Annotated in this window: 54 protein-coding genes and 4 pseudogenes (2 of these 58 running past the window's edge); 14 read left to right on the top strand and 44 right to left on the bottom strand. The window is 44.4% G+C overall.

Annotated features, from left to right (window positions below; all coding sequences use genetic code 11):
- The 18 genes from rhgX to cotJA form a co-directional block, all read right to left on the bottom strand.
- Window positions 1–640: the beginning of a rhamnogalacturonan exolyase gene (rhgX, locus tag M0696_RS04065; protein ID WP_248602533.1), read on the bottom strand. The gene continues 1,199 nt to the left of window position 1, outside the view; the window shows 640 of its 1,839 coding nt (coding positions 1–640); the start codon lies at window positions 638–640; the stop codon falls past the left edge of the window.
- Window positions 641–687: 47 nt separating this feature from the next.
- Window positions 688–2,532 (bottom strand): rhamnogalacturonan lyase, encoded by a 1,845-nt coding sequence (rhgW, locus tag M0696_RS04060; protein WP_487046755.1) that lies wholly within the window; start codon window positions 2,530–2,532, stop codon window positions 688–690.
- Window positions 2,533–2,670: 138 nt separating this feature from the next.
- On the bottom strand, window positions 2,671–3,297 hold the full coding sequence (locus M0696_RS04055) for a YesL family protein (protein ID WP_222143758.1): 627 nt from the start codon (window positions 3,295–3,297) through the stop codon (window positions 2,671–2,673).
- Complete coding sequence (locus M0696_RS04050) at window positions 3,294–3,956, bottom strand: YesU family protein (RefSeq protein ID WP_248602531.1); 663 nt, start codon at window positions 3,954–3,956, stop codon at window positions 3,294–3,296. Before M0696_RS04050 ends, M0696_RS04055 begins: the two co-directional genes overlap by 4 nt.
- Complete coding sequence (gene rhgT, locus M0696_RS04045; protein WP_248602530.1) at window positions 3,949–4,647, bottom strand: rhamnogalacturonan acetylesterase; 699 nt, start codon at window positions 4,645–4,647, stop codon at window positions 3,949–3,951. The genes M0696_RS04050 and rhgT overlap by 8 nt, the downstream gene beginning before the upstream one ends.
- Window positions 4,648–4,660: 13 nt before the next feature.
- Window positions 4,661–6,946, bottom strand: a complete 2,286-nt coding sequence (gene yesS / locus M0696_RS04040; RefSeq protein WP_248602529.1) for a transcriptional regulator YesS — start codon at window positions 6,944–6,946, stop codon at window positions 4,661–4,663.
- A 22-nt stretch (window positions 6,947–6,968) separates the two neighbouring features.
- Window positions 6,969–8,003, bottom strand: coding sequence for a rhamnogalacturonyl hydrolase YesR (gene yesR, locus M0696_RS04035; protein WP_166853975.1), 1,035 nt, complete (start codon window positions 8,001–8,003; stop codon window positions 6,969–6,971).
- Window positions 8,004–8,018: 15 nt separating this feature from the next.
- Window positions 8,019–8,909, bottom strand: coding sequence for a carbohydrate ABC transporter permease (locus M0696_RS04030; RefSeq protein WP_222143754.1), 891 nt, complete (start codon window positions 8,907–8,909; stop codon window positions 8,019–8,021).
- A gap of 3 nt (window positions 8,910–8,912) precedes the next feature.
- Complete coding sequence (locus M0696_RS04025; protein ID WP_166853977.1) at window positions 8,913–9,842, bottom strand: carbohydrate ABC transporter permease; 930 nt, start codon at window positions 9,840–9,842, stop codon at window positions 8,913–8,915.
- Window positions 9,839–11,122 (bottom strand): ABC transporter substrate-binding protein, encoded by a 1,284-nt coding sequence (locus M0696_RS04020; RefSeq protein ID WP_248602528.1) that lies wholly within the window; start codon window positions 11,120–11,122, stop codon window positions 9,839–9,841. Before M0696_RS04020 ends, M0696_RS04025 begins: the two co-directional genes overlap by 4 nt.
- A 103-nt stretch (window positions 11,123–11,225) precedes the next feature.
- Window positions 11,226–12,332, bottom strand: a complete 1,107-nt coding sequence (gene yesN / locus M0696_RS04015) for a two-component system response regulator YesN (protein ID WP_248602527.1) — start codon at window positions 12,330–12,332, stop codon at window positions 11,226–11,228.
- Window positions 12,332–14,065, bottom strand: coding sequence for a two-component system sensor histidine kinase YesM (gene yesM, locus M0696_RS04010; RefSeq protein WP_248602526.1), 1,734 nt, complete (start codon window positions 14,063–14,065; stop codon window positions 12,332–12,334). The genes yesN and yesM overlap by 1 nt, the downstream gene beginning before the upstream one ends.
- Window positions 14,062–14,691, bottom strand: a complete 630-nt coding sequence (locus tag M0696_RS04005) for a YesL family protein (protein WP_166853981.1) — start codon at window positions 14,689–14,691, stop codon at window positions 14,062–14,064. Before M0696_RS04005 ends, yesM begins: the two co-directional genes overlap by 4 nt.
- A 114-nt stretch (window positions 14,692–14,805) precedes the next feature.
- Window positions 14,806–15,087, bottom strand: coding sequence for a YesK-like family protein (locus M0696_RS04000; protein WP_166853982.1), 282 nt, complete (start codon window positions 15,085–15,087; stop codon window positions 14,806–14,808).
- Window positions 15,088–15,138: 51 nt separating this feature from the next.
- Window positions 15,139–15,681: a GNAT family N-acetyltransferase gene (locus tag M0696_RS03995; RefSeq protein WP_166853983.1), complete on the bottom strand. Its 543-nt coding sequence runs from the start codon at window positions 15,679–15,681 to the stop codon at window positions 15,139–15,141.
- 122 nt (window positions 15,682–15,803) lie between these two features.
- The gene (gene cotJC / locus M0696_RS03990; RefSeq protein WP_003219494.1) at window positions 15,804–16,373 is read right to left on the bottom strand and encodes a spore coat protein CotJC; all 570 of its coding nucleotides are present in this window, start codon (window positions 16,371–16,373) and stop codon (window positions 15,804–15,806) included.
- A 14-nt stretch (window positions 16,374–16,387) separates the two neighbouring features.
- Window positions 16,388–16,651, bottom strand: coding sequence for a spore coat protein CotJB (gene cotJB, locus M0696_RS03985; protein WP_222143750.1), 264 nt, complete (start codon window positions 16,649–16,651; stop codon window positions 16,388–16,390).
- Window positions 16,635–16,883 carry a spore coat-associated protein CotJA gene (gene cotJA / locus M0696_RS03980; protein WP_003219489.1) on the bottom strand — a complete coding sequence of 83 codons (249 nt, stop codon included), beginning with the start codon at window positions 16,881–16,883 and terminating at the stop codon, window positions 16,635–16,637. The genes cotJB and cotJA overlap by 17 nt, the downstream gene beginning before the upstream one ends.
- Before the next feature lie 200 nt (window positions 16,884–17,083).
- On the opposite strand from cotJA, the gene M0696_RS03975 reads away from it, so the two are divergent.
- Complete coding sequence (locus tag M0696_RS03975; RefSeq protein ID WP_248602525.1) at window positions 17,084–17,413, top strand: amidohydrolase family protein; 330 nt, start codon at window positions 17,084–17,086, stop codon at window positions 17,411–17,413.
- Window positions 17,414–17,457: 44 nt separating this feature from the next.
- Here the strand turns inward: M0696_RS03975 and M0696_RS03970 are convergent.
- From M0696_RS03970 to M0696_RS03935, 8 genes and pseudogenes are all read right to left on the bottom strand, one after another.
- Window positions 17,458–18,323 (bottom strand): annotated as a pseudogene (locus M0696_RS03970) (NmrA family NAD(P)-binding protein).
- Window positions 18,320–18,763 carry a nuclear transport factor 2 family protein gene (locus tag M0696_RS03965; protein ID WP_166853986.1) on the bottom strand — a complete coding sequence of 148 codons (444 nt, stop codon included), beginning with the start codon at window positions 18,761–18,763 and terminating at the stop codon, window positions 18,320–18,322. The pseudogene M0696_RS03970 and the gene M0696_RS03965 overlap by 4 nt, the downstream one beginning before the upstream one ends.
- Before the next feature lie 80 nt (window positions 18,764–18,843).
- Window positions 18,844–19,428: a TetR/AcrR family transcriptional regulator gene (locus M0696_RS03960; protein ID WP_222143749.1), complete on the bottom strand. Its 585-nt coding sequence runs from the start codon at window positions 19,426–19,428 to the stop codon at window positions 18,844–18,846.
- 108 nt (window positions 19,429–19,536) lie between these two features.
- Window positions 19,537–19,968, bottom strand: a complete 432-nt coding sequence (locus M0696_RS03955; RefSeq protein WP_248602754.1) for a spore coat protein — start codon at window positions 19,966–19,968, stop codon at window positions 19,537–19,539.
- A gap of 125 nt (window positions 19,969–20,093) precedes the next feature.
- Window positions 20,094–20,813 carry a YebC/PmpR family DNA-binding transcriptional regulator gene (locus M0696_RS03950; protein WP_166854715.1) on the bottom strand — a complete coding sequence of 240 codons (720 nt, stop codon included), beginning with the start codon at window positions 20,811–20,813 and terminating at the stop codon, window positions 20,094–20,096.
- Window positions 20,814–20,971: 158 nt separating this feature from the next.
- Entirely contained in the window at window positions 20,972–21,151 is a 180-nt protein-coding gene (gene phrH, locus M0696_RS03945; protein WP_248602524.1) for a phosphatase RapH inhibitor PhrH, read from the bottom strand.
- A complete protein-coding gene (rapH, locus tag M0696_RS03940) occupies window positions 21,141–22,283 on the bottom strand; it encodes a response regulator aspartate phosphatase RapH (RefSeq protein ID WP_248602523.1) in 1,143 nt (380 codons plus the stop codon). The genes phrH and rapH overlap by 11 nt, the downstream gene beginning before the upstream one ends.
- Window positions 22,284–22,695: 412 nt before the next feature.
- Window positions 22,696–23,205, bottom strand: a complete 510-nt coding sequence (locus tag M0696_RS03935; protein ID WP_222143747.1) for a spore coat protein — start codon at window positions 23,203–23,205, stop codon at window positions 22,696–22,698.
- A 141-nt stretch (window positions 23,206–23,346) separates the two neighbouring features.
- On the opposite strand from M0696_RS03935, the gene M0696_RS03930 reads away from it, so the two are divergent.
- Window positions 23,347–24,051, top strand: a complete 705-nt coding sequence (locus tag M0696_RS03930) for a YetF domain-containing protein (protein WP_222143746.1) — start codon at window positions 23,347–23,349, stop codon at window positions 24,049–24,051.
- Window positions 24,052–24,107: 56 nt separating this feature from the next.
- Here M0696_RS03930 and M0696_RS03925 read toward each other — a convergent pair whose 3' ends face one another.
- Together M0696_RS03925 and M0696_RS03920 are read right to left on the bottom strand one after the other, a co-directional pair.
- Window positions 24,108–24,434: a four-helix bundle copper-binding protein gene (locus tag M0696_RS03925; protein WP_166853990.1), complete on the bottom strand. Its 327-nt coding sequence runs from the start codon at window positions 24,432–24,434 to the stop codon at window positions 24,108–24,110.
- Between the two features lie 345 nt (window positions 24,435–24,779).
- A pseudogene (locus tag M0696_RS03920) lies at window positions 24,780–24,971 on the bottom strand (hypothetical protein); the annotation flags it as partial.
- 189 nt (window positions 24,972–25,160) lie between these two features.
- Here M0696_RS03920 and yeeF point away from each other — a divergent pair.
- From yeeF to yezG, 7 genes and pseudogenes are all read left to right on the top strand, one after another.
- The gene (gene yeeF, locus M0696_RS03915; protein ID WP_248602522.1) at window positions 25,161–27,170 is read left to right on the top strand and encodes an LXG family T7SS effector deoxyribonuclease toxin YeeF; all 2,010 of its coding nucleotides are present in this window, start codon (window positions 25,161–25,163) and stop codon (window positions 27,168–27,170) included.
- 19 nt (window positions 27,171–27,189) lie between these two features.
- Entirely contained in the window at window positions 27,190–27,645 is a 456-nt protein-coding gene (locus M0696_RS03910; RefSeq protein WP_166854716.1) for a TIGR01741 family protein, read from the top strand.
- A 440-nt stretch (window positions 27,646–28,085) separates the two neighbouring features.
- Window positions 28,086–28,575, top strand: a pseudogene (locus M0696_RS03905) (immunity protein YezG family protein).
- 16 nt (window positions 28,576–28,591) lie between these two features.
- Window positions 28,592–29,053 carry an antitoxin YezG family protein gene (locus M0696_RS03900; RefSeq protein WP_032872502.1) on the top strand — a complete coding sequence of 154 codons (462 nt, stop codon included), beginning with the start codon at window positions 28,592–28,594 and terminating at the stop codon, window positions 29,051–29,053.
- 33 nt (window positions 29,054–29,086) lie between these two features.
- Window positions 29,087–29,557 carry a TIGR01741 family protein gene (locus M0696_RS03895; RefSeq protein ID WP_248602521.1) on the top strand — a complete coding sequence of 157 codons (471 nt, stop codon included), beginning with the start codon at window positions 29,087–29,089 and terminating at the stop codon, window positions 29,555–29,557.
- Between the two features lie 76 nt (window positions 29,558–29,633).
- On the top strand, window positions 29,634–30,104 hold the full coding sequence (locus tag M0696_RS03890) for a TIGR01741 family protein (protein ID WP_261311425.1): 471 nt from the start codon (window positions 29,634–29,636) through the stop codon (window positions 30,102–30,104).
- A gap of 19 nt (window positions 30,105–30,123) precedes the next feature.
- Window positions 30,124–30,600: an LXG family T7SS effector immunity protein YezG gene (yezG, locus tag M0696_RS03885; protein ID WP_166853994.1), complete on the top strand. Its 477-nt coding sequence runs from the start codon at window positions 30,124–30,126 to the stop codon at window positions 30,598–30,600.
- Between the two features lie 161 nt (window positions 30,601–30,761).
- Here yezG and M0696_RS03880 read toward each other — a convergent pair whose 3' ends face one another.
- From M0696_RS03880 to M0696_RS03845, 8 genes are read right to left on the bottom strand one after another with little or no spacing between them, the layout of a single operon-like run.
- Window positions 30,762–31,637 (bottom strand): ABC transporter permease, encoded by an 876-nt coding sequence (locus M0696_RS03880; protein ID WP_007609910.1) that lies wholly within the window; start codon window positions 31,635–31,637, stop codon window positions 30,762–30,764.
- Window positions 31,638–32,591, bottom strand: a complete 954-nt coding sequence (locus M0696_RS03875) for an ABC transporter ATP-binding protein (protein ID WP_248602520.1) — start codon at window positions 32,589–32,591, stop codon at window positions 31,638–31,640.
- Between the two features lie 36 nt (window positions 32,592–32,627).
- On the bottom strand, window positions 32,628–33,341 hold the full coding sequence (locus M0696_RS03870) for an SDR family oxidoreductase (protein WP_166853996.1): 714 nt from the start codon (window positions 33,339–33,341) through the stop codon (window positions 32,628–32,630).
- 10 nt (window positions 33,342–33,351) lie between these two features.
- A complete protein-coding gene (locus tag M0696_RS03865; RefSeq protein ID WP_166853997.1) occupies window positions 33,352–34,302 on the bottom strand; it encodes a beta-ketoacyl synthase N-terminal-like domain-containing protein in 951 nt (316 codons plus the stop codon).
- Between the two features lie 17 nt (window positions 34,303–34,319).
- A complete protein-coding gene (locus tag M0696_RS03860) occupies window positions 34,320–35,519 on the bottom strand; it encodes a beta-ketoacyl-[acyl-carrier-protein] synthase family protein (protein ID WP_136803699.1) in 1,200 nt (399 codons plus the stop codon).
- Window position 35,520: 1 nt separating this feature from the next.
- Window positions 35,521–35,961, bottom strand: coding sequence for a 3-hydroxyacyl-ACP dehydratase FabZ (fabZ, locus tag M0696_RS03855; protein WP_166853999.1), 441 nt, complete (start codon window positions 35,959–35,961; stop codon window positions 35,521–35,523).
- Between the two features lies 1 nt (window position 35,962).
- Window positions 35,963–36,226 carry an acyl carrier protein gene (locus M0696_RS03850; RefSeq protein WP_015239331.1) on the bottom strand — a complete coding sequence of 88 codons (264 nt, stop codon included), beginning with the start codon at window positions 36,224–36,226 and terminating at the stop codon, window positions 35,963–35,965.
- 18 nt (window positions 36,227–36,244) lie between these two features.
- On the bottom strand, window positions 36,245–36,808 hold the full coding sequence (locus M0696_RS03845; protein WP_222143742.1) for an N-acyl amino acid synthase FeeM domain-containing protein: 564 nt from the start codon (window positions 36,806–36,808) through the stop codon (window positions 36,245–36,247).
- A gap of 599 nt (window positions 36,809–37,407) precedes the next feature.
- Between M0696_RS03845 and M0696_RS03840 the strand changes: the two genes are divergently transcribed.
- The gene (locus M0696_RS03840; protein ID WP_248602519.1) at window positions 37,408–37,839 is read left to right on the top strand and encodes a response regulator; all 432 of its coding nucleotides are present in this window, start codon (window positions 37,408–37,410) and stop codon (window positions 37,837–37,839) included.
- A gap of 55 nt (window positions 37,840–37,894) precedes the next feature.
- On the opposite strand, the gene rlmD is transcribed toward M0696_RS03840, so the two are convergent.
- The 3 genes from rlmD to srfP form a co-directional block, all read right to left on the bottom strand.
- Complete coding sequence (gene rlmD, locus M0696_RS03835) at window positions 37,895–39,289, bottom strand: 23S rRNA (uracil(1939)-C(5))-methyltransferase RlmD (protein ID WP_248602518.1); 1,395 nt, start codon at window positions 39,287–39,289, stop codon at window positions 37,895–37,897.
- A gap of 57 nt (window positions 39,290–39,346) precedes the next feature.
- Entirely contained in the window at window positions 39,347–40,258 is a 912-nt protein-coding gene (locus M0696_RS03830; protein WP_003219448.1) for a diacylglycerol kinase, read from the bottom strand.
- A gap of 323 nt (window positions 40,259–40,581) precedes the next feature.
- Entirely contained in the window at window positions 40,582–43,734 is a 3,153-nt protein-coding gene (gene srfP / locus M0696_RS03825; protein WP_248602753.1) for a surfactin resistance protein SrfP, read from the bottom strand.
- A gap of 131 nt (window positions 43,735–43,865) precedes the next feature.
- Here srfP and M0696_RS03820 point away from each other — a divergent pair.
- Window positions 43,866–44,724 (top strand): annotated as a pseudogene (locus M0696_RS03820) (TetR/AcrR family transcriptional regulator); the annotation flags it as partial.
- Between the two features lie 27 nt (window positions 44,725–44,751).
- Here the strand turns inward: M0696_RS03820 and gatB are convergent.
- From gatB to gatC, 3 genes are read right to left on the bottom strand one after another with little or no spacing between them, the layout of a single operon-like run.
- A complete protein-coding gene (gene gatB / locus M0696_RS03815) occupies window positions 44,752–46,182 on the bottom strand; it encodes an Asp-tRNA(Asn)/Glu-tRNA(Gln) amidotransferase subunit GatB (protein ID WP_003219444.1) in 1,431 nt (476 codons plus the stop codon).
- A gap of 13 nt (window positions 46,183–46,195) precedes the next feature.
- Entirely contained in the window at window positions 46,196–47,653 is a 1,458-nt protein-coding gene (gene gatA, locus M0696_RS03810) for an Asp-tRNA(Asn)/Glu-tRNA(Gln) amidotransferase subunit GatA (protein ID WP_003233901.1), read from the bottom strand.
- Window positions 47,654–47,668: 15 nt separating this feature from the next.
- Complete coding sequence (gene gatC / locus M0696_RS03805) at window positions 47,669–47,959, bottom strand: Asp-tRNA(Asn)/Glu-tRNA(Gln) amidotransferase subunit GatC (RefSeq protein ID WP_003219442.1); 291 nt, start codon at window positions 47,957–47,959, stop codon at window positions 47,669–47,671.
- Between the two features lie 415 nt (window positions 47,960–48,374).
- Here gatC and putP point away from each other — a divergent pair, with 415 nt between their 5' ends.
- From putP to M0696_RS03790, 3 genes are all read left to right on the top strand, one after another.
- The gene (gene putP / locus M0696_RS03800) at window positions 48,375–49,853 is read left to right on the top strand and encodes a sodium/proline symporter PutP (protein ID WP_166854003.1); all 1,479 of its coding nucleotides are present in this window, start codon (window positions 48,375–48,377) and stop codon (window positions 49,851–49,853) included.
- A gap of 105 nt (window positions 49,854–49,958) precedes the next feature.
- Entirely contained in the window at window positions 49,959–50,657 is a 699-nt protein-coding gene (locus M0696_RS03795) for an MgtC/SapB family protein (RefSeq protein WP_248602517.1), read from the top strand.
- A gap of 112 nt (window positions 50,658–50,769) precedes the next feature.
- Window positions 50,770–52,149: an alkaline phosphatase gene (locus tag M0696_RS03790; RefSeq protein ID WP_282707826.1), complete on the top strand. Its 1,380-nt coding sequence runs from the start codon at window positions 50,770–50,772 to the stop codon at window positions 52,147–52,149.
- 69 nt (window positions 52,150–52,218) lie between these two features.
- Here M0696_RS03790 and M0696_RS03785 read toward each other — a convergent pair whose 3' ends face one another.
- Both M0696_RS03785 and M0696_RS03780 read right to left on the bottom strand, forming a co-directional pair.
- Complete coding sequence (locus M0696_RS03785) at window positions 52,219–53,220, bottom strand: phosphotransferase enzyme family protein (RefSeq protein ID WP_003240104.1); 1,002 nt, start codon at window positions 53,218–53,220, stop codon at window positions 52,219–52,221.
- Window positions 53,213–57,671, bottom strand: the 3' portion of a protein-coding gene (locus tag M0696_RS03780; protein WP_248602515.1) for a type I polyketide synthase. It continues 1,970 nt past the right edge of the window; 4,459 of the gene's 6,429 nt are visible here — the last part of the coding sequence; the start codon falls outside the window, past its right edge — the gene reads right to left on this strand; it ends in the stop codon at window positions 53,213–53,215. The genes M0696_RS03785 and M0696_RS03780 overlap by 8 nt, the downstream gene beginning before the upstream one ends.

Here is a 57,671-nt window from a genome sequence, read left to right as displayed (position 1 = left end):
TGATGTGCCCTTTCCCGTCTGTTGTGCCGTCGGCTGTTTTCATAGCGATTTCTGCTTTTCCGTCACCGTCCAGGTCATAGACCATAAACTGGGTGTAATGCGCGCCTGCTCTGATGTTTCTGCCGAGGTTGATGCGCCACAGTAAGGTGCCGTCCAGTTTATAGGCATCTATGAGAACCTCCCCGGTATATCCGTCATGGGCGTTGTCTTTTGAATTGGACGGGTCCCACTTCAGGATGATTTCATATTCTCCATCCCCGTCCACATCTCCGACACTGGCATCATTGGCGCTGTAGGTATACGGCTTTCCGTCCGGCGTCACGCCGCCTTCCGGTTTGTTAAGCGGAACCTTTAGGACATTTTCCCGCCAGACGGGAGCTTCTTTGGACAGCTTCTCTTCCCGTCCTTTATTGACAGCCGCCACCTGATAAACAGAGTCCGCCGTTCCGTTTTGATCGAGAAAATTGGTGCTTTCCGCGATTGGTTCACGGGTAATCCGCTTTCCATCCCGATAAAGGTGAAAAACCGTCGTCTCATGATCCGTTCCTAGAAAACGCCAACTGACAAACACGCCCTGCTCTGTCTTGACCGCAATTAAGCCTCTGGTCAAGTATTCCATCTGCCTCTTTTTTGGTTTCATTTTATTGGGAACGGGCTGCGCGCAGCCCGTTCCTTCACCCCCTTCTATTAAGGCGTATACATATTCGGTTTTGGCTGTTCCGCCATGCCGTCTCCTAAAAAGAAGCTTGTGTGCGGCGGCTGGTTATACGCGACATTTTGCCAGGCGATGCCAAGCCGGTACACAGGATCGTGCATCAGCGTGTACAGCCTGTGCTCAGTCGGAATGGTTGTCGTGTAAATGCGGAGCGCACTGCTGTCCTCCGTTCTCCACACAACTTCCTCGCGCCAGTCCCCAAGCAGATCAGCCTGAAGCGTTGGTGTTGCTTTTGTGCCGTTGTTGGCGGCCACACCTGACGCAGTCAGCATATTTTTCGAAATGCCGTTTTGATAACCCCACTTATCGATTCGGTTGCTGTCCAGCTGTTCCCGAAGCAAGTCGCCGTCCCACCAGATGCCGAAGTTGGTCGATGACGGAACACTGCTTCCGATTTTGACCCCTTTCGCTGTGTAAAGAGAACCGTTTGCCCACACTTCCTGTCCCGGATAACGCGGGTCAATATCAGCAGCCATTCCCCGGCCTACATCCTTGCCGGCATGGACGCCCCAAAGGATTTTCCCGGTTGCCGCATCACGGAAGGATAAGCCGTATTTTGCGTTTTTGTCCTCATGAACTTGAAACACCTCAAGACCCGGCCGGCTCGGATCAAGATCCCCGGTATGGAGGGCATCCCCGTGGCCTAAGCCAGTTGAGTACATGCCTTTTCCGTCATGATCAACAGCCATTGAGCCGAAAATAATCTCATCTTTTCCGTCCCCGTCAACATCGGCAATGCTCAGGCTGTGGTTCCCCTGTCCGGCAAACGCCTCATTTCCAGACTTCGAAGAATCGAATGTCCAAAGCTTTGACAGCTTTCCGTCTCTGAAGTTATAGGCCACAAGCGCAGTTTTGGCATAATACCCTCTGGTCATAATCAGGCTCGGCCGCTGTCCATCGAGGTAGGCAATGCCAGCGAGAAAACGATCAACCCGGTTGCCGTAGCTGTCTCCCCAATCTGATACATTGCCGCGCGCCGGTTCAAAATTTGTTGTGACAAGCTCTTTCCCGGTTGCACCCTGAAACACAGTAAGGTATTCCGGCCCCGAAAGCACACGCCCCTGCTCATTTCTGTAATCAGCATTGGCATTTCCAATCACTTTGCCTGTGCCGTCTTTTGTACCGTCTGCCGTTTTCATCGCCACTTCCGCTTTTCCGTCACCATCAAGGTCATACACCATAAACTGGGTGTAGTGTGCTCCCGCCCTGATGTTTTTGCCGAGATTGATCCGCCATAGCTTCGTTCCGTCCAGTTTATAGGCGTCTATCAGCACGTCACCCGTATAGCCATCCTGTGAGTTGTCCTTTGAATTAGACGGGTCCCATTTCAGGATCAGCTCGTATTGCCCGTCACCATCCACATCCCCAACACTTGCGTCATTTGCACTGTAGGTGTAAGCTTCACCCTTTGGCGTCGTGCCGCCAGCCGGCTTATCCAGCGGGACGGAATGATACGGCTGTGCCCATACAGAGGCTTTTTCAGATGCCGCCTGTTCAATTCCATTTACGACAGCCCGAACCGTATACGTTGAGATCGCCGATCCATTTTTATCCACATAGTTCGTGGTTTTGACAGGCGCAGCATTCAGCTTTTGCCCGTCTCTGTACACATTGAACGAAACAGATGCATTTTCAGTGCCAAGAAACCGCCAGCTGACAAAAATGCCGCCGTCCGTCTTGACCGCCACAAGCCCCCGGTTCAGCGCTTCCATCTGCCGCGCTGCTCCTTCAGCTTTCACAGGACATACAGTGGTTCCCATCACCAACAAGACCAGCAACGTAACAGCGGTAAACAAGCGTTTCCTTCGTTTAATCATCAGACAGCTCCTTCTCATTTTTCTGTAAGCGCTTACTTAAATTGGATTTTATGCGCTGTGTGAGCTGTCTTCAATTTCATTTTTTTGCATCTGCCTTTTTCGGGCACTGTACTTTTTTGCACGATTGTCATTTTTTTGTTAACCTGCTTGGTGGTGCTGGGTCTCCGTCTTTTGAAATCCTCTGAGAGCAAAAAACATCGACACAAGCCCAAATAAACATGGGCCGTAAAATGGGATCAAGCCTGGGAGCGTATACAGCAGATAAAGGACAAATCCGCACCCGATCAGCATACAGCCGGTCGTCAGCGGCCGCATGGCGCCAAACAGCAGCGCTTGCGGAATATATTTTCGCAATGGGAGCTGGTAATGCACATAAAGGGGAAACACATACATCAGCGCGATGATATACAAAAGGCCCGCAAGCAACGTGCAGCTTGTTACGGCAAAGGACAGCCAATCCGTACTGGCTGAAAAATAATGATAATTCGCGGACAATATGAGCAAAAGCGCTGCAAATGCCAATCCAATCGCATTGACCTTGAAAAACTCTTTTTTGTAGGTATCAAGAAATAACGGAAACACTGGGACATCCTTTTGCCCCATCAGCCATTTCCGTATGACGGCACACATTGCGGCTGTGCTCGGCGCCCATCCGAAAAGAACGCCGCCCAAAAGCGTAAACAACAGCCACAGCCCGTTGAGCCACGCGATTTTCACAACCGCTTCGCAGCCGGCGTAAAGCGCATCCGTTACCGTCGTCTTCATCTTCTCACCGCTTGATGCACAGCAAAATCTCGATAAGCGGCTTTCATGGACGCCATCTGCCGGAACCCGATTTTCCCTTTCGTTAATACAGGCCCGTATGTGCTGCCGTCGTCCATCCATTCAAGAATGGGCAAATCATTAATTGAAAAGTGCACATAGCCTTTGTCTTTAATGAGCTTCATATGATACGGGGAATCAGCGTCGTCTGGAGATGGCAGCGGATCGGCTCCCATCGCGGCGAGGTGGAAACCGCGGCTTTTTCTTAAATTGCAGGTGCGGAACGCTCTTTCCTCCTCGTATTTTCTGCGGAAATACGACAGGTGGAGCGCGTTGATGTCCCCCGAATGATATTCGGGGTATTTTCCCGTTCTTTTCTTGAGACTAGGGTCAAACAAATCCTCACCTCCGATCCCAGCAGCGGAAAAAAACAGCATACACAGGCCCGGCTGCTCAAGCGGAGCGAAGTCCCATGTCACAATGATGCCGTCAGGAAACGTTTCGGGGCACCAATAGACAAAGTGCGCTTCGTCCTGAACATGCGACAGATGCAAGCAGTGATCGTCAAAAGAGATCTGTCCGCCTCCCTCCATCCGCCAGCCCTTCACATCGCTTGCTGACCGTAGGGGGTTGCGGTACAGGCACGCGCCTTCCTTATACATATTCCTTTCCCTCCCGGCTCACAAGATGGTCCTTCAGCGGAAGGCCAAGTTCTTCAATGCCTTCTGCCACAAGCTTCGCAACCTCCATTGCCCCTTCTTCTGAAAAATGCGTATTGTCCTCAATGCCGTCTGGGTAATTCGGATGTTCATTCGGCTGAAACCAAACGAACAATCTTTTCGACTCCTCCGTCCCGTACGCTTCATACAGCACCTTTGTTTTTGCCAGCAGATCAATCACGGGCACATCAAGCTCCTTCGCCAGTGCTTTCATCGCATCAGGGTACTCGCCAAGTGTATGCTCGATCCGTCCGTTTTCATCAAAACGGCGGCGCTGCACCGATGTGACAAAGACAGGTTGCGCTCCCTTTTCGCGTGCCGTATCTGCAAACAGGGTGAGAAATTGCTGAAACGTAGAGTACGGCTTCGTCCCGCGCGGTTTCTGGTCATTGTGGCCGAATTGAATAAACAAATAATCGCCCTGTCTGATGCGCTCGGCAATCGCCTGAAGCCTTCCTTCCTCCACAAAAGAATTGGTGCTTGCCCCTCCTTTGGCGTGATTCTGCACCTTCACACCTTCAGAAAACAATTGCCCGAATACCTGCCCCCACCCCGCCATCGGCGCTTCATGAGGCGGGCAGTCACTCACGGTGGAATCCCCCGCTAAAAACACTTGAATCACTTTCTCCATCACATGTTCTCTCCTTTCACGGCGTTTCCTGATACATTTGCCTGAAGACACCCGGCGGCATGCCCACCTGTTTTTTAAATATCCGATTGAAGTAATTGTGGCGGTAGCCGACTTCTTCTGACACGTCGTGAATTTTTTTATTCGTATTCACCAGCAGCTCTTTCGCCTTTTCGATTCTGATTTGGGTCACATAATCTATAAAATTAATGCCGGTCACTTGCTTAAATGCCTTGCTTAACGTATATGAATTCATGCCGAGCGCATCGGCACAGCTTTCTAGCGAAATATCCGCCATATACTGTTCGTGAATCATGGCTATGACACGATCCGCCAGCTGTTTTTGCTGTCTGTTTTTTCTGCCCTCAAGCTTAGAAAGGTAAGGCGTCACCACAGCATCCATCAGCCAGGCCGCTGCTTCAATGGGTTCGCGCAATTCTGAAATGTCAAGAAGCAGATCCCGATTCTGAAACAGTTCACTCGGATTGAGCCCGGAATGCAAAATATCCTCCTGAATGCGGGAAAACAGCTGAATCAGGGCGGAGTGCACGTGCCTGTCTATAACCGCCTTTTCCGCCAGTTCCTCCATGCATACACGTATTAGTTCCTCGGCTTCCTGTTTTCTTTCCAGCCGGATCGCCTGAACAATTTGTTTTTCCAGTTCAAAAGGATAATATGGGACGGAGTGCTTATCCTGAGGGAAGTCGCCCTGCAAATCAATCATCTGGTGCCGGTTGGCAAACTGCCTGCGGGATTTGCCGCTTTTCACATCCTGAAATAAAGCAGGGATTTCCGTAATATGCTCCGTCTTCCTGCTCATCGTTCCGGTCAGGCTTAATCCGGTAACATCGTCAAATTGGCGTGCCAGCTCCGTTACATACGCCTTCAGATCAGAGCTGTTTGTTTTCATCACCAACACGGTGACGGAAAGCCGGCCGATATCTAGAATGGAGGGCTGAAAACAGCGTTTTTCCGCAAGCTCCTCGGCCAGATTGGTCAGGGTAAATACAGCGAGCTGTTCATCACCGGCATGGAAGATGCTTTTTTCAGAGCGGAGCCCTGTCACCTGAAGATCAAGCACCTGAAACACGTTTTCTCCGATGCTCCATCCAGCCTCCTCCATCCGCGATCTGAGGCTTTTCTCGTTGTCATAGTAAAAATCGCCCTGCAAGAGGTGCTGCAAGAAACTCTTTTTCATATGGGGTGTCTGCCGCAGGAGCTGCTCTTGAAGCTTCCGGCTTTCAAGGGAAAGATCATTCCATCGCTTTTCAATCCACTTGAATTCATCCTGCCCGGACGCCTGCCATGTTTTCTTCTCTCCACCGGTAAATAAGCCAAGCAAATGCTGAATGGGACGGTAGATTTTTTTTGATGCATACCACGTCATGCACACCGCTAAGATAATGCAAATGACAAGCATCACGATGATCACTTTTGATAAAAACACCATCGGCGCTGTAATAGCTGAAAGAGGCGCCGCTGAAACAAAGATCCACTGCTGATGCATGCGATTCATTTCTCCAAATGAGACGGAATACACCTTACCGTCCCATTCCATCTGAAAATGGCCTTTTCCGTCCGGCTGTTTTTTTACCTCTTTTAGTAAAGCTTTTTCAAAGTCCTTCTCTCCCTCCTGAAAAAGCACCTCCTGCTTTTGATCCAAAAGAAGCGCACTGCCATCAGGATAAGGAGACAAGCTTTGCAGGATAGACTCCATTTCTTTCGGATCAACCGCCAGCATGATCGCGCCGAACGGTTTCTGCGCCGAGCCCGGAATGAGCTGGATCAGCATCGCTTGATTTCCGGACCGGTTCCAATAAATACTGTTGTCTGAGGCAAGCAGCGAGCGATACTTGCGAAGCGCCTCCTGTTCTGTCAGAGCGCTGTATTCGGGACTCAGCACAAGAGGCCGGGGGCTATTCAGAAAGATGGAAGCCTGCTCGATCAGCGGCTGCTGGTCCCGTAAAAGAAACAGCTTTTTCGTTAATTGATAGGAGAACGTAAAGTCTTTCTCCAAATCCCTCTCGGCCAATCCGTTCATCAGCGAAGAATCGTATGCCATTTGGGTGAGAGTCAGCTCCAGCACTCCGAGCTTCTCATCCATCCGGCTGACTTCACGCGCCACCTGTGTTTCATGCGATTTCTGCAGCTCTTTTTCCACCTTGTCGATCGAAAGAAAGTATATAGCGGCGCCAGTCAGCAATCCGGGAATACAGGCAATCAGCAAAATGAAGACAAAGTTTCTTTTGAAATACGATCCCTTCCAGCGTGAAACCCGTTCCTTCTGTTGAGGCTGTTTTTTCATCCCTTTCCCCCCGCTGCCGTCTTTACTGATACACGCGTTTTTTCGTTCTCAATACATCAGCAAGAAACGTCAGCGCAAGTCCCTGTCCCCATCCTTGTATTCGTTTGTAAGGCACCTGTTTGTAGCCTTCAGCATTTTTCATGACGGCTGTTCCGGCCGATACCTTGCTGACCCGTCCGTCCTCTTCCACCGCATCTAATATGGCGGCAAGCGATTTCTGCGCATATTTCGTATACAGCTTTCCGCTCGACAGCAGAGCAGAAGCAATACCTGCCGATGCCGAAACTTCGAGATACGAATCCGGGTCATCCAAAATGGTATGCCACAGCCCTGTATCGTCCTGGAGGCGGACAAGTGCGCTTAGCTGATCTCTAAGCGATCCGTCGATGATCATAAAGGAAGGATGCGTCACCTCAATGAGCGGGAGTGCCTTCGCCATCGTGAGTGCCGCCCAGCCGTTCGCCCTGCCCCAATAAATCCCCGACAAATGATTTTGCGCTTTGTTGTCCCAGGCGTGGTAGTACAAATTCGTGACAGGGTCCTGAAGCACATCCTCATGTCCGTGAAACTGGCGAAGGCCGTCTTCAAAATAATCCTCACGCTCCATCACCCGCCCGATTCTCAGCAGAAACAGTCCCGCCATCATCAGCGTATCCGCCCATGCCTGCTCAGGAAACACATATTCTGCCGAATTAACCGTATGTTGAAGGATGCCCTCGCCAAAGCGCGGCGCTTTATGCAGCACATATTCCGCCATCTCGCCCGCTGTTTCCAAATACACGTGATCACCCGTCACCTTGTGGAGGAACAATAGCGTATGCCCGATGGAAACCCCGTTGATCGAAAGCGGCGGCAGCCCATCCTCCAGCTGTTCATCCACCCACGTTTTTAGCAGATTGATATATTCCTCGTTTTCCGTCGCTTCATAAGCCTCCGCCACGCCGTAAAATGCGACGCCGCCCGGCCAATCCCACGCAAAATCCATCTGAAATGTCCGTTTCACGATCCGGTCAATGACGGACGTCACCTTTTCTTCATCAAAAATAAGCTGTGCCATCTGCAACACTCCTTTTTATTTTAATCCGGTCGTACTAATGCCCTGAACGATATATTTCTGAAACAAAAAGAATACAAGAATCACAGGCAATAACGAGACGGCCGACATGGCAAACATCGCACCCCAGTTTGAGGCCGATTCCGTATCGAGGAAAAGCTTCAGCGCAAGTGAAACAGGATAAAGCTCCGGCTTATTCAAATACAAGAGCGGCTGAATCAGCTCCTCCCACTTCCAATAGAAAGAGAAAATCGCAGACGTCGCAAGCGCCGGGGCGATCAGCGGGAGAATGATCCGCCAAAAGCAGGCAAAACGCCCGCAGCCGTCGATTCGCGCGGCTTCATCCAGCTCCTCGGGAATCGTCCGGATAAACTGGATCATCAGAAAAATAAAAAACGCATGCCCGAAAAATTGCGGAACGACAATCGGTTTAAAAGAATTCAGCCAGTCTAATTTCGCAAACAAAATGTACTGCGGAATCATCAGCACTTCATGCGGCAGCATTAACGTCCCCATCATACAGGCGAACCAGAACGCTTTCCCCTTAAACGGGATGCGCGCAAATCCGTACGCAATGACAGCCGATGACAGGACGGCGCCGATTGTTGACAGCCCGACAATGATCGCCGAGTTTTTAATAAAGGTCAGAAACGGCTGCCCCGCAATGCCCTTCCATCCTTCAGCATAGTTGCTGAGAATAAAAGGATCGGGAATGAGAGAATGAGAGGTTGTAAAAATACTGGAGCTTTCCTTAAACGAGCTGACAAACAGCCAAATGAGCGGGTACAGCAATAACACCGCCAGCGATGCCGTAAAAACATGGAACAGTATGCGTTTGGGCCTGACGCGCCCGGCTTTTTTTCTCTCAAAAACCGGGGCTTCTCTGACAGGCTGGTTGACCGGATCCATCCGTCATTCCTCCTTTGACTCGTAATGAACCCAATATGACGATGTTTTAAACAAAATCAGCGTAATCAGCCCGACAATGATCAGCATGATCCACGCCATCGCCGATGCGTAGCCCATTTGAAAATAGTTGAACGCCCGCTGGAACAAATAGAGCGAATACAAAAGCGTCCCGTCAAGCGGCCCGCCCTCGCCCTTCGAGATGATATAGGCAGGTGTAAATGTCATAAAAGCGGAAATCGTCTGCATCACAAGATTAAAGAAAATAATCGGCGTGAGGATCGGAAGCGTAATTCTAAAGAAACGCTGCACCCGATTTGCCCCATCCACGCTTGCCGCTTCCAAATACGATGACGGAATGTTCTTCAGCCCGGCCAGAAAAATCAGCATCGATGATCCGAACTGCCAGACGGACAACAGAATCAATGTCCACAGCGCACTTGTCGGGTCCTGATACCAGAGGATTTTTTGATCAATTCCGACAAAAAACAGCAGCGCATTGATGACCCCGTCATTGCCAAAAATATTCCGCCACATAATCGCCACGGCCACGCTCCCGCCGATGATGGAAGGCAGATAAAAGAGCGTTCTGTAAATGGCCGTTCCTTTTGCTGCATTGTTTAAAATGACAGCGATAAAAAGCGCGAAGCCGAGGCGGAGCGGAACCCCGGCAAGTACATACGTAAACGTCACCTTGAGAGACTGCCAATACTTTTCGTCACCCGTAAACATTTCTTTGTAGTTGTCTAGGCCGATCCATTTCGGAGCCGTAAACAAGTCATAGTTTGTGAAGGACAGAAACAGGGACGCCCCCATCGGAATCACTGTAAAGCAAAGGAACCCGATAATAAACGGAGAAATAAAAGCATATCCCGCCAGATTGTCTTTTCTCATACTCCGGCTTTTTTTCATTGCATCAGCCCCATTTCCCGTCAATTATTCCTCTCTAATATCTCATTGGCCTGCTTCCGGAACGTTTTGGCGGCTTTTTCCGGCGATACCTTCTGATACAGAATCTGATCAGACGTATCCTTCAGCAGCTTGATGACCTCCGCGCTTCCTACAGGCTCCGGCGGATCGGCTTGGCTGATGTTTTTTGATGCGGTTTCTACATATTCTACGATGTTGGCTTCTTCCTCATTGAGCTTCGGTTTAATCGCGTCCGCCACCTTGTCGGAAACCGGAACACCCCGCTCGCCTTTGATCAGCATGTTGGCTTCTTCATTGTTGATGAAGAAATCGATAAACTTTGCAGCCTCTTTTTTATGCTCAGAGCTTTTCGGAATCGAAAACAGCATACTCGGCTTCAGCGTCAGCGCCTTTTCCTTCATTTGCTCCGGCGGCAAATAAAGAGACAGCGGCGAGTCTGTCAGCTGGGCAAAGCCCAAATATTGATTGGAGTAGTTCCACGTAATTGCTGACTTGCCTTTGACGATAAAATCGTCCTCCATCCCTTTAATCTGTGCGCTTTCATCAGGTGTTGGGGATGTTTTCGCTTTCACCAGCCTCAGCTGCCGCTCAAAATAATCGACAAACAGCTGATCATCCTGATACGCAAGGCCTGTGCCGTCTTCTTTATAAAAACGCTCACCCTTCGTGCGCAAATAATAAGGGAAGAAAATATCAGGCGGATGCATTCCGTTAGAGCCGTAGACGCCGGCTTTCTCCTGAAGGTCATACGCCAGCTTCTCGTAATCCTCCCACGCCCAGTTTTCCTGATTGATGGACACACCGGCTTTCTTCAGCAAATCATCATTTGCAATCACAGACAGCACGTTGACGCCCAGCGTAAACCCATAGAGCTTATTGTCAATTTTTCCGCCTGACAGCATATTCTCGTCGATTGAACTGACATCAATCGTTCCATCCTTTGTATACGGGGTTAAATCTTCCAGCTGGTTCTTCTTTCCATACTGTGCCAAATAAGCGGTATCCATTTGAATGACATCAGGAAGCTGGCCGGCGGCAGACATCGGAGCAAGCTTTTTCCAGTAGTCATCCCAGTTCGCAAATTCCGCATCAATATGGACGTGCGGATTCTTTTTCTCATATAGTTCAATCACCTTCGTTGTATAATCATGCCTTGGCTGCCCGCCCCACCATGCGATTCTGAGCGTAATGTCTTCTTTTTTCCCCGATGCCTCTTCACCCGCAGAACATGCGCTGAAAAAAAAGACGCAGACAAGCGATAACAGCACGTAGCAAATCTTCTTCAAACCAATCCCCCCTTTAATGTAAGTGCTTACATTTTATTTTAAAGCGTTCAGATGGGGCGAAACACTCAAAAAACAGTGGCGAAAGTAAAAAAAACAGAGATGGCTATCCTGCGGAAGCTCCTCCCTGTTTTCTTCTGAATTCTGACGGTGTCAGACCGGTATATTTTTTAAAGACGAGACTGAAATACTTCGGATTATCGCCAAACCCTATTTCTTCTGCAATTTCTGATACACTCGCATTCCGCCTTATTTTCATCTGCTTCATCGCATGCTCAAGACGCACTCGCGTAACGTATTGGGAAAATTTCTCCCCTGTTTCCTGTTTAAATAATTTCCCGAGATAATCAGGATTCATAAACAGCATATCCTTCGCCGCCCATTTTAAGGACAAGTTCGGATTTCCGAGCTCGTCGGCAACAAGCCTGATCATTTTCAAAATCACTGCGCTCCCGTGCAAGTCACCAGACGCTTCGGCTGTGTCACGAAACAGCTGCCCAGCGTGCCGGAGTTCTCCCGCCTGACTGATTGCCATCTGGCGGTCCGCGAAAACGTCCGCCGCCTTTTCAGCGGCGTTCTCCTCCACGGCGAGCATGGTCCATTCTCCGCTGCTGCAAACCGCTGTCAGCGCCGAACCGAGCGCTTCTCTAGCCGCGGCATCAACAGATTGTTCTCCTTTTAAAATCAGGAGGCGGACCTTTTTTTCGGCAAGTGAAGGCGGCGGAGACAGCTGGGCCACACCGGCGATTACCCCCTCCAAGTATTGATCGGCGGCAAAAGAACGGATATGATCGAGCTCATGTTTCAGATGAGCGGTTTTCTTTTTCCGCACCTCATGCTGCTTCAGTTCAGCAATGATTTCCTCCAGTGAGCTGATAATCTGCTGTTCATTGCAGGGCTTCAGCAAATAATGCTTGACCCCATATTTCATTGCTGCCTTCGCGTACTCAAACTCTCCAAACCCGGACAGGACGACAAATTGAACCGACGGACTCACGGCTGACACCTTTTTGATCAGCTCAAGCCCGTCCATGCCGGGCATTTTGATATCTGTAATGACGATATGCGGCTGCTTATGTAAGATCTTCTCATACGCTTCATTCCCGTTCTGCGCCTTGCCGATTAATGAAGCGCCAAGCGCCTCCCACTCAATGATTCCTGCCATTCCGTCAAGAATAATCCTCTCATCATCAGCTAGCAATATCTTATACATCACGCCACCTCATTTCGGCACGGTATTGTGATCACAATCCTCGTTCCCTTCCCTTGCCCACTTTGAATGCGCAAGCCGTACGGCTCTCCGAATGTCAGCCGGATGCGTTCACGAATATTCCAAAGTCCGATTCCACTACCGCCCGATGTTTCAAGCATCCGTTCATCCATGCCTGGCCCATTATCTTCTACCGTAATACAGACACAATCCTTCATCTTTTTCGCCTGAAGGCGGATGGCGCACGGCCTTGTGAAGGGCTCAAGCGCGTATTGAATCGCATTTTCCGCCAACGGCTGGAGCGTCAGTTTCGGAATGAGGCAATGCTTCACTTCATCGTCAATATCCAAAGTGAAGTTCAGGCGCTCTTCAAATCGAAACCGCTGAATGGTCATATAGTGAAGAACGATGTCCGCCTCCTCCTGAATGGTCACTATATCTTTCTTCATATGAATGCTGTTTCGAAGAAGAAAACCGAGCGATTCCACCATTTTTGAGATTTGCTTTTGCTGATTCGCCTTTGCCAGCCAATTGATGGACTCGAGCGTGTTATACAAAAAATGCGGGTTGATTTGGGCTTGCAGTGCCTTCAATTCGGTTTCTTTAATGATGAGCTGTTTTTCCACATTTTCTTCCATAAGCTCGTTAATCCGTTTCATCATGACAGTAAAATGGCGGTTCAGCATGCCTGCCTCATCCTGTGTATGTTCCGGCAGAGAAAGCGATACGCCCGCCTCAATGCCGCCGTCCTGCACCGATTTCATCGCGGACACAAGCTGCTCGATCGGCTCCGTGATACTATTGGCGATTTTCCTTCCGAAAAGCAAAACCACACAGAAAAACAGAAGAAAACACGTGCCAATCACCGTTTTCATAAAGGAAATTTTTTCGAACATCTGATCAAAGGGGATGACGTTATAGTAGCTCCAATTTTGATAGGATGATTGAAGGAAAGAAATAAAATAACGTTTGCCATTCTTTTTTATTAAGTCATAACCGGGGTGCTTTAGCGTCTCCTCTGCCGCCTCAGGCACAAGCACAGATGCATGTGCCGAATACACCAAATTCCCGCCTTGGTCGGCGATCATGATGTCTCCGACCGAATCGCCCCAATCCTTAGGCACATCACGAATCATCTGTTTCACATTGACTTGGATCAGCACCATGCCCAAGCTGTTCAAGCTCAGCTGGTGAAAGGATCTGATCTGCCGCGCCGAAATCAGGACAGGATCTGATCCGCCGAGCGTCATCCAAAGATTTCTTCCATTTTTCGCTTTGGCTCGTTTAAACACCTCTTCCCACTCCTGCTTCAAAAGATCTGAAGAACTGCTTCCGGCTGAATACTCTGAGCCGCGGGCATCAATCAAATGAATGGAATCGATATACTTTTCATCGCCGGCATATTCCGCCAGCTGATCCCACAGCTCCTGCTTCATTTGATACTGATCGTACGTATCATCACGGTTTTGCATGCTCAGAATGCGCTGAATCTGTTCGTCCGTAATGATTTCATATGACACATCCTCTATCTTCTTCAGCTCGTCTTCGATCCTTTCAGAAGACATCCGCAGCACCTCCGAGGATTTGCGGTAAATCTGCTCATCATACACATGAAAGGCGTACTGCACCCCGCTGTATACAAACAAAAAGGAAACAGCCATAATCAGTGAAAGGAACACAAACAGCTTATCCCTAATCTTCATACGCCTGTACCAGCCAGCAGCTCTTTTTTTCATGCCGCCTTTTCTTTCTCCTGCCGCTGATCCATTGACCGAAACGCTTTAAAGGATAGCTTCGTTAAGATCAGGCTCACTAAACTACCGCTGAAAAACAGCAGAAACGTGACATGAAACAACACGAGAAACAGCACACCGACAGCGCCCGCCGCCATCATGAGCGTCACCGCCGGACGGCTGAAAGCAATCAAAAAGCTGATGCTCAGCACTTCTCTGACTTTCACGTCAAAATGAGAAAACACCGGAAACACATACAGCACAACAAATGCGAAAATCAAGCTGATGCTCAGGAACACATTGACGAGCACAGGCTGATTCATCTGAGCCGCAATCCGCATATCCGCAAACAGAAACAGGCCGGCCGTCACAAGAATGAGTCCAAGGATCTGTGCTGCCCGCCACTCCTTCTTGAATGCCCGAAAAAAGACAGAAAACACTGGGGCATCCGTGTTCCCCTTCGCCCATTCTCTCGTCACTGAAAACATCGCGGCAGTAGCAGGTATCAGCCCAAACACAACCAGACCTGCAAGAGAAAACAAAATCCAAAGCACATTCAAATAGGCCAGTCTCATCACCCACGTACAAAAACGATTCAGCCCATTCGTCACACTGTGTATCATCAACATCACCTTCCCACTCCAGAAAACGCTTTCATTTGAAGTAATAAGTATTTCTCCTTCCGAAAGAAAATTCCTGCCGCCCTGTGAAAAATTCGACATTACTTGAGACAGCAGTCGGCCTTACCTTTTTCTGTAACGCCCCTTTAGCACCCGGATGACCAACTCGATCAGATATCCGGCAATGGCCCCGCAAATGACATGAAATCCAAGCAGTCCGAGCGCCATGCCATCCCATCCGCCGACAAAAAAGATGCTGTACCAGATCGTAAGTACACCGAGGACAACCAGCCCGGCCAACATCCATTCCGGCCACCTTCTTTTTGGAAGCTTCATTCGTACAAAAACGGATGCGCTAGCGGATATACAAGCTGTCACAAACCCTATCACATAAAAAATGACCACAGCTCTTCCCTCCTTTTTGCACAAGACAAAAAAGCCTCCTGCAAAGGACGCTTATTCTGCCGAAATCTCTTTCTCAAACAAATGATAACCAGATGCATCAGCACCCATGAATTGATATCCCATACGCCGATAAAAGGAGTGCAAGGCATCGTTATCAGCGACACAGTCAAGCCGGATCCGTGTTTTCCCCGGATAGTCAACACCCGTCTCTGCCCAATGCAGGACACGCGCGCCAAGCCCCTGTCCTGCAAACCGGCGGCTGACTGCCAGACGGTGCAAATAAATGGACTCCTCATGGCCATCGTCTCCCCAAAGCGTCTTGTCCCACTCGCTCGGTTCCGGCAGCAGCATCACGACAGCCGCAAGCTCTTCATCTTTTTTAAACACAAACACATGTCCATTTTCAATGGAACCTGTGATATCATGTGTATCTTGTCCTTCCAACAGTCCGCTCCATTGGTTAGAGCCCCGATCCCGGAGCCATTCAGCAGTTCGAACGAGCAACCCAGTAATCGATTCTGCATCCTCATACACAGCCGGACACGCGTAAAACCCATCTGCAATCGTTTCACTCTTAATCTTAAAAGATGACATAAAGGCCTCCCAATCAAAAAGTAAGCTTGCACACACCTTGATTATAATGCAGACCTAACGGCAAAAACAGACATTTTCTCTGTATGTAAAAGGGGTGCACGAAAGAGAGGCCAATCTGCCCATTAGAAAATCTTCTTTTTATCCCGCTCTTCTTTTAAAATTTCAACCGCTTCTCTGAAGCGCATGGAGTGTACAATTTCACGCTCACGCAAAAAACGCAGGGAATCGTTCAAATCAGGATCATCGGATATATCGATCAGCCATTGATACGTCGCCCGCGCTTTTTCTTCTGCCGCAATGTCTTCGTATAAATCGGCAATCGGGTCGCCCTTCGCCTGGATATAGCTCGCTGTAAACGGCACGCCCGCCGCATTGTGGTAAAAAAGCGCGCCATCGTGATTGGCGTAGTGATCTCCAAGCCCGGCTTCACGCAGCTGCTCCGGCGTAGCGTCTTTCGTCAGCTTATAAACCATGGTCGCAATCATTTCCAAATGGGCAAATTCCTCCGTGCCGATATCTGTTAAAAGGCCGATGACCTTATCAGGTATCGTATATCGCTGGTTCAAATACCGGAGAGCCGCGGCCAGCTCGCCGTCCGCTCCGCCATACTGCTCAATCAAATATTTCGCCAGCGTCGGATTGCACGTACTGACCTTGACAGGGTATTGCAGCTTCTTTTCATACACCCACATTCAGGCATTCCTCCTTATACTTGCCACGGCCATGGCCCTTTTCCCCAATCCCAATCCTTGCCCGCGGGGCTGTTGCCGAACTGCAGAAGCGGTCCGTAAGAGGATTCGAACTGTCTTTTTAAGTGCCTTGAATAGCCGGAATATTGATTGAATTGCTTCAGCGCATCTTCATCATGAGGATGTGTGTCCAAATAAAGACTCAGCTCAACAAGCACAAAATCAGCAGCCTGTATTTGCTCAAGCTGACGGTAATATTCGGCATCAACCTTTTTTGCCATGTGCGTCTCCCCCTCGATAAGGGTTTTCATAAAAATCATAGAGATCCTTCCAAAGGGTGCCTTTCCTTAAAGCCTCCATCGGCGAAAACTGCTCCATATGCTCAGGCTGAAAGGTCATATAGAGATTAGGCGGCGTTCTGTAATATTTCTTCCCTATGGGCGGACAGGGATCAAAACGGCTGTGAAAGGGCGTGTATGATTTGACAGGCGTAAACGGCTGCATATCCTTCATTCCGGCTCCTCCTTTCTCAAAAACAATGACCTTAATAGGTATGAGGCAGGAGGTATCATTATGACTGAAAGCGTTAATAAGGAAGCTTGATCTGTCCTTCGATCCTCGCGATACGGAGCGGACCTAGCAGCGTTAAACGCGTTAACTGATTCGCCATAAACAACGGGCTGTACTTCATGCCCCTATCCAGCCAGGAACAAATGACCCCGATAGGCGAGGGCCTGCCGTTTACACTGCCGCGGGTTGAACACAGACTGCGCCATCAGCGTCCTGAAACCCATGGCAACCATAAGAAAGCGGCGACCGAATACCTCCGCAAAAACTTTTTTCTCACAACAAGCGGTGTGTTCAGAACACAGGCCTTAATTGATACATTGTTAGAGGTCGGCTCAGACCGCATCCTCTTCTCGGTCGACTATCCGTATGAAACGATGGAAGAAATCTCTTCCTGGTTTGACCAATGCCCAATCAGCGAAACGGACCGATACAAAATCGGCGCTGAAAACGCGGCTCAGCTTTTTTTAATTTAATCGGTAAAAAGAAGACCTTCGGCAAAGCCGAAGGTCTTTCTAGATCAATCAGTCCAAAATGAGGTCAGCGTTTCCAGTATACAGCATGAGCAGCGGCAAACTCAGTCAGTGAACGGGGTTCTTTTCCCGTCACACGCTTCACTGTATCCGTTACCCGATGTTCCGCACCATGGCGGATCGCGTCATCCAGCTCCGCCATAAAACGGGCATAATCCCCCGGCAAACCTGCTGCCTCCATCCTATTCTGCAGCTCGGAAAGAGAAATACTGACGTGCTCCACCCGGCGTCCCGCCGCAGCTCCGATGATCTCCGCTGCTTCGGTATAGCCCAGCGCCTCAGGCCCTGTCAGAATATGATGTGTTTGATGAGGAACATCATCTATCAAAGCACGCACAGCCGTTTCTGCGATGTCATCAGCGTCAATAAACCCCAGCTTCCCCCCGCCAGTAGCCGTGATGATGTGCCCCTTTGTTTGAATTGACATTCGATGCTGGACATTGATGAAATTTTGCATAAAGTATGAAGGACGCAACACCGTCCATTCAGGGAATTCGCGCACTGCCCGATGAAGCGCACCAAACACAGGGCCATCCTCAGGGACAACAGACGCACTGAGCATCACCACACGTTCAGCACCGAGCCGTTTTGCTTCCTTTAGAAACGGGAGTACATAGTGAGCAGGGTCAAACACACCAACCGGGGCAACAAGATAGATCTGTTTCACCTGTTCCAGAGCAGGAGTAAAACTGGAGGCGTCCTTCCAATCAAAATACACATATTCAGCAGCAAGCTTGCCCTTTTTCCGGCTTGCAATCCGCACCCTGTACCCGAGCCCTATTAAACGTTGGGCAATTCGGCTCCCAGTTGTGCCGGTTCCGCCCGTAATTAAAATCGGCTGCTTTTTCATCATCTTCCACTCTCCTCTGTTTGCAAAAATGATCCTCCAAATGCCTCTTTTACGACAAGCGGATTCCAGTAATCCCTATAACGCACAATGCGGCCATCCCTCGTTTCGATGACACTGATATAGCTTTGGCGATACGGCAGCCCAGTCTCGATCACATGGCCGTCACATTGAAACTCTGCAATGATCGTATTCGTATCTGCTGAGCGGTACACTGTCGGAGCCGTAAACGAAGAAAGATGAATCTGCTTAGGATAATCTTTAATATAATCGTAAATGGCCGCTCTTCCTTCTATTCTTTTTGGTGACCCCTCCGGCGCATACGGAAACTCAAATACCGCATTCTCATCCCAAAGCTCCGTCCAGCTCTCCATGTCTTTTTCAAGCATATACGCCATAAATTTTCTCAATGTGTCACATGCCTTTTCAAATTCAGTCATTAACATTTATCATCACCTCATGTTTTATATTCCAGACCATTCAGTCCAAAAAGTGCATACATGGGCAAAGAATCCTTTACCACATGTTAATCAAGCACCGATAAACTCACGTCAACATGGTCCTGAAGCTGATCCATATCAGCCGTCACTTTAGCAACAAACGTCAGAGACAGTCTGCTCTGATTCAAGTATCGGGCAAGCGCTGATATATCAGTGTCTTTGCCAGTCAGCTCTCCTTGATCCTTCGCTCTTAAAAGCGCCTGATAAAAAGCGTCCTCAAGCTGCTTGGATTGTCCCTCAAAATACCCGGCAAGCTCAGGATCATGCGGGATCTGTTCAATCGCGCTGTTAATGATATAACACGCCTTCGCCCGTTCTGGATCTTTAAGGACATTGACACCCTCCTGAAAAATATCACGTATGGCTTCCTTTACAGATCCAGGCGCCTCAAGCCTTTCGATCACGGCAGCGTTTTTCTCCTCAAGATACGTTTTCACAGCTGACAGAAACAAATCACGCTTCGTACCATACGTATCATACAAACTTTGGCGCGCAATGCCTAAATGAGAGAGCAGCTCCTGAAGAGACGTTCCTTCATAACCATACTCTCCAAAAACTTCTATCGCTCTGTGAAGAACAAGTGCCGTATCAAATTCTTTATTCCTCCCCAAAAGCTCATCACCTCTTGAAACAAAGATTACCATTTTTCAGACTGAACAGTCAAGAATAAATATAAAAAACACCCTTGGTCAGCAAGAGTGTTCCCTTTTAAACAGCCTTTATTTATGGCCGCCTTGTCCCCAGTGGCCCATATGGTGGTGATGATGGCTATAATGACCGTCATGGTGATGATTATCTTTTCCATCATGATGATGGTGATAATGGCCGTAATGACCGTCATGATGGTGATGATGATTATCTTTTCCATCATGATGATAATAATGGTGATGCCCATCGTTCTCATGGTGCATGCTGTAGCTTGGATAGCTTACAGTTCCCGGAGAGCCCCCGTAGCCGCCGAATCCCCCGTGTGCGCCATAGCCCGGATAGCCGCCGACTCCTCCATACATGCCGTATCCCGGATAGCCTACACCATGCATGCCATAGCCCGGAAAGCCTGCACCCTGCATGCCGTATCCCTGATGGCCCATACCACAGTCCGGATATTGACCAAAGCCGGATCCGCCATACATATGTCTTGTATCAGTCATATTCATCCACTCTCTCCTTCTCATAGGTTACAGTCCAGAGTATGAGAAGATCTTACAGATCGTATGGGCGGCCGCCTAAATCAGCTAAAAAGAAAAAGCAGACCATGACAGTCTGCTCATTTTTCTTATTCACCTAAATCAACGTTATGATACACCTGCTGAACATCTTCCAAATCCTCTAACGCATCAATCAACTTTTCAAACTGTTCCTTCGCATCATCCGGAAGCGTCACTTCACTTTGCGCAAGCATTGTCAGCTCGGCAACCGTGAATTCCTCAACGCCCGCGTTTTTAAATGCTTCCTGCACCGCATGGAATTGATCCGGCTCGGCATATACAATCACACTGTCATCCTCTTCTAAAATGTCACGAACATCGACATCCGCATCCATCAGGATTTCTAGCGCATCGTCAGCTGTTTTGCCATCTACACCAATAACAGCCGTGGCATCAAACATGTAAGCAACAGATCCGCTCACACCCATGTTTCCGCCATTTTTCCCGAACGCCGCACGCACTTCCGGCGCCGTACGGTTTACATTATTCGTCAGCGCATCAACAATGATCATTGATCCGTTCGGACCGAAGCCCTCATAACGAAGCTCATCGAAATTCTCTTCCGCTCCGCCCTTCGCCTTCTCGATCGCACGTTCAATGATGTTTTTCGGCACACTGTACGTCTTCGCGCGCTCAAGCACAACCTTCAGCGCCTGATTGGATTCCGGATCAGGCTCGCCCTGTTTCGCCGCCACATAAATCTCACGGCCAAACTTCGCATAAATCCGACTCGTATTCGCGTCCTTAGACGCCTTCTTCTCTTTAATATTGTTCCACTTACGGCCCATGATGCTCCACTCTCTTTCATATATATCAATCTGTATATTGTTATTCACTTTATCCATTATACCTCAAATGGTTTGGTTGTTTCGAGTGTCTTGCGTTAGAAATAGAAGGAATGCCGCGGTGTAAAAGTACGAACTTTATCCGTAAAACAAAAAAAGCCCTAGCTAAGGGCTTTCTTCTTCTGATCTATCATACTATTGTGAGAGGAATGATCGATATACGTCGTGTTTCGATCCGTTGATTCCTTAAAACCGCCGGAGTTTGTCAAGAAAGGAAACGAAATACTTCCGAAAACTAGAGTAACAGCAAGGCACATCATCACTTTTTTCTTAGTAAGCATATAAACACTCTCCTTTTTGAATATCTTCTTGGGCTTTCAGCACTTTACGATAAAACGCAGCAGCGTGTTCAAAATGACAGCGGCTTTCAAAAACAGCGGCAGCGCTGCGGGCACATGCTTCAATGTAAGCGTACAGGTTCTTTTTTTCAAAATAGGCTAACATCTCAAGGACTTTAGCTTCATCAACACTCTCTTTGTAGACGGCCTGCAAGAACAAATACAATTCTTTATAAAATTTGTGAGAACCCGCATTTGGATATGTTGTGATAAGTTCTAATCCTTCTTCTATGAACAGAAACGCCTTCTCTGTTTGGCCTGCGCTACATAATGTCCAGCTTAAGCCAAACAAGACTTTCGGAAGCAGGTCAGGGACCGTTTCCCTGCTTACTTTCGCTGCTTTTTGGAAATGTTCTATAGCCATAGGATAGTCTCCTGATCTGTCATAACTATTCGCGATGTTCAACAGAGATATGGCGATAAACCGGTCGTTTCGAATGTCCATTGCCAATCCCAGCGCCGCTTTTAAATGCGGGAGCGCTCTATCATAATGTTTGAAATCATCATAGTTCCCGGCGATCACAAACAAGCTTTGTATCGTTCTAATGCTGTATAGGGGATTGTTTTGATAAATGTCTAAGGCTTGAAGAATATGATGCATCGACACATGGGTTTGCTTCATGTGATAATACGCCTCTGCCACTTTAAAATGGAATTCCGCTTTCTCAATTTCATCTGACACAATCGGCAGTTCTTTCTCCGCCTCGCGATAATACCCGATCGCTTCCACATATTCTTTCTGATCAAATTCATACATGCCGCGGAAGAACAAAGAGTAGTATTTCAAAAGGCCTGTGAGTTTTTTCTGAGGAGTTTCAATCGTTTCAAGAAGCTCTGTCACTGTAGGGCGATTCCCGTAAGGTTGTCCCGGCTCCAAATAATCCAGCATCAGCTGGTGCCGAAAACACATCAGAGAATAATAGATCAGCAAATCCTGATCCTCTTCCATCTGCTGTATGTCCTGCTCCACCTCCGCTTTCAGGACCTCAGCATCCGGGACACTGAACTGGCGAATCATCTTGTACCATTCATTAATCTTAACACCAACACGCGAAGACGGTATGGCTTGACTCAACGGCTTCCCTCCTTCTCTGTGAGATATGTCATATTCTATCAATCCCAAATTTTGAAAACAATATAGGAGGAAGAAATTGTTTTTTCATCCTGTCAATTTGTTTTTCTTCAAACAATAAATGCCTGACAAAGGCATCGTACCAAAATCTGCTGTCAGGCATTACGTGTTATCCATTCATTTGATTCGTAGGGGCTGCAGTTTGTCGGGATTCCAAGTAATAGCAAAATGGTTATTCTTCCGGCACCTGCAGTCCGATAAAAAAACCTGTGCTGCCAACCTGTATTTCTTTCTAAAGCATGTCCAAGCAAAAGGACCTCCTGAAAAATGACTCATCACCTGGTGTTCCCTTTTTATGTATCCTTTACTCAAAAAGCCTTTCCATTTGATCGTTAGGAAAAGCTTTAACCTTGGTTCACTCATTCCCGACATGCTGATAGTTCTGCAACGTCAGTCTCTGCATTTGTTCACTGGCCATCGGAACAAATTCACCATTTCCTCTTCTGATAAGAAGGGTGTACAGCATTTGCAGCGCAGCATCTTGGAAAGACATTTGAAGATGAATATTCCTCACGTTAGGATGTTTCATCATTAATGCTGAATTGAAGTTATCGCTTCCCATGAGTTTTGCGGTCGACCTAGCCTCCAAAGCTATATCTTTTTCAGCAGCCGATAGAGCTCTTGAAAGCTGGTAAAAATGGACAAGCGGCATTTCAGGTAAATGTACCTCACTCGTTTGAGCTGGGTCAATCAGTGCCAGCATCGCAGTGACATGAGATCTTAAAAGACTCGCATGCAGGTGCAGCAAATACCTCAAATCGTTATGACGGACAGCAGATTCGTATGCTTTCAGCTTAGAAATCACACCTTCATGGGTGCTCAAATGCTCAGCCATAATCCCCAAGTCAGCCGCAGGAAGTTTCATAGTAAAGTCCCCCCTTTATCGTCTGTATAGGCTATGAACGATAGAAGTAATGGTGCATTATTTTTTATTGGCATGATGAAAATAATAAACGAAAGACATGGGGAGCATATGCCAAAGAATCTATATAAAGGAGTATTGTCGATGCTAATCACACAGCTGATCATTAGACTCATCATCGCTTTTATTACCTTGTTGGTGTTAACAAGACTGATGGGCAGAAAAGAAATTGCCCAGCTAACCTTTTTTAACTTTGTTTCAGCAATTTCCATTGGAACCATTGGGGCCTCGCTTGCCATTGACTCAACCCTTAGTATCAGAAATGGGTTAATCGCCCTGTTTGCCTGGAGCGCTTTTACAATCATCGTCGGATTTTTGGATATTAAGTTCCCTGCTATTCGGTATGCGGTTGAAGGGCAACCGGTCATCTTGATTAGAAAAGGTAAAATAATGGATAAGCAATTGAGAAGCGTCCGTCTTGATCTCGATGCTTTACAAACCTTACTACGCAAAAAAAATATATTTTCCTTGGCCGATGTCGATTATGCCATTTTTGAAACGGACGGCAGTCTATCCGTACTGAAAAAGGAAGCAAAACAAAACGTGACGAAAAAGGATATGAACGTTCAAGGGGAAAATGCAAATCCGAACGTATCTCATCCTGCTTCAGTCATAACTGATGGGAAAGTGAGAGAAGACAACCTGAAAAAAATGAATCTGAGCAAACAATGGTTGATGGATCGGCTAAAAGAAACAGGTATCCAGCATCCTGCAGAAGTCTTTTATGCAGAAGTTCAAACAGACGGCACTCTGTATATTGATAAAAAAGAGGATTCTTCACCTGAATAAAAAAGGCTTGAAACAGTCTTCTCTAACTGTTTCAAGCCCATGAAATACGCTCATTGTTAAGCTGCCTGTTTACAAGCCTCGGCACATGAAAAACAAGCTTCCGCACAATCCTGACAATGCTCTTTGTCATGCTTTTTGCATTCATTTCCGCAAGCCTCACAAATCGCCGCGCAAACCTGTGTCAGCTCTGAAACAAACGGCGTGCCTCTTACAATCGACTGCGCAACATACGCACAAATATCAGCACATTCCCGGTCCAGCCGAATGCAATCCGCCATCATATTTTCATTTTCTTCTTTTAAACAGGCGTCATAGCAATGGTTGCAAGCCACCATGCAGTCATGCAACGTCTCAACTAACGATTGATATTGTTCATACGCCATTCGTAAACCTCCTCAATAATCATCTCATTTATACCATATCCATATCCCCTGCTTGTAAAACATGACTCCTTTATCAACAAAAAAGACCTATGTCCGCAACACTGATATGTTGCGGCACAAGGTCCCTCGTTTTATTTCATATACGTATTCACTAGCTCAATGACACATTCTAATGAGCCGTCTTCTTCGTCATGCTGATTTGCCGCCGCATCTCTATCCTTTGTCTATTAGCATTGCTCCATTCACAAGGCCTCCATGTCTGAAACAACTGGCAGCACGCCGTAAACCTCATTCAGCAATGCATCCCACATTTGATAATTATAGCGGTTATCTATCATTTGATAATGAGGTTGAAAGCAGCGTGCTTTCTTTTATGAAAGGATTGGAGTAAATAAAAAAGATGCGGTCTTCTTCGGGGTGAATGGCGGGAGCTCTGACAGGAATATTGTTTTTATCATGTAATTGTATATATAGAACAAATAGGATGATGCATATCATTAACCCTAATAAACCGAATGTAATGCGTTTTTTCTTCATCACCATGCTCCTCTTCCAAAAAATGTTTAGTGAACAATAACATTTCGACCATGTTTCCACCAATCCCTTCATGAACAAAGACGCATGCCAAATGACTCATTTTTCCACCAAAACACGTTCTCACACCCACCCCCATCCCGCCCCGTGGTAAAATTTTGATATTGAGCGAACAAAAGAAGGGAAATGGTCATGAAAGTATTTGAAGCGAAAACACTGCTTTCGGAAGCGACAGACCGTGCAAAAGAGTACAAAGAACTAAGAACGCAAATGGTAAATTTGAGAAAAGCATTAAAAAGCGTCGCTGATCTCAGTGACAGCGAATTCTCAGGAAAAGGCGCCAGCAACATCAAAGCCTTCTATCACGACCACGTCGGCGTCACCGACCAATGGATCGACTACATCGACATGAAAATCGCATTTTTTAACAGCATCGCCGGAGCCGCCGAGGACAAAGGCCTCTCTGACGCATACATCGAAGAATCCTTCCTGGAACACGAACTGGCAAATGCCAATAAAAAATCAAAATCCATCATGTCCGAACAGAAAAAAGCGATGAAAGACATCCTGAACGATATCGACGACATCCTCCCGCTCGACCTGTTTTCAACAGAAACCTTCAAAGACGAGCTGGCCGATGCCAACGACAAACGCAAAAAAACACTGGAAAAATTGGACGCCTTGGACGAAGACCTATTGACAGAATACGCCCTGTCAGAACCAAACGAACAATTCATTAAGTCCGACTTCCAAAAGCTCCAAGAAGCAACAGGCAAAGGCAAAAACGCCACACCTATCCACTACAATGTCAAGGCGTATCGTGAGAGTGACATACATAAGAAAAAAGGCGACATTGAAAAGCGGACTGAGGCTTACTTGAAGATTAAGAAAGAGGAAGCGAAGGAACGGGAGATTGAAAAACTGAAAGAAAGACTGAAAAACTACGATTATGCAGATGCCGATGAATTCTACGAAATGGCAAAAACGATCGGCTATGAAAATCTGACAGCAGAACAACAGATATACTTCACCCAAATTGAAAACACGCGTGAGTTTGAAGCAGGCTTCAAAGGGGTCGCCGTCGGCCTTTATGATTCCGGAAAAGACGCGGTCACAGGCCTGTGGGATATGGTCACAGATCCGGGCGGAACCGTTGAAGCCATTACAGGAGCGGTGGCTCACCCGATCAAAACGTATGAAGCCATTTCAGCGGCAATCGAAGAATCATACCAAAAAGACATGGTGAATGGTGACACCTACTCAAGAGCAAGATGGGTGTCATATGCAGTGGGCACTGTTGTCACATCAGTTGTCGGCACAAAAGGTGTTGGCGCCGTTTCTAAAACAGGCACAGCTGCCAAAGTGACGACCAAAGTCAAAACAGCAGCAAGCAAATCAGCCACAACACAAAAAGCCATAACGGTCTCAAAACAAACCGTTGATCAGATCAAACAAAAGGTAAACACAGGCATTGAAGTTTCAAAAAAACGCGTCAAAACCAAGTTAAATCAAATCGGAGATCTCACACTTGCGGATATTCTCCCGTATCATCCCCGTCATGACTTAGTGCCAGCAGGCGTTCCTTACAACGCAGTCAATGGGGTCACACTTAAAGAGGGACTGCAGAAATTCGCCAAGGTCATCATGCCGAAACCGTACGGAACTTCTTCAAGCGGTAGACGAACACCAGCGCCAGTTGTACCGCCGGTAAGCGTCAAATACGGCGAGCATTATGCAAAATGGAGCAGAAAGAAAGTGCTGAAGCCGAATGTTGTCTACAAAACAAAAGAAGGCTACACGTACACGACTGACAACTATGGTAGAATTACAAGTGTCAAAGCAGACTTGCAGCTGGGAGAAGCAAAACGAAACCAGTATGCACAGTCGAATGCTGGAAAGCCCCAAGACCGAAAGCCCGACGATGATGGCGGCCATTTAATCGCCACCCAATTCAAAGGCTCAGGCCAGTTCGACAATATCGTGCCGATGAATTCTCAGATTAATAGGAGCGGCGGGAAATGGTATGAGATGGAGCAGGAGTGGGCAAAAGCTCTAAGCAAAAAACCACCTAAAAAAGTAGCAGTTCAAATAGAGCCAGTCTATTCTGGAGATTCACTTAGACCATCATATTTCGATGTAACCTACAAAATTGGGAGCAGAAAAGAAATAAGCGTCTCTATTAAAAATCAGCCTGGGGGTTAAAAGAATGGAAACTAGGAAGATGCAAGATTTGTATCAACTCATTGGAGAAAAACTCAATGACATCATACCTGGTGAATGGACAAAGATATATCTTTATGCAGAAGTATTAGATGATTCCACAATGGTTCTTTTTCACTTCAGAACACCAGAAAATAATCAAATTATTTATTCACAAGATATACCTAGCCATTACAACGTAAGCAAGGATATTTTCAAGACGTTATTAAGAGAACTAAGAGAACTTTTTGAAGAATTAAGAACTGAACACAGAAATAATAACGATGATGTTTGGACTAACCTTACACTAACATTGGATAGTAGCGGAGAATTCCAATTAGATTATAATTATGATGATATTTTAGCATCAGAATTAGATGGATATGAAAGAATCGCAATATGGGAATATAAAAACCTTGGTATTTTGCCTGAAGATGAGGATGATAAAGAATTTGTAATTAGCTACCTCGGTCTATAAATAAAAAAATGGCTCAGCCCTACTCTGCTGAGCTATTTTTTATAAACCATAAATTTAAATGTTTTCTATATAAAATAAATTAACTCTATAATGAGGCTAACCTTCCTTAGAACAATTATCTATCATTATGCAAACAACCTATAACACTACCCAAAGAAATAAAACATTTGTAAAAACAATGGAGATACAATTTGAGAATATAAGAATGAGTGAAATCTGGTCCTCTGCTTCATTTTACTTTGAATTTCCTAAATATGAGAAGGTCTCCAAAGGGATACAACGAATTGGATTATCAAGAAATGAACGAAGTCATTTGTGATCTTGATATAAAAACAGAGCCTTTACTTTATTCGGTCCCCAAATCAACGTAGAACTTCACTTATTTCATGACTTGTTAGAACTTTGTCCAAAAGGTAGCTAATGTTGGGGGTTGATTCTTTTTGGAAAATGAATTAAATGCATTATATAGAAGTATAGCTGAAACCGTTAACGAAATGATACCAGAACCATGGGAGAAATTTTTGTTCTATGCTCAGGTTTCAGAGACAGGCGGAGGCACTTACTTTTTTTATAATTCTCAAAATGAACCTAATCATTTTAAGTACAGTCTTGAAATTCCGTTTGAATTTGATATTGACGAAAATGAATTCGATCAGTATGAGATGGAATTATTTAAACTAAGCGGAAAAATGAGAGATGTTTTCAAAGATCATGATCAAGAATTATTTTATTCTTTCACTCTTAGCCTAGAAAGATCAGGAAAATTAACTGTCAACTTTGATTATACAGATTGGTTTAAGACAGATTATAGTTTCAGTGATCAGCTTATCATCTGGAAATTCAAATATTTAAGGGAAGAACCTAAGGATTCATCATTACAAAAATTAATAAAAAAAATATTTAGATGAATATCCTGAAAATCCAATTTAATAAAGTTGGGATAATGATGTTAGAAAAAGCTTATCTAAAAATAACTGATGCCATAGGAAAAATAATTCCTTCTGAATGGAGCAAAGTTGTTCTTTATGCGGAAATACTAGACGGTTCCAGAGAAGTGTATTTTTTCTTTCAAACACCAGAAAACGATGAATATATATACTCTCATGACATTCCAGAACAATTTCAAGTTAGTAAAAAAATTTATACCGAACTATTAATAGATCTTCAAGAGTTATTTAAACAGTTACACAATGAGTTTAAAGAAAATAATCCTGAAGCATGGACAAATTTGACACTGAATCTTGAAAGCGATGGAACGTTCTCAATTGATTATGATTATGAAGATGTTATTGAATCTGATTTGGACGAATACGAAAGACAAATGATTTGGGAGTTCAATAACTTGGGGATTTTCCCTGAAGACGAAGAGGACAAAGAATTTGTTAAGGATTATCTAAATATTAAATAATGGGTTCAACAATTCAAAGGTAGAGGGTCATCAATGGAAACTCAAAAAATGGGTGAACTATATCAAAAGATTGCTGAACATCTAAATGAAATGATTCCATCTCAATGGGAAAAGATCGTTTTATATGCTGAAATACTTGATGACTCAGCGGATATATACTTTTATTTTACAACACCAAATAACAGTGATTATTTATTTTCTCATAATATACCTGAACATTTTGATGTGAGCGAAGAGATTTACGATCAACTGCTAATTGAACTTCAAGAGCTTTTTGAAGAACTAAAAGAAGAATTTAAACTAGTCAATCAAGATATTTGGACAAATCTCACTTTAAAATTAGAAAACACCGGAAAGTTTTCAATTGATTATAATTATGATGATGTTTTATCCTCTGAACTTGATGACCTTCAAAGACGAGATGTTTGGAAATATCAAAATTTAGGGATATTGCCTAAAGATGAGGACGATAAAGAATTTGTAATAAGCTACTTCGGTCTATAAATCAATAATGGCTCAGCGCTTTACTGCTGGGCTGTTTTTTATAACTAAGATCTCTCGACAATAGGAGTTTAAAAGGTTGGAAACTAAAAAAATGCTAGATTTGCACCAGATTATTTGTGATAAATTAAATGACATCATACCTTGTGAATGGGCAAAAATATATCTTTATGCAGAAGTATTAGCTGACTCTACCATGGTTCTCTTTCACTTCAAGACACCAGAAAAATATCAACTGATTTATTCGCAAGATATACCTGTCCGATACAGTGTAAGTAAAGATATCTTCAAAACTTTATTAAGAGAAATCCGTGAACTTTTTGAGGAATTACGAGCTGAGCACAAAAATAATAATGATCAGGTTTGGACGAACCTTACATTGACATTGGAGAGCGATGGTCCATTCCAACTTGATTATAATGATGACGATATTTTAGCATCAGATTTAGATGGATATGAAAGAATCGCAATATGGGAATATAAAAACCTTGGTATTTTGCCTGAAGATGACGATGATAAAGAATTTGTAATTAGCTACCTAAATCTATAAATTTGAACTGGAGGTTAGCATGGAAACAGAAAAAATGGGTGAATTATATCAACAGATAGCAGAAGGCATTAACGAAATCATTCCTTCTGAATGGGAAAAGGTCATTCTTTATGCAGAAATACTCGACGATTCTTCTGAAGTTTTCTTTTATTTCAATCCTCCGCAAAGTGAGGATTATATCTATTCTCATAATATTCCTGAGCACTTTCAAGTAAGCGAAGATCTTTATGACGATCTATTAATCAAACTTCAAGAAGCCTTCGAAGAACTGCGCAAAGAATATAAAGAAACTAATCTGCATATTTGGACGAACTTGACTTTGAATCTAGATATAACAGGCCAGTTTTCTATAGATTATAACTATGAAGATGTAATCGGTTCAGAGCTAAATGGAGCACAAAGAAAAGCTGTTTGGCTGTATAAAAACCTAGGCTTGATGCCAAAAAGGATAACGTTAAGAGCCTTCCTAGAAGATTTCATCAAGACTAGCGAATGAAAAATGAAAAGCTGACAATCAGGATATCTTGACTAATGTACACAAAGACAGGATTTGAAGAAGGGCAAAAATATGGGCATGCTCCCATAAGACTAAACAAAACAGGCAGCATCCAGTAAACGGATGCTGCCTGTTACCTCGTTATGTATCGTCTGAAGAAGTCATTTATTTTGTTTTTTAAATATGAAAATAGATATGACGGTAAATATGATGGCTGTAATAACAATGATCCACAAGCTTGCTGCCGTACTGATAAAATGGCCGTTTAACTTGTAGACGATCCCGTAATGCTTTTCATATTCCTGTATTTGGTCCGCAGAGGCATGTTTAAATACTTTATCAACTGAGTCTGTCATAAACGCTTTTCTGAACAGAACGGCGGTGTGGCTGATAGGGAAGTACATAATAATCTTCTGCACAAACACCGGTACGCCGCCGATCGGCACATATACTCCGCATAAAAAACCGATGGCTGTTCCGACAATCGTACTTAACGTCGAAAATGCATTTTGTGTGTGAATAAACAGCGTTAAAAATAAATTTATGGAACTTGACAGTGCAACTGAAAGAATAATGATCCCCAATACTTCAAGTATATCTGTTCCGCTTAAAAGTTTGCTGCCTGTTGAAACGAGAAAAATTTCACAGCCTAAAAAGGCGATGAAAGAAAAGATCAAGCCGATGACAAATGAATGAATGACATAGCTCAATTGGATGGTCGCCCTTGATAAAGGAGCTGTTAAAAAGTCATACGTTCTTTTACTTTCTTTATCTTTCACCATAATTCCGAAAGCGCCTAAAGTCGTTGTCACAGCTGTAATGGACAACAATCCCGCCACCATCCATTCGTTCACCATTGCTTTGGAATCATCTGTCGAACCGACCAAGGCCTTAATGGCGTCCAGCTGTGTCTGCTGTAAGAACACGGCATATAACAGAATGACGATAAATACTGACAGCAAAGAAAGAAGCAAAAGCGTTCGATCACGGAAGTATATTTTTATATTTCTGCTGATTAAACTGGATAAAGACTTCATTTATGCAATGCTCCCCTTTACTGGCAAACTGCTTCCTTGTTCTTCGATAATATGGATAAACACATCATCCATATTCCCTTTAATCACCTCGAAAGATTCGATTTTTCCTTCAAGACCTTTCAAAATGTCAAACGCTTGGAGAGTGGACTCTACACGAAGGGAATAAATAGAGTTTTTAACCGTAAAATCCAGTTGTTTATTTTCAAACCATGCAATCGGATCAACGCCTTGCTTAAACATCATATGCAGACTGTCAAACGCATATTGATCTTTCAGCTGATTCGGTGTACCCTCTGCGATCAGATGTCCTTCTTTGATGACCACAACGTTATCAGCCACAGCGGCCTCCTCCATGTAATGGGTCGTTAAAAAAATCGTCATGTTTGTTTCTTCCTGCAGTCTTTTAATCGCATTCCAAACAAATACTCTCGTTTGCGGATCAAGACCTGTAGTAGGCTCATCTAAAAATAATATAGTCGGTTTATGGATGATGGCACGGGCAATATCCGCTCTTCTTCTTTGACCGCCTGACAAATCGCTGTATTTTTTCTCCTTAATATCATCCAATTTTAAATAGTCTGTTACAAACTGATAGTTCTCTTGCACTTGTGCCTTGCTTAAATGATAATATTGTCCGCGGTTCATGATATTTTCATAAACGGTCAATCGTTCATCCAAAATGCTCTCTTGAAAGACAACCCCAATCTTTTTGCGGATATGATTATTCTCTTTCCCCTCACCAAGCGTATAACCGTCTATTACCACTTTTCCGGATGTCTTTTTAATCAGCGTACAGAGAATATCGATAGTGGTCGATTTCCCTGCACCGTTCGTTCCCAGAAATGCAAACAGCTCGCCGCGTTTGACAGAAAAGGATACCCCTTTCACTGCTTCAAATGATCCATATTTTTTGCGCAGATCGGTTACTGTAATAATGTCTTGTTCTTCTCCCATTCTGTTCACCTCGAAAAGTAAGATTACTAAATTATGCTAGATTGTTAGTCCTCCGTCAACTGCAATCATTTGCCCAGTAATGTATTTGGATCTATTTTCCGACAAAAAAAGTGATAATTCACTTACATCATCCGGACTTCCTACACACTGCATTGGGATAAGATTGATCATCCTGTCCTCGTCCAAATTACTTGTCATGTCTGATTCTATAAAGCCTGGGCAAACGGAATTGACCCTAACATTATACTTTGCCAACTCTTTCGCTAAAGTTTTTGTTAGCCCGTTAACCCCTGCTTTTGCCGCACCATAATTAGTCTGACCTTCAATACCTTTTATACCTGAAACCGAGGACATGTTAATAATTGAACCATAACCTTGATTGATCATATATTTCGAGACGAATTTACAACAATTGAAAGTACCGTTCAGATTTGTATCGATCACTTCTAACCAAGACTTTTGATTCATAAAAGAAATTGTTTTATCTTTATTAATTCCGGCATTATTAATCAGACAATCTATCCGTTCATGCGTGTTATATATTCGCTCGATAAATTCTTTCACAAGGCTGTATTCTCTGACATCGACCTTTATAGCTTTTGTTCCAGGGTATTTTTCTTCAATCATTTTAGCTCTCTCGACATTTCCGAAATACGTAAAATAAACAATATAATTATTATGATGAAATTTATCAATAAGTGATTGTCCTAAATCTCCGGTACCACCCGTTATAATGGCTATTTTTTTCATAATCTGATCCTCAACTAATTTTTGAATTTATTTTAATGATGCTATCGTTTCCAACTTCATTCGTCTCGATCACTAATGTTTCACCTTCCATGTCCATTGATACCAGTAACTTCAAAAACCCGGATAAAGCATTTGACATCCCGGAGCTTCGAGATATATCCAATATATTTAATTCATCGTCAAATTTTTTGCTTTTTAAATAGTTAAAAATGATTTCATCATTGCAATTATTTGAACCATAAATTAAATTTTTTGTTATTCCGTCATTTAAATCTTTTTCTAAGTTCATAATGATTTTATCCCTATTATCTTCAGTATGTTGGAAACTATTTATATTTTCTATATTTGGATAGTTATTTTCATCTTTTTCTATAATAAACGAAATTGCGCCTGTAACAGCATTTACTTTTTTTTGAAGGTTCCCTTGTTGATAAATGGATCCTGCTTCGTTTCCCTCAACAGCAGTCACAATGGCAATATCAATAACATTATTATTTATGTATGAAACTGCCATTTTCAAAGCGTCTATTCCAGAAAGATTTCCTGAAATTACAGTTGAGTTTAAGCCTGTTATTCCATAAACAATGGAAGCCCATCCGGAAATATTATTTAATACAGAACTAGAGAATTTAACCGGACTCACAAAATCCGGAGAAGCTTCATAGACATCTGTCATAAAATGATAAGCGGCATCCAAAGGGTTTAATGTACTTCCCACAAAAACACCGATTCTTTCTGGAGAATGTTCACTGTATCTGCTTCCCGCATCTGTAATTGCCTCACTTATTGATGCAATTGCTAAATTAGTTGCTTTTGTTAATGAACGGAGTCCTTTATATTTAACATACTGTTTTATATCAAAATTCTCAGGTTCAAGGATACCGTTTATCTCTACGTTATTTCTTATGCTTTCCACGCTTATTGTTTCAGAAAGAACTTTACCTCTTCCAATAATATTCATTTTACTCATCTCCATTTTTAGCAATTGTCTCTGAATTTCTTGAAAATGATGCTGGAATTGGCGCCGCCAAAAGCGTAAGAATTATTCATAGCATACTCAATAGGAAATGACCGTTTATTATTTGGAATACAATCAACATCACAATTTATATCTTTTAGTTCAAAGTTTATTGTTGGAGGTGCAACGTCTTCTTTTACAGCGTTACAACATACAATCGCTTCAAGAAGACTTGCAGCCCCCATAGAATGACCTATCATGGACTTAATTGAACTCATCGGCACTTTTTTATTAAATAATTGGTTAACTGCAAACGACTCCGCTTTATCATTAGCTTGAGTACCTGTACCATGAGCGCTGATGTAATCTACATCATCAGTTGTAATACCAGCCTTTTTTATAGCTTTTTCCATGGCTTGTATTATCCCTGTCGAATTAGGATGCGGCGCAGTGATATGATAGGCATCACATGAAACTCCATACCCTTTAACTTCTGCCAGGATATTAGCACCTCTTTTTTGGGCGTGTTCTAATTCTTCTAATACTAAACAGCCCGCTCCTTCAGCAACAAGCATTCCATCTCTGTGAGCATCAAATGGTTTACATTCTTTTGCTGCAATAGCCTTTAATCGGTTAAACCCGTAATAAGCAATAGTCGAGAAAGGATCTTCTCCTGCTGTAAAACAGATAGATTGTTCTCCGTTTCTGATCTTTTCATAGCCTTGAATAATTGCATAATTACCTGCAGAACAAGCATTTGCAACAAGCATTGTCTCTCCTTGTAACTCAAATTCTCTGCAGGCATTTGCTAATAACGTATGCAAGAATCCTTGATCTAAAAGATGTTGAGGGCTAGCTTCTTCCAAATGACGATTATAGTCAGTTTTTTCAATGGATATTTCACCCATAGTGGTTCCAACATATAAATCTGCCATTTTATAAGTTTCAGGCTTCAATTCAGCATTTTTGATTGCATCATACATACTTGCAATTAATAATTGAGAACCTCTTCCAATTGACTTATAATCGTTAACTTTAATCCATTCAGAAGCATTGAAGTTATGAATTTGACCGCCATACTTAGGATCCAATAATTGAAGTCCGTCTTTTTGAATAGGTGAAATGCCGGACTCTCCACTCAAACAAGATCTCCAAAAATCTTTTGAATTAAGGCCTATCGAAGTAATAGCTCCTGTACCGGTTACTACAACTCTTTTCAAATTATTCATCTCCCACAAGTGTAAAGGTCAATTCTCCCGATGCGCATTTAGAATCATCTACTTTCACTTCAGCTTTCACAATTGCAGCCTTACTAATTTTCTTTATTATATTTAATGTAATAATCATTTGATCTCCCGGTACAATTGGCTTTTTAAATTTCACATTTGTGTGGTAAAGGAGAGGAAGAGTTTGTTTTGTTTCTTCTGAATTTTCGTTCTGTGAAAACAAAAGAATAGCTGCTTGAGCAATCGCTTCTGTGATATACACACCCGGAAATATCTTCTTTTCAGGGAAATGCCCTTGGAAGCACGGTTCATTTCCTGATACATTTTTCATAGCTGTTATGTAAGTTTCATTAGCCTCAATCACTCGATCTATCATTACAAAAGGGTATCTCTGCGGTAATTTCTCTAAAACCTCATCATGCGACAATGAATTCATATTATTTTTCCTTTATTCTTTCTTCAATAATTGAAATAATATTATTTACTGTGGTGAAGTTTTGTAACTCTTCTTCCGGTATTTTTATTTGAAACTCCTTTTCGACACAGGCTAAGATTTCTAAAGCCATCATTGAGTCAGCATCTAATTCTTCAACCAGATCTGTATCATCCTTTATTTCTTCTGGTTCCACTTCCAAGATTTCCGCGATCATTCCCACTAGCTTTTCTTTTTTTTCTACACTAATTAATGTTTCCAGACTCATTTAGCTCCATCCCTTTCATTAAATAAATTCCGATATATTTACTACCTTTTCGCTTACTTTCATCACGTTAAGTTTCATAGGACATTGGTATGATTTCTCTCTGTATAATCTGAAATCACCGATTTGTTTAAACCCTATTTTTTCGTACATTTTTTTAGATTTCTCTCTGCTCTGCAAGAGAAGATGAGTAATATTTTCAGAGATAATAATATCTTTCACTGTTTCAAATAGAAGGTTCATTACTTTACCTTTCATTGAAATCGTTTTAGTAAAAGATGTTTCTAACACGACTAATCTCATGACTTCTGCATATTTTTCATTCTCTTGCGGTATCAAATTATGAGTTTGTTCAACCTCTAATAATTCATCATCTTTTTTTACAATTAAAGTCATAAACCCAACTAATAAATTGCCTTCATAACAACCGATTTGGTAAGCATGATCATCAGAATGATCCTTTAATAAACCGTCCTTATAATTTTCAGCAGGCACTGATTTTTCCTGTTCAACAAAGATTTTATATCTCGTTGCATATAGTTCTTTTTTCTCTTCTTCGGTTTCTAAGATCTTTACTTTTAACATTATTACCCCTCCCTTTGTCCCGTCTCAAGATTGAATCCTGATTCTGTAACTCTTTAAAAAGTTTACTCTGTCTACGCTTTAGCTGAAGTGCATCACAGTATTTTTTGAGGTGTATCAAAAACAGAACATCAGTGAAAATAGTATATTCTGCCTCTATTTAACCAATATTTTCTTCTCTACATAAAAATATCAAAATATTGACTCAGATGAAATCCGTAAATCCCGCCAAAGAACTGGCGCGATGTTGCCAACTTATTATTGTTAATTGCAGGTTTTTAGAGGCGATTATCAATTTAGGAAATTTGAGTAATTAAAAAAATGAGTTATTAAGAAATAACTAACAAAAAAGGGATAGTATATTATACTTTTATCTAGATTAAAAACAAGGAAAACGATATAATATTCCATAAGGACCATATTATAGATATATATTATAACCTTCTTACCAATGATCAGGATCTACATCATTTTAGAAATAACTAAAGCCCAAAGCAGATATCTTATAATCGATCCTTTTCTATTTTAATTTATAACCAAAGAGAAAAACGTTTTAACACATTATTGTTACAACTACTTTTCCAATGAATGGAGTAAATCAGTTGAAAATCAAAGTATTGCTGTTAGATGATCATATGATGATGGTACAAGGTATTAAACAATTGCTAGAACACGACAGAGTTATTGAAGTAGTTAGCACTTTATCAAATCCTGCAGAGATATATGATGAAATTGACCACCATCGCCCCAATATTCTAATTATTGATATTAGGATGAAATCTTACAACGGAATCTCCTTGACAAGAAACATTAAGAAAACATTTCCGGAGTTAAAAATTGTAATTTTATCCGGTTATGAGTATGATGAATATATATATGCAGCATACAATGCCGGAGCGGCTGCTTATGTAAAGAAAGAAAATTCAATTAATGAACTAATAACTGCAGTCAAACAATCTTTTGCAGGAAACCATGTATTTCCTCAACATGCTGTCAAGGGCTGCTGCATGTATAACTTAAGGATTAAAAAATAGCAACTTTCTTACAAATGAAAGGAGTAAAGATATTTATTATCTTTACTCCTTCTTCTTAGTAACAGTTAACTGCACCCTTAGAATAAAGCACAGCCACACACTCCACATGATTCGTATGCGGGAACATATCCACAGGCTGCACTTCGCGCGTCACGTACCCGCCATCCTCAAGCACCCGCAGGTCTCTTGCAAGCGTTCCTGGATTGCAGGACACGTACACCACCCGCTTCGGTTTCATCTCCACAATCGTCCGCAGGAGGGCTTCGTCGCAGCCTTTTCTTGGCGGGTCGACGACGAGGGTGTCGGCCGTGATGCCTTCTTCATACCACTTTGGAATCACGGTTTCCGCTTCCCCGACCGCGAACTCAGCGTTTGTGATGCCGTTGAGCTCAGCGTTTCGTTTCGCATCTTCAATTGCTTCTGGCACAATCTCTACACCGTACACTTTTTTCGCCTGCTTCGCCAGGAATAGAGAAATCGTTCCGATGCCGCAGTAGGCGTCGATGACGGTTTCTTCTCCTTGCAGCTCCGCGTACTCAAGCGCTTTGTCATAAAGCACTTTTGTTTGCTCTGGGTTAACCTGATAGAACGATCTTGCGGAGATGGCGAATTTGACGTCTCCGATGAGGTCGTAGATGTATTCTTCGCCCCAGATGACGTTTGTTTCGTTCCCAAAGATGACGTTTGTTTTGTTTGGGTTGATGTTTTGCACGATGGATTTGACGTGCGGGAATTGCGCTGTGATGTCTTCAATGATCTTCGCTTTGTGCGGGAAGTCGTTCGTTCTTGTAATGAAGACGATCATCATTTCTCCCGTTACCACGCCGTATCGAACCATAATATGGCGGAGCCAGCCTCTGTGGCGTTCTTCGTTGTAGGCTTTGACACCGTATTTGGCGCAAATGTCTTTGACGGCTTGGACGGTTTCGTCGTTTTTGGATTGCTGGATCAGGCAGGCGCTCATGTCGATGATGTCATGGCTTCTTTGCTGATAGAATCCGGCGACGAGTCCGCCTTCTCGTTCTCCTACCGGCACCTGCGCTTTGTTTCTGTAGTTCCAAGGGTCTTCCATGCCGAGTGTCGGGTGTACGGTGACGTTTGACAGGTCCAGCTTGCCGATCCGTTCTAAGACGTCTTTGACTTGTTTCTGTTTAAACAAGAGCTGGCCTTCGTAGGTCATGTGCTGAAGCTGGCAGCCTCCGCATTGCTTGTAGATCGGACATGGGGCGTCAGTTCTGTGCGGGCTTTCTTCCTTCAGCTCGATCAGGCGGCCGAAAGCGAACCCTTTTTTGACGCGTGTCACTTTGATTTGTGCTTTTTCCTCCGGCAGACCATTTGGCACAAAGATTGGGAAGCCTTGGATCTTTGCGACGCCCGCTCCTTCGTGGGTCAAATCCTCAAATGTCACGTCGTAGTATTCGTTTTTTTCTACTGGGGGTTTCATTTTCATCTATAATCACCTCTAGTTTTAAGCGAAAGAAAAACTTGGCCTGTACAAGCCAAGTTTTTAGTCATCCAGCTGTTCCGCTTTCTCCTTCGGCATGACGACGTGAATGTGTCGATACAGATTCACGAATTCGCCCGGCAGCATGCCGCCGTACTCGCCGTCCAGGTTCAGCTGCATCTTTTCTGATACATTGACTTTCACGCGGTTCGCTTTTGTATAAATAATGTGCTGGTCGTTGATGTGTTCGCCGCGGAGCGCCATCGTTGCGACCCTGATAAATTCAGCAAGGTTTGCTTTCTTTAATATCATCAAATCAAACATGCCGTCATTCAGGCTGGAATCCGGTGCGAGTTTTTCGAACCCGCCGACGGAATTTGTCAGCGTGACCAAAAACAGCATGATTTCACCTTGAAACAGCTTGCCGTCATATTCAATCTCGACTTCTGTCGGACGAAGTGAAGGCAGCATTTCCATTCCCTTTAAATAATAAGCAAGCTGGCCGAGCATCGTCTTGAGTTTGCTAGGCACGTCGTACGTCAGCTCCGTCAGACGTCCTCCTCCGGCGATATTGATAAAATACTGGCCGTTCACCTGTCCGATATCAATCGGGCGGGCAACACCGTTAATGACCGTATCTGCCGCTTTTAAAATATCCTCGCGCGGAATATTGAGCGCTCTGGCGAAGTCGTTCGTTGTGCCGACAGGAATGACACCGAGTGTCGGACGGTTGTCTAAAGGCGCAAGCCCGTTGACGACCTCGTTGATCGTTCCATCTCCGCCTGCTGCAACGATTAAGTCAAACTCACGCAATGCCGCTTCCTTGGCGGCGTGCGTAGCGTCTCCTGCGCATGTCGTGGCATGGGTGGAGGTTTCATAGCCGGCTTGTTCAAATTTTTGCAGGACCTGGGCAAGATGCTTTTTAAAGATCTCCCGTCCTGAAGTCGGATTGTATATTATGCGTGCACGTTTCATTATCTCATCATCCTACTTAAGAGTATCCGATCCATTTTTACACTAACAACCTTTAATTATACTATGAGTTAAAAAAATCGCAACAAAATGTACATAATCTTACAGGTGAAAACGCACAAAAGCTCAAAACTGATTCTTGTTTTGAGCTTTTGTCATCCTTAACATTCTTTCAGCTTGATTGAAAACCTTTGTAGTCTAGGAAGGGGGAGCATTGGAGCGGAGCGAATGTAGAATTCGTGAGCACCGACGCGCAGACCTGACAACGAATGCGAGGGTTTTTCAACAAGCTGAAAGCCTCAGCAGAGCTGAGGCTTTTTGTTTTTTTACTCTTCTTCCGTTCCCGGTTTTTTCTTGCGGAACTTCGCCAATACTTCGTATACGATTGGCACGATTAAGAGCGTCAGAAGCGTCGAACTGATTAAACCGCCGATAACGGTTACGCCGAGTCCTTTTGAAATGACCTGGCTTCCGCCTTCGAATCCGAGTGCTAACGGAATCAAGGCGCCGATTGTCGCGATGGCTGTCATCAGGATCGGACGGAGTCGTGTAGAGCCGGCTTCGAGGAGCGCTTCTCTCGTAGACAGTCCTTCCGCTTCCTTGTGGATGACGCGGTCAATTAAGACAATGGCATTCGTAACAACGATACCAATCAGCATAAGCATACCGATCATTGCGTTCAGACTGATCGTTTCACCTGATACATAAAGTCCGACCAGGGCACCGATGACTGTGAACGGCAATGAGAACAGAATCGCAAATGGCGCTAGTGCTCCGCCGAATGTAATCACAAGCACGAGATAGACGATCGCAATCGCTGCAAGCATCGCTAAACCGAGCTTCGTGAAGGAATCAGCGATATCTGCTGATACGCCGCCTGTATCAATCGATACGTTATCAGGAAGGTCAAGCTTATCAATTTTCTTCTGGACATCAGCTGATACAGCTGTAACGTTGTCTGTTGTCACTTCACCTGTGACATCTGCATAGACTTTTCCGTCACGTTTTGACACTGTATCGGATGTTGATCCTTCTTTCACTTTTGCAACATCGCCAATTTTGACTTCCTGGCCAGTTGCAGAAGTGATCTTTTTGTTCTCTAAATCTTTCACACTCTTATACTCGTCTTTTTCAGTCTTAATGTTCACATCAAGCTCTTTGCCGTCTTTTTTCACGGTTGTGAGCGGTTCTTGTGATGTTTGTGTCATTAAGGCCTGAGAAATTTGAGACGCCGTTAAACCAAGTTTGCTTAATTTTTCTTGGTCAGCGACAAATGTGTACTCATCATATGTGCTGGAAAGGCCTGAGCTTACGTTTTTCAGATCCTTTTCATCTTTCATGACTTTTTCAATGTCTTTGACCGTGTCTTTAATGTCGTTTTCAGTATCGCCATACACATAGTATGTTAATTCATTGTTATTGCCTGAAGAGCTGAAGTCCTGTGACTTCCATTCTCCGCGGTCAGATTGCTTTTGGATTTCCTTCAGCACGTTGTCTTTTTCTTTATCAAAGTCTGGCGTGTCGCTTTCATATTTGATATAGAATAACGCACCGTTAGAATCTCCTCCGGCAAGCGGGCTGCCAGAGCCTAATGAATACTGAACCGTATCGACATGCTTGCGGTCAAGCAGGATTTTTTCCGCTTTTTCAGCTTCTTTTTCGGCTTCTTTTTTCGTTTCACCCGGTTCTGGGCTATATGTGAGCTGCATCGTTTTTTCTTCCTGGGACGGCAGGTAGCTGGCACCGATTAACGGTACAAGGAACAAGCTTCCAAGGAGCATAAGAACAGCGATGATAGACGTGATCCATTTATGGCTCAGCGCCCAGTTCAATACTTTTTTATAGATGTTTGCAAGTCTGCCAGGTTTGTGTTCTTTCGCTTTGACCTGCCCGCCCGTTAATGATTTTTTGAACAGGCTGTGCGCAAGCATCGGCACAAGCGTGATCGAAATCACCAGGGATGCGGCAAGCGCAAATACGATCGTTAAAGCAAATGGAATAAACAATTCACCGATTTGTCCGCCTACAAGTGCGAGCGGCAGGAATACTGCGATTGTCACGATCGTTGATGACATGATCGGTTTAAACATTTCCTTCGTCGCTTCACGAACCAAAGCTTTTCCGCGGAGCGGCTCATCTTTGAGTCTCATGCGGCGGTAAATGTTCTCGATCACAACGATAGAGTCATCGACAACCCGTCCAATCGCAACTGTCATCGCACCGAGCGTCATGATATTCAGTGTGATATCAAGCTGTTGCAGCACAAGAAGTGCGATCAGCAATGATAATGGAATAGAAATAATCGAAATTAATGTTGATTTGATATCTCTTAAGAATAAGAGAATAATCACAATCGCAAAAATAGCGCCGAAAATGGCTTTGCTTAACATCGTTTCAACTGACTGTGTGATCGGCTCTGCCATATCGAGTGTTGCGCTGTAGTCGAAGCCTTTATGGTCTTCTTTAAACTTCTTCAGCTCAGCTTTGACATCGTCAGCAACCTCTACTGTGTTTGCATCGTTTGCTTTGACGATGTTAATGCCGATACTGTCTTTGCCATTTGTGCGTGAAACAGATTCAGCTTTTTTCACATCTTTCATTGTGGCAATGTCAGAAAGCTTGACCGTCGGCACGTCTGTGCTTGCGCTTTGCTGCGCCTGTGCTGCCGTGCTTTGAGCTGCTTGTGCACTCTGCGCTGCCGCTTGAGATGCTGCGCTGCTGCCTGCACTTGAAGCAGATGCCGTCGGGATTCTCATATTCTTCAAATCTTTGATTGTTTCAATATCGCCGCTTACGACAACAGATTTTTCTTTATTTCCGAATGTGTACAATCCAAGCGGAGTTGTCACATCTGAACCTTGAATCACTTGCTTGACTGTATCTTCATCAAGGCCGTATTCTTTCAGTTTGTCTTCTTTGAAAGAGAATTCAACCTCTTCCACCTGCTGGCCTGATACTTGGACTGAAGCAACGCCTTCTATGCCTTCAAGCTTAGAAACGAGGCTGTCCTCCACTTGTTTCGTCAGTTCTTGCAAGTTGTCTTTGTCACTGGACACGCTCAGCGTCAGAATCGGGAAGGAGTTCAAGCTGTAGCGTGAAATTTCCGGGTCCTTCGCGTCATCAGGCAGGCTGACGTTTTCTAATGCTTCAGCCGCTTCTGTTTTGGCTTTGTCCATATCTTTCTCATAGTCATATTCAATCATGACCGACGATGCGTTTTCATAGGACGTCGAAGTCACAACACTGACCCCGTCCAAATTCTGCACCGCTTGTTCAACCGGTTTGGTCACCTCATCAGCCACCTGGCTTGGCGTCGCGCCCGGATATGTCGTGCTGATCGTCAAGTAAGGCATGTTCACGTCAGGAATGGATTCTTGCTTCATATTCATACCCGCATACAAGCCGGCTGCTGTTACAATAATCGTCATCAGCCATACGGCGAATTTGTTTTTCAGAACGAAATTAATAACGTGATTCATCATATCCTCCATTACATTTTTAATTGACTGACTGGTCATTCTATATAATACTAAACGTTATAACGCAACAACGTCAACTCATATACCAGAAAATTTTACTAAATTTTTCAAGGATTAAGGGGAAGCACGTCATGAATGAGAAAAAAGAGAAAATCATAAAAACAAGCATTCATTTATTTGCGAAAAAAGGATTTGCAGCTACGACGATCCAGGAAATCGCCAGTGAATGCGGCATCTCAAAGGGCGCTTTTTATTTGCACTTCAAATCAAAAGAAGCGCTGCTGTTATCTGCCTGTGAATATTATATTGGCATGTCTATGAAAAAAATGAAGAATATAGAAGAGGATCTCGCCGGTAACCCGCCTAAAGAAGTATTAAAAAAGCAAATCGGCGCTCAATTTGAAGATTTTCGTGATCATAAAGATTTTATCGTTCTTTTGCTTACCGAAAATATCGTTCCGGAAAATCAAGAAATCAAGCAATACTTTTACAACATAACAGCGGAGACGGATAAACTGTACCGAAGCGCATTGCTGGCGTCCTATGGCGAAGGAATCGAGCGGTACGTCGCAGACCTTTCCATTATGGCAAGAGGCATTGTGCATTCCTATATGAATGTGATGGTATTTAACGGAGAGCTCAACATTGATGCAGAAGAAATCTCAGCCTTTATCATCGAGAGGCTGGATGACCTCGTACAGGGACTGAGCCGTTCAACCCTCAATCCAATTGTGCCAAAAGACATTTTCAGACCGATGTCTGCGGGAAAAGACCAGCTGCTTGAGAACATACAGAAAGTGAAAGAAAATAGCACGTTGCCTGAGGATATCACCGTATCGCTGGAGGTCATCGAGGAAGAACTGTCTCAGGTTAAACCGCGCAAGCCGATTATTAAAGGCATGCTGTCCAATTTAACCGGAACCACCGATAAAGAAGTTGAAAAGCTTCGGACCCTGATTTCTGTCTTCATCTCGATTTGACCGTAAAAAAAAGCAGCCCCTGCGGGCTGCTTTTTTATTAGCGTTTTTTTATTTCTTCAAGCAGGATTTTGTTGACCATCGGCGGGTTGGCTTGTCCTTTGGACGCTTTCATAATCTGTCCGACAAGGAAGCCGATCGCACGGTCTTTCCCGTTTTTAAAGTCTTCGATTGATTGAGGATTGTTGTCAAGCGCCTCTGTGACAAGCTTCAGAAGCACACCTTCGTCAGAAATCTGAACAAGGCCTTTCTCTTTCACAATCTTCTCAGCGTCGCCGCCTTTTTCAATCAATTCCTTAAACACTTTCTTCGCGATCTTAGAAGAAATGGTTCCTTTTTCAATCAACTTGATCATGCCGGCAAGGCCTTCAGGTGTCAGCGCTACGTCAGCAAGCTCTTTTTGCTCAGCGTTTAGGTAAGCTGACACTTCACCCATCAGCCAGTTAGACGCTTGTTTGGCTTCAGCGCCTTTTTGAACGGTTTCTTCGAAGAAATCAGCCATTTCTTTTGTCAGCGTCAGAACCATCGCGTCATATGCAGGCAAGCCAAGCTCTTCGATATAACGCTTGCGGCGCTCATCCGGAAGCTCAGGAATACTTGCTTTTACGCGCTCCTTCCATTCATCATCAATGTAGAGCTCGACAAGGTCTGGCTCCGGGAAGTAACGATAGTCGTCAGATCCCTCTTTGACACGCATGAGAATGGTTTTCTTCGTTGCTTCATCATAACGGCGCGTTTCCTGCTGGATGACGCCGCCGGAAAGAAGAACCTGCTCTTGGCGTTTTTCTTCATGCTCAAGGCCTTTTTGAACAAACGCAAAGGAGTTCAAGTTTTTCAATTCTGTTTTTGTGCCGAATTCCTCTTGGCCGATCGGGCGAAGAGAGATATTGGCATCACAGCGAAGTGAGCCTTCTTCCATTTTACAGTCGGAAACGCCTGTATATTGGATGATGGATTTCAGCTTTTCAAGATACGCGTACGCTTCTTCCGGCGTGCGGATATCCGGCTCAGATACGATCTCAACAAGCGGCGTTCCCTGGCGGTTAAAGTCAACAAGAGAATAGCCGTCGCCTGTATGCGTCAGTTTTCCGGCATCCTCTTCAAGGTGAAGACGTGTGATGCCGATGCGTTTTGTTTTTCCGCCGACTTCAATTTCGATCCAGCCGTTTTCGCCGATCGGCTTATCAAATTGAGAAATCTGATACGCTTTCGGGTTGTCAGGATAGAAATAGTTTTTGCGGTCGAACTTCGTATCCGTTGCGATCTCACAGTTGAGCGCCATAGCGGCTTTCATTGCGAATTCAACGGCTTCTTTGTTCAGGACAGGCAGGACACCCGGGTATCCGAGGTCAATGACGCTTGTCTGCGTATTCGCCTCCGCGCCGAATGGCGTTGGAGAGCTTGAGAAAATTTTTGATTTTGTTTTTAACTCAACGTGGACTTCAAGTCCGATTACCGTTTCAAAGTTCAATTCTTTTCACCCCTTACAATTCAGGTTTTGCTTTATGATGGTCTGTCGCTTGTTCAAATGCATGAGCAACACGGTATACAGTGCTTTCATCAAAGTGTTTTCCGATGATTTGCAGGCCGAGCGGAAGTCCGTCTGCTAATCCGCATGGCACACTGATTCCCGGTACGCCGGCAAGGTTGACCGGAATCGTTAAGATATCGTTTGCGTACATTGTGAGCGGATCTTTCGTGTTTTCACCGATTTTAAACGCAGGTGTCGGCGTAGTCGGTCCGACAATGACATCATATTTCTCAAATACGTCTTCGAAATCTTTCTTAATCAACGTACGCACTTTTTGCGCTTTTTTGTAGTACGCATCGTAGTAGCCTGAGCTTAAAGCAAACGTTCCAAGCATGATGCGGCGTTTGACTTCATTTCCGAAACCTTCAGCGCGCGTTTGCTTGTAAAGGTCGATCAGGTTATCCGCATTGTCTGTGCGGTAGCCGTAGCGGATGCCGTCAAAGCGTGCAAGGTTCGCTGATGCTTCAGAAGATGACAGCAGGTAATATGTCGCAAGCGCGTATTTACTGTGCGGAAGAGACACTTCTTCCCATGTAGCGCCGAGGCCTTCAAGGACTTTTAGCGCTGCCAGGACAGATTCTCTCGCTTCTTTGCCAACACCTTCACCAAGGTATTCTTTCGGAACGGCGATTTTCAGTCCTTTGATGTCGCCAGTTAATGAAGAAAGAAAATCAGGCACGTCCACATTGGCACTCGTGGAGTCCATTTTGTCTACACCGGAAATCGCTTGAAGTAAAAATGCGTTATCCTCAACCGTACGGGTAATCGGACCAATTTGGTCTAATGAAGACGCAAATGCGACCAGTCCGTAACGAGATACACGTCCGTATGTAGGCTTTAATCCGACAACGCCGCAGAAAGATGCCGGCTGACGGATGGAGCCGCCTGTGTCAGATCCAAGAGAAAACGGAACTTCTCCCGCAGCAACCGCAGCCGCTGAACCGCCGCTTGAACCGCCGGGAACTGTTTCTAAGTTCCAAGGGTTTTTCGTCAGCTTGTAAGCTGAGTTTTCGGTAGATGATCCCATGGCGAATTCGTCCATGTTCAGTTTGCCGATTGTGACTGCTTCAGCGTCTTGAAGGCGCTGAACGACAGTAGCGTCGTAGATCGGATCGAAGTTTTCAAGAATTTTGCTGGAGCATGTTGTGCGCAGCCCTTTTGTTACGATATTATCTTTTACGCCGATCGGCATACCGAATAGAAGACCATGCTCAGAACGGCCGTCAACCGCCTCATCAAGCTCCTTCGCGTATGCGCGTGCTCTTTCTTCATCTAATGCCAAGAAGGCTTGTACCTTATCATCAACCGCTTGGATGCGTTTATAAGATTCGTCAACCAGATCAGAAATCTTAATCTCTTTTTTATGTATGAGCTGTTTTAATTCTGTGATTTTATGATCAAATAATGACATTCTTGTATCCCTCCTTTAGTCCAGAATTGATGGCACACGAATATAGCCGTCTTTATGGTCAGGCGCATTTTTCATGACATCCTCAACCGGAAGACCTTTACCCGCTTCATCTTCTCTCATGACATTTTTCATTTTCAGCACGTGAGTTGTAGGCTCCACATTGTCTGTGTTGACCTCATTCAGCTCCTCGGCAAAGGAAATGATGCTGTCGAGCTGTTCAGTGAACATCTTTGCTTCTTCTTCAGTAATCGCAAGTCGTGCAAGGTGCGCAACGTGCTTTACTTCTTCTATTGAAATTCGTGACATATGATCCACCTCCACATATTTCTCCGTTAAGTCATATAATACTGATCATATCAAAAACAAGCCCTCTAAAGCAACAAAACGCCTTGGAACAGGCCTGTGTTTTCGAGACAATACCCTATATATTTTATACTAAAAAGAAGCAAAGGAGAAACGAAATATTTTTCTGAATATTTTTACTTTTACTAATTTATGAAAGCGCTTTATCTACTAGTCCCTTCTAGGTTTACAATGGTATTTCTCACTGCTGCTCCAGGTTTCATCGCTTGAATGGCCGGGAATACTTTGTTAGGTTAAGTTAACAAGTGCGCACCTGCAAATGAATGACTTTAGGGCTGCACTTGCGCCAGGCTGCTTAACTGGCACCATCAATTTGAGAGGTGATGCAACATTATTAGAACTGAAGAGAGGGTAAAATGTGAGTATTGAAATTATTATATCGTTAGGAATTTACTTTACTGCCATGCTGTTAATCGGCTGGTACTCGTTTAGGAAAACAACTGATATCAACGATTACATGCTTGGAGGAAGAGGTCTCGGACCGTTTGTCACAGCTTTGTCTGCCGGAGCGGCGGATATGAGCGGATGGATGCTGATGGGAATTCCAGGGGCAATGTTTGCGACAGGCTTGTCGACATTATGGCTTGCACTCGGTTTGACAATTGGCGCGTATTCGAACTATCTTCTTTTGGCTCCCCGTCTTAGAGCTTATACAGAAGCGGCGGATGACGCGATTACGATTCCGGATTTCTTTGATAAACGATTCCAGCATTCTTCGTCAGTGCTGAAAATTGTATCAGCTTTAATCATTATGATCTTTTTCACACTGTATACTTCTTCAGGTATGGTATCGGGCGGACGATTATTTGAATCTGCTTTTGGAGCCGATTATACCCTTGGACTCCTGCTGACTGCAGGCGTCGTTGTGTTATATACACTGTTTGGCGGTTTCCTTGCTGTCAGTCTGACTGACTTTGTACAGGGTGCGATTATGTTTGCAGCACTAGTGCTTGTGCCGATCGTTGCTTTTACCCAGCTGGGCGGCGTTTCTCCTGCTTTGCATGAGGTTACAGCTGTAGACCCAAAGCTATTGGATATTTTTAAAGGCGCGAGCGTCATTAGCATTATTTCTTATTTGGCCTGGGGTTTAGGCTACTACGGCCAGCCTCATATCATCGTCCGTTTTATGGCGATTAAGCATATCAAAGATTTAAAACCTGCGCGCAGAATCGGTATGAGCTGGATGGTCATCTCCATTCTCGGTTCAACCGTAACGGGTTTAGTCGGCGTGGCTTACGCACATAAATTCGGAGTTGCTGTAAGTGATCCTGAAACGATTTTCATTATTTTTTCTAAAATATTGTTCCATCCGTTGATTACGGGGTTTTTGCTTTCTGCTATTTTAGCAGCCATTATGAGTTCGATCTCTTCTCAGCTTCTGGTCACAGCGAGCGCAATGACAGAGGATTTATACCGGACATTTTTCAGACGTGAAGCATCTGATAAAGAATTGGTCATGGCCGGCCGGCTGTCAGTATTGATTATCGCGGTCATTGCGATTCTCATGTCCTTGAATCCAAGCAGCACGATTCTTGATTTGGTTGGTTATGCGTGGGCCGGATTCGGTTCTGCTTTTGGGCCTGCCATTCTACTGAGCCTGTATTGGAAACGGATGACTGAATGGGGCGCCCTTTCTGCCATGGTGGTGGGGGCTGCGACAGTGTTAATTTGGATTACAACTGGTTTAGCTGACTCTACAGGTATTTATGAAATGATTCCAGGATTTTTCCTGAGTATGATTGCGGGTATTATCGGAAGCTTGATTACAAAACGTCCTGCAAAAGCCTCTTACCGTTTATTCGGTGTCATGGAAAAGCTGTTAAAACGCAAAAAGTAAGCAATAAGCCATCAAGCACCGCTTGGTGGCTTTTGTGCTCTTGTTTTGCTATAAATACTGTGAGAAAATCATATTTATTTAAAAACACCTTAGAGAAGGGGGAAGTTGCTGTTGAGCTGGTATATTGATCCTGATATATTATTAAAACTGGGCATTGCCACTTTGATTGGCATGGTCATCGGGCTTGAGCGCGAATTAAAAAATAAGCCGCTCGGATTAAAAACCTGTATCGTTATCGCCGTCAGCTCATGCATGCTGACGATCGTCAGTATTAATGCGGCATATCATTTCCCTAAATACTACCGCATCATGATGGATCCGCTGCGTCTGCCGGCACAAATCATCTCCGGCGTCGGGTTTATCGGAGCCGGTGTCATCTTGCGGAAAAGCAACGATGTCATTTCCGGCCTGACGACATCAGCTATGATCTGGGGGGCAGCAGGACTCGGGCTGGCAACGGGAGCCGGATTTTATAAAGAAGCGTTTGCCAGTCTTCTGTTCATCCTGATCAGCGTGGAGTTTCTCCCATGGGTGGTCAGAAAAATCGGGCCCGACCGCCTTCAGGAAAAAGACATCCGCATCAGAATGTCGCTTTCTGATAAAGACAAAATGACAGAGATTTTAAAAGAAATGAAAAGTAAAGATATCAAAACACACTCCGTTCGGATCGACGACCTGGGCGAAAAGGAATTTCCGATTATGGAAGTGAAGGTCCGCGTCCATAAAAACAGGTACACGACCGATGTCTACTATGACATTAAAGACATTGAAGGCGTAGTCGGCGTAAAGTGTGATACATTATAAAAGCCAATGGGACATGAACCCCATTGGCTTTTCGCTGTCATCGAAAAAAACATTGAAGTCTCTATTACTTTCAAATAAAATACATATTAGTAAATAAATATAATAAAAGGAGATGTTCCTCATTACCAAAGCCCGGTTTACAGTAACTGTCGCCCTCATTTTGACTGCTTTCTTAAGTATTTTTGCCATAACAGAATTCATATCCCCTCCTCAATCTCAATCATCCAAGAGCAGCAGCAAGAATCCTAAAAATATTATCTTAATCATCGGAGACGGAATGGGTATGCCAATGATTAACAGCTATAGGACATTAAAAAGCGAAAAGCTGAACACTCCCGTCCAAACAGCATGGGACTCTTATTTAACAGGCATGCAGATGACACATCCTAACGATCCCAGAGACAATATTACTGACTCTTCGGCGGCAGCAACCGCCATGGCAACCGGAACGAAAACATATAACGACGCCATTGCTGTAGACAACAATCATCAGCAGCTCAAAAGCGTAACAGAAGCTGCCAAAGAGAAAAAGAAGTCCGTCGGCTTCGTCGTGACTTCGGACTTAACCGACGCCACTCCCGCTGCTTTCGGCGTACATAACGTCTCACGGAAAAACTACACTGAAATTGCTGACCAATACTATGATGAACGGATTAATGGATCTCATAAGGTTGATGTTTTACTGGGAGGCGGAGCGAAATATTTCATTCGCAATGACCGAAATCTTGCTGAAGAATTCCAAAAAGATGGCTATCATTATGTGACCACAAAGCAAGACCTGAAAAAAAATCAGCACGATAAGCTGCTCGGACTGTTTGGAGAAGTAGAATTAGATAAATCAATTGACAGAGAGAACAGTACACCTTCTCTAAAAGACATGACAGAAGCGGCACTCACCCAGTTACAGAAGAACGAAAACGGTTTTTTTATGCTTCTGGAAGGAAGCAATATTGACAATGCAGCCCATGAAAATGACGTGGTGGGCGCTTTGAGTGAAATGGAAGATTTCGAGAAAGGTGTTCAAGCTGCTCTGGATTTTGCGAAAAAAGATAAAGAAACGCTGGTTATTATTACAGCTGACCACTCTACAGGCGGGTTCTCTTACGGCGCAGAGGGAATGACGCGCGAGACCGGCTATAAATGGGATCCTTCCCCAATCATCGCCGCTAAAAAAACGCCGGGCTATATGGCAGAAAAGATCGCTGAAGGCCAAGATGCCGAAAAAGTGCTCAGCACTTATATTGATATGAAGCTGACGGAAAATGAGATCAATCAGGTTAAAAACGCAACCTCACAATCGAATACAGCTGCTGTCCAAAAAAGCATTCAATTGATTTTTGATAAACGGTCTTTTTCAGGCTGGACGACGTTAGCCCACACCGGGGAAGACGTACCGGTTTATGCTTACGGTCCGGGAAAAGAAAAATGGAAGGGGCTTATCGACAATACGCAGCAGGCAAAAAACATTTTTGCTATTTTAGAACAAAAATAAAAAACTCCGGCTCACAGCCGGAGTTTTTTATTAAGGAGCGCCGCCCCAGAAAGGATCGGCGCAAATTTCTTAAGCTAACTTCGAAAAGTCAAATTCGGTTATCGGCGTTTGATTTTCGATATCGTTTCTGAATCCCTTCAGCATTTCTTTTTCTTCTTCTCCTATTGAATCAAGGTCAAACATTTGATGGAGCAATCCATAAATCAGCATATGGCGCAGGCGGAGGAAATCCGGGATTTTCTTGAGCCATTCGGCGGCAATTTCATTTTCCTCCCTGTACCCTTTCATAAAATGCGTCATAAATTCTTCTGTAAAGGCTGCTTTATTTTCATATGGAACAACCGGATACCATAGTACATTGTAGAGGAGAATGCTGATATCATTCACAAACCAGTTGTACCCGATGTCATCAAAATCAAATGTAGTGATCTTCCCATGATCCCAGTTAAAATTACCATGGTGAAGATCTGCGTGAACAAGGCCGTAGCTGTCACGGTTTTTTGGCAGTTGCCGCAACTCATTCATTAAATCGTCCGCCTGCTGAAAAACCTTTGTCTGATCTTCAGGGACATATTTTCTGAGCTTTAACTGCTCTTCTTCATCCCACTCTTGTCTTTTAAATCTAGGATTGCTCAGTTTATAGCTTTTTGTCAGGCTGTGCATCTTCCCTGTATATCTGCCAAGCTCGAAAAATAGGGTTTCGTTCCACTCAGATTCGTCTACTTTATGACCCGGCGCCTTTTCATACACTCTCAATAAAAATGCTCCGCCGTTTCCGTCCGGCACTTCCTCAACATCCTTACCGTTTAACGACGGGATTGGTTTGGCGACTGAAAGCCCGCCTTCAGCAAGATGATGGAGCCATTCCATCTCTCCCATAATATAATCCGGCGACCGGCGAATCGTGTGTGTAATCTTTAAAATATAAGATTCATTGTCTTTGGCAAACTCATACACATAGTTTTCCGCATCCGCTAAAAACTGCACTTGATCTCTAGTAAATCCATATATAACGGCAGCTTCTGCCAAAACCTTTTCTTCATCAAATATTGCTTTAATATCTTTATGCATGCTGATTCTCCCTCTTCATATATTTAGACAATTCCCTTATCGTGTGTTTTTTCGCAAGATTCAAATCATCAACATACCAGCCTTTCTTTTCCATCTCTACTTCCATTTTGACAGCGAGCAGCGAATTTCCTCCCAAATCAAAGAAATCGTTGTCAATTCCTACATAATCCAAGTGGAGAATTTCCTTCCAAATATCCGAGAGGATTTTTTGCTGTTCTGTCTCCGGTCCGCTATCTTCTGTTTCAGCTCCTAAATGTTCCTTCACTAACAGAGCCCGCAAATGCTCCGGCTGATTGGTATCTAAGGCCATTAAATATGGAGAATGCAAGGATTTTTCAGCATGCAGCACTTCCCAATGAGCGTTTGTGTTTTCCATTAAAGCGGATTGCAATACGCCATCAGCAATCACTTTCGCCTTTTTGCGAGGCGCGGGTTGTAAAGAGGACGCCCATTCGATATGTGCGCTTTGATCCTCTACCTCATCGACGGATATGTGATAAACCGTTTTTAACGGGCCTGCCTCTTCCTTAAAGCGATGCTCAGCCAAAAACTCAGAAAAAGCCCGGTTCTTTTCTGATTTCTTATACTTCAAGGACAACGTCGCAAGCTGTTTATCCCGTGCATATGAAGCAAGGCCTGACAGCACTTTATGTTCAATTCCTTTGCCTAGTGCGCGGCAGCTGAGCAGAAAAGTATCTAGCTTTAATGAATCTTCTGTTCGGATTCCCATGATTGCACCGACGATGCCTTCATCACTGAATCTGTCCGCTGCTTCAACGATCCAGCCGATATGGCCGTCCGTATTGAGCCGCTGGGCAAGCTGCTCCTCACGATAGACTGACGGATTCATATTGAACTGATTAATTCTCGCACTCATTTGAGCAACTCGCGGCAAATGCTCTTCTGTCATCTCAGTCAAGGCGATACGCAGGTGTAAGCCGGAAAGAAATTCTTCAAGCGAACGGGACGTATTCAAATCTATTTTTCTTTCTTGCGCGGCCAAATATCGTTCCGTGCGCTTTTGATCAGCTTCTGTCACTCTGAATCTGTCAAATGCCCAGACATGTTCTAAGAACATCGGAATAGAATCTGTATCAGACGGCAGAAGCAAGGTCAGAACCTCTGGCAGGCGTTCGTTCATTTCCAGGCATTGAGCCGGATCATCATCTAAGAATATGAACCGATCCACTGAAATGTTCAGCTCATCGGCCATTTCTTTCGTGTTTCTGGCTTTCTCATTCCAATTAATGCGTGACAGGACAAAGTCCTCTTTCTTCAAAATCATATCTGGATGACGTTCAAACACATTCCAGACGTCTTCTTCATTATTTCTGCTTGAAAGCACAAGGAGCAGACCCTCTTCTTGTTTCTTCTTTAAAAATTGCTGCAGCGCTCGGTGGGCAGGAGTAATAATGACTCCTTCCGCACCAGCTTCAGACACGGTACCGCTCCACAAAGTGCCGTCACAATCGATGGCGGCCGCTTTAAATGACGGTTTGAGCCATGCTGCAAACTCACGTGCCACCCGTGTTCCCATCGCCGCATAAAATTCTTCAGTAAACGGTATTCTTGCCGCTCTTTCACTTTGCGGGTCAAATATGGCATCAAGCTGGTATGTTTGATGCAGCTGGCGGAGATCAATCAAATGTATATCCGTTTCTCCAGCAAGCTGCGCGATCCAATTCTGCTGGGATTGCACAAGGATGTCCCGGAGCTCCTGCTCTTTCACATTTTCCAGCGGCAGCAAGCCAATGAAATAAGGCACTTCCTTTTTCTTTTGTTTCATGATGGCGAGCAGTTCATCTGAATTATATTGAACGTCAGCCATTCTTTCTTCCAAAGAAAGACCCGAATCCCCCGCCATATCCTCAAGGCGAATCAACAGCAGATTGGCACCGTTTTTTTGCCGTGACAGCAAGCTTTCTTCATTAAGCAATTCTTGAAACACCTGACCGTAAGGAGACAGCTTTATATCTAGATTGATATCAAACTGTTCGCCCCACCATTTTAGGTAAGGCACAATCGGATCAGCCGTAAAATTAGAACAAATGGTTAATGGGCACGAGATGACTCGGTTTGACTCTCTCTCCCTTTTCCGCTCGGCCTCTTCCTGCTCTTTTTGGCTCAGCACCGGAATGTCCTTTATGCGTTTTTCAGGCTCTTCTGCAGCTTTTTCAGCAAGAGAGATAAAATGAGAAACAAATGCCTGCATGGATTCATGAGTGAAAAGCGACCGGTTGTATTGAAGCACACATTTAAGCTCTCCCGTCACTTCCTTCACGACGTCCATTTTCATATCAAGCTTTGAAATGCCCTTTGCGAATTCGTATGTTTCAAATGTTAATCCGCCAGCCTCTATTTTTATATTCGGGTCATACTCATTATGATAGATCAGCATGGTATCAAAGAAAGGGTTGCGGTTTGGCTTGATCACCGGCTGCAGCGCTTCTGCCATTTGATCGTATGGATAATCCTGATGGTCATAAGCTTCAAGCAGAGTTTGTTTTGTGTGTTGAAGGTTGCCGGCAAACGACTCTTCAGGATTCAAATGAATTTTGATCGGCAAAAAGTTAGTAAACATGCCGATCGTATTCTCAATATCCGCATGACGCCGGCCTGCCACCAATGACCCAATCATCAGCTCCTGCTGTTTTGTATAGCTGGACAAAAGCATGGCATATAGCTGAAACAGCATGACATTGTTGGTCAGCTGCTGCGCCTCTCCGATTTTCTCAAGCTTTTCTAAAACACGAGGCGGGATTGTAAACTTAATTGCCCTGCCTAAAAAGCTTTGTTCTTTTCGTTCATAATCAAGAGGCATATTCAGCACAGGCACTTCACCCTCAAGCTGCTTCAGCCAATACTCTTTTTGGCGTTTAAACATGTCACTATTAAAAAATGTCTGCTGCCACTCCGCATAATCTTTATATTGAATGATTTTTTCCGGGAGCTGTTCCCCTCTATATAATTGGGTAAATTCTTTTATAAAAATATTCATCGAGGCGCCGTCCGCCACAATATTATGCATATCAACAAGCAACGCATGTTTTTCTTCCTCAATTTTGACGAATTTCACCCGAATTAATGGAGAGACCTTAAGATCAAATGGCCGTATAAATGAACTGATTTCGTCATCAAGCTCATCCATTTTCGCTTCGGTTTGTTCGATCGAAAAATCAAAGTTCTGATGGACTCTCTGCACAGGTTCTCCATCCTTAATTTCAAACGTTGTACGCAGTGTTTCATGCCTTTCGATCAGCTTTTTGAATGTATCCTCGAAGTGGGCGGCATCAATTTTTCCGAAGCACAAAAGAGCCATCGGCATGTTATATGTGGTGACTTGCCCGATTCTCTGATGAATCAAATACGTTCTCCGCTGTGCCGCTGACAGCCTGTATACGTCTTTTTTCTCTGAAGGCTGAATGGATGTATATTGATTTCGGTCAGAGCGCTCAATAAGTGCGGCAAGCGCACGGATTGTCGGGTGCTGGAACACGTCGCTTAGCGTAAGCTCCGCTCCAAATTCCTTGTGAATGCGGGAAATCAGACCAGTGGCGTTCAATGAATGCCCGCCTGTTTCAAAGAAATGGGTATCTAATGTGACACGTTTGACTCCGAGAATGTCCTTCCACATAGCAGCCAAGACCGCCTCTGTCTCATTAAATTGAACATCTGATTCTGTATCCGCTGTCTGCCCGTCATTTGCTTGCTCAGGAACCAAAAGCTGAAAATTTTCTGCCACCGGTGTTCCCGACTGTTCATTTGTCCGGCCAATCCAATATCTTTCTCTTTCGAAAGGATACGTTGGAAGCGGAATAAGCTGGCATTGCTCCTGATCATAAAAAGCTGTCCAATCGACCGGCACCCCGTGCAGCCACATCTCACCCAGTCTGCTCAGCAAGTAACGGTAATCAGAAGCTGCCTCCTTTGGATGCCTCATCAGCTGGATTGCAATGTGCTGCTTGTCCTCTGCCTGATACAATTTGCTGACAAACGAACGCAGTGCATTTCCAGGGCCGACCTCTATAAAAATTGGATCCAGCTCTTCTTTTAAGCGTTTTGCGCAGTTCATAAATCTGACGGTCCCCCGCAAATGATCAGCCCAATATGACGGATCTCCAGCTTCCTCATCAGTGATCCAGTCTCCTGTTACATTTGAGACAAACGGGATCTTTTGTTTTTTAAATTGATAGGCTGAGAGCTTTTGTTTCATGCTTTCTAAAACCGGTTCCATCATATACGAATGGAAGGCATGTGATGTATGAAGCTTTCTGCAGCTGTGTCCTTCCGCGTTCAGCTTCCTTTCCAATGCATCAATCGCACTTGATTCTCCTGATACAACACATGAATCCGATGCATTCACAGCAGCGATTGAAATGGTTCCGTCTGTATACGGTTTGATGTCTGCTTCGCTTAAGGAAACGCTAAGCATAGAACCGGACGGCAGATTT

The sequence above is a fragment of the Bacillus rugosus genome (assembly GCF_023238245.1).
Lineage (GTDB): Bacteria > Bacillota > Bacilli > Bacillales > Bacillaceae > Bacillus > Bacillus rugosus.
The sequence above is the reverse complement of the archived record's forward strand: the minus strand, read 5'-3'. Positions and strand labels throughout refer to the sequence as shown.

Excerpts from the sequence above, each read along its gene's own strand:
- rhgW (WP_487046755.1), bottom strand. The coding sequence starts at position 2,532 with ATGATTAAACGAAGGAAACGCTTGTTTACCGCTGTTACGTTGCTGGTC.
- M0696_RS04055 (WP_222143758.1), bottom strand. The coding sequence starts at position 3,297 with ATGAAGACGACGGTAACGGATGCGCTTTACGCCGGCTGCGAAGCGGTT.
- M0696_RS04050 (WP_248602531.1), bottom strand. The coding sequence starts at position 3,956 with ATGTATAAGGAAGGCGCGTGCCTGTACCGCAACCCCCTACGGTCAGCA.
- yesS (WP_248602529.1), bottom strand. The coding sequence starts at position 6,946 with ATGAAAAAACAGCCTCAACAGAAGGAACGGGTTTCACGCTGGAAGGGA.
- yesR (WP_166853975.1), bottom strand. The coding sequence starts at position 8,003 with ATGGCACAGCTTATTTTTGATGAAGAAAAGGTGACGTCCGTCATTGAC.
- M0696_RS04030 (WP_222143754.1), bottom strand. The coding sequence starts at position 8,909 with ATGGATCCGGTCAACCAGCCTGTCAGAGAAGCCCCGGTTTTTGAGAGA.
- yesN (WP_248602527.1), bottom strand. The coding sequence starts at position 12,332 with ATGTATAAGATATTGCTAGCTGATGATGAGAGGATTATTCTTGACGGA.
- yesM (WP_248602526.1), bottom strand. The coding sequence starts at position 14,065 with ATGAAAAAAAGAGCTGCTGGCTGGTACAGGCGTATGAAGATTAGGGAT.
- M0696_RS04005 (WP_166853981.1), bottom strand. The coding sequence starts at position 14,691 with ATGTTGATGATACACAGTGTGACGAATGGGCTGAATCGTTTTTGTACG.
- M0696_RS03995 (WP_166853983.1), bottom strand. The coding sequence starts at position 15,681 with ATGTCATCTTTTAAGATTAAGAGTGAAACGATTGCAGATGGGTTTTAC.
- cotJC (WP_003219494.1), bottom strand. The coding sequence starts at position 16,373 with ATGTGGGTGTATGAAAAGAAGCTGCAATACCCTGTCAAGGTCAGTACG.
- cotJB (WP_222143750.1), bottom strand. The coding sequence starts at position 16,651 with ATGGCAAAAAAGGTTGATGCCGAATATTACCGTCAGCTTGAGCAAATA.
- cotJA (WP_003219489.1), bottom strand. The coding sequence starts at position 16,883 with ATGAAGGATATGCAGCCGTTTACGCCTGTCAAATCATACACGCCCTTT.
- M0696_RS03975 (WP_248602525.1), top strand. The coding sequence starts at position 17,084 with ATGACCCCGATAGGCGAGGGCCTGCCGTTTACACTGCCGCGGGTTGAA.
- M0696_RS03965 (WP_166853986.1), bottom strand. The coding sequence starts at position 18,763 with ATGTTAATGACTGAATTTGAAAAGGCATGTGACACATTGAGAAAATTT.
- M0696_RS03955 (WP_248602754.1), bottom strand. The coding sequence starts at position 19,968 with ATGACTGATACAAGACATATGTATGGCGGATCCGGCTTTGGTCAATAT.
- M0696_RS03950 (WP_166854715.1), bottom strand. The coding sequence starts at position 20,813 with ATGGGCCGTAAGTGGAACAATATTAAAGAGAAGAAGGCGTCTAAGGAC.
- phrH (WP_248602524.1), bottom strand. The coding sequence starts at position 21,151 with ATGCTTACTAAGAAAAAAGTGATGATGTGCCTTGCTGTTACTCTAGTT.
- M0696_RS03935 (WP_222143747.1), bottom strand. The coding sequence starts at position 23,205 with ATGAAACTTCCTGCGGCTGACTTGGGGATTATGGCTGAGCATTTGAGC.
- M0696_RS03930 (WP_222143746.1), top strand. The coding sequence starts at position 23,347 with ATGCTAATCACACAGCTGATCATTAGACTCATCATCGCTTTTATTACC.
- M0696_RS03925 (WP_166853990.1), bottom strand. The coding sequence starts at position 24,434 with ATGGCGTATGAACAATATCAATCGTTAGTTGAGACGTTGCATGACTGC.
- yeeF (WP_248602522.1), top strand. The coding sequence starts at position 25,161 with ATGAAAGTATTTGAAGCGAAAACACTGCTTTCGGAAGCGACAGACCGT.
- M0696_RS03910 (WP_166854716.1), top strand. The coding sequence starts at position 27,190 with ATGCAAGATTTGTATCAACTCATTGGAGAAAAACTCAATGACATCATA.
- M0696_RS03900 (WP_032872502.1), top strand. The coding sequence starts at position 28,592 with ATGTTAGAAAAAGCTTATCTAAAAATAACTGATGCCATAGGAAAAATA.
- M0696_RS03895 (WP_248602521.1), top strand. The coding sequence starts at position 29,087 with ATGGAAACTCAAAAAATGGGTGAACTATATCAAAAGATTGCTGAACAT.
- yezG (WP_166853994.1), top strand. The coding sequence starts at position 30,124 with ATGGAAACAGAAAAAATGGGTGAATTATATCAACAGATAGCAGAAGGC.
- M0696_RS03880 (WP_007609910.1), bottom strand. The coding sequence starts at position 31,637 with ATGAAGTCTTTATCCAGTTTAATCAGCAGAAATATAAAAATATACTTC.
- M0696_RS03875 (WP_248602520.1), bottom strand. The coding sequence starts at position 32,591 with ATGGGAGAAGAACAAGACATTATTACAGTAACCGATCTGCGCAAAAAA.
- M0696_RS03870 (WP_166853996.1), bottom strand. The coding sequence starts at position 33,341 with ATGAAAAAAATAGCCATTATAACGGGTGGTACCGGAGATTTAGGACAA.
- M0696_RS03865 (WP_166853997.1), bottom strand. The coding sequence starts at position 34,302 with ATGAATATTATTGGAAGAGGTAAAGTTCTTTCTGAAACAATAAGCGTG.
- fabZ (WP_166853999.1), bottom strand. The coding sequence starts at position 35,961 with ATGAATTCATTGTCGCATGATGAGGTTTTAGAGAAATTACCGCAGAGA.
- M0696_RS03850 (WP_015239331.1), bottom strand. The coding sequence starts at position 36,226 with ATGAGTCTGGAAACATTAATTAGTGTAGAAAAAAAAGAAAAGCTAGTG.
- M0696_RS03845 (WP_222143742.1), bottom strand. The coding sequence starts at position 36,808 with ATGTTAAAAGTAAAGATCTTAGAAACCGAAGAAGAGAAAAAAGAACTA.
- rlmD (WP_248602518.1), bottom strand. The coding sequence starts at position 39,289 with ATGAAAATGAAACCCCCAGTAGAAAAAAACGAATACTACGACGTGACA.
- M0696_RS03830 (WP_003219448.1), bottom strand. The coding sequence starts at position 40,258 with ATGAAACGTGCACGCATAATATACAATCCGACTTCAGGACGGGAGATC.
- srfP (WP_248602753.1), bottom strand. The coding sequence starts at position 43,734 with ATGAATCACGTTATTAATTTCGTTCTGAAAAACAAATTCGCCGTATGG.
- gatA (WP_003233901.1), bottom strand. The coding sequence starts at position 47,653 with ATGTCATTATTTGATCATAAAATCACAGAATTAAAACAGCTCATACAT.
- gatC (WP_003219442.1), bottom strand. The coding sequence starts at position 47,959 with ATGTCACGAATTTCAATAGAAGAAGTAAAGCACGTTGCGCACCTTGCA.
- M0696_RS03790 (WP_282707826.1), top strand. The coding sequence starts at position 50,770 with ATGTTCCTCATTACCAAAGCCCGGTTTACAGTAACTGTCGCCCTCATT.
- M0696_RS03785 (WP_003240104.1), bottom strand. The coding sequence starts at position 53,220 with ATGCATAAAGATATTAAAGCAATATTTGATGAAGAAAAGGTTTTGGCA.